The following is a 57,671-nucleotide window of genomic DNA, read 5'->3' as shown; positions in this document are numbered from 1 at the left end:
AACTAGTAATCACAGCCGCTAGTTCTTGAGCAGTCTGAATGCCGCTCAAATGGTAATTGAGTCTTGTTAAAGGATTCAACCCAATTGAACCACCAACCACACCGACTGGCATGGGCAGAGTTAATTTCCCTTCGAGGTGGTTATCACTAATTTGCCATGTACTAAGGCCGCGATACTGACCATCATGACTGGCGTAAGCGTGGACGCCGCTTTCAATTGCCCGCCAATCATTTCCACTTGCAAGCAACGCAGCGTCAATTCCGTTCATGATCCCCTTGTTATGGGTTGCCGCCCGGTATGGATCAACCTGAGCTAAATCGCTTAAATCGACGATCCGCTTAGCAACTTCTTCGCCATTCATTTGCTTCGTTGCCAGTTCCGCATAATCAACACTACAAGTTACGGTCTGCAAACTATCCGTGGCGTAATTACTGAGAATAGCGGTAACAACATGAGCCCCATTTTTACGTAGGTAACGGGCAACTGCTTCTGCCATCGTGTTAACTGTATTTGCACCCATTGCCTGACAAACGTCAATTAGCAAATCAATACTAATGAACCGTCCTATTTGACGAATGCGAACCTGCTTAGCACCGCCACCCCGTTTTTGCATTGATGGGTGAGCAGCATTAGCAATTGCGAGTAGTGTTGATTTCTGATCGTTTAACCAGTTAATTTTAGCTTCTGGATCACCAGTCAACTCAATAACTACTTGTCCTACTAGTGCTCGTGAAGCTTTTTCTGCCTTAAAGCCACCAGATTTAGCTATCCGTTGTGCACCATTATTAGCTGCCGCGATTACTGAAGGTTCTTCAATAACTAGCGGTACCGTATAATTTTTATCATTAACTAAGAGGTTAGTAACGACTCCTTCTGGCAATGGGTAATCAGTAATGTAATTTTCAACCAAGTCATTTCCTAAATTACTTGTATGTTGTTCAAGTAATTTTTGTTCCGACCGGGAAAGCTGATAACGGTCGGCAAGTATTTGTCGTCGTTGTTCAGGGGTTAGCCGATAAAAGCTGTGTGCCCATTGCATTTTACTCATGATGTTTCTTCCTTTGGTTAACGTACTCGGTGATAATTCCTTCACGAACACCACTTTCGGAAAAGATCACCCGACCATCACTATTCCGTTGCAGGAGCGAAACAAGTGGCAGCATTCCGCCGACAATAATATCTGCCCGTTCTGGCTCTAATCCCGGCATCCGCTTACGTTGGGCAAGATTTTTACTCAAAAGTTCCCGATAAGTTGCAAAAACAACTCGTGACGATAATTGATATCCATGGATTGACCCTGAAGAATGGCGCCGTCCATGATGGTGGTATGCCCGAGTCATTCGGGCGAGCGTTCGGTTAGCACCACCCAAGAGGACAATCGGTACCCGAGTAGCATAACGAAGCCACGGAATCTTCGTCAACCGTTCATTCATTGAGACCTGCGCCCGAAATAGGTCGGTTGCTCGAACGTACCCTCCTAAATGGAATTGTTCGGATAAATTAACTGCACCAACGGGAAGTGAAATCAGGTCCCGTGCCCGTCGCTGTTGAACCAAGATTAACTCACAACTTGCGCCACCAACATCTAAAATTAAACAGTGGTTGAGTTTGAGTGTTCGAATGACACCCAGGTAATCGTAATATGCTTCTTTTTTCCCCGAAAGAACTTGCAAGTGAATACCAACTTCATTTTCAACCCGGTTTAAGAATTCTTGACGATTCTTTGCCTGACGAACTGCCGCCGTTGAGATTGCCCGCACCTGAATATTAGGCACTGTCGAATAAATTTTCTTGAATCTTTTTAAGGCAGCAACCGTTCGATCCATTGCATTTTTCTGAAGCACTTTCTCTCGGCCCATTCCTTCTGAAAGACGAGTATTCTCTTTGACCCGTTTGATTTCACGAAAACGACCATCAGGTGCAATTTTGGTAATTGCCATCCGTGTCGAATTGGAACCAAGATCAACAATCGCGAGGTTTTCTTCCACCATTTTCACCTCCGATAATCTGTATTTTATTTAGAAAAAAGCGAAATTTAATATCCTCTTAATAATACCATGTTCTTCAACAGAGTGTGAACCCGTTAACTATTGGAAGGAAGATTATTCTTTATGGCTGATTATTAGTGAAATTTGACCAGATAAAAAGCGACCCATAATTGTTAGGGGTTGGAGCTAACAATTATGGGTCGTGTTTGAAGGTAAATGTGACTAACGTTCTAGGCAGCAAAGTCAAGAACTGTTCGCCAGGAACTTGCTAGAGCTAACAAACTCCTTCATAGGCGCAAGACGCCTTCGTCAGGAGAAATCGTTTCTAATGCAACATAGTCAAGATCGGTTCGCCGTGACCGCAACTTCCGCCTAGCTATCCCGTCCTTGATTGTAAACAATCATCGTCCGGGATTTTCTAGTGCTCAGTTGCTAATTCGTCACGGCTCACACTCTAATCAAAATAATTAATCCCAATTGCGTCGCGGACTTGTTTGAGAGTTTGGTTAGCGACTTCATTGGCGTGGGCAGAACCTTCTTGGAGGATTTGGTCGACGTAATCAAGATTCTTTGCGTATTCTTCACGACGCTTTCGGATTGGTTCAAGTTCGGTTTCAAGAACATCGTTTAAGTAACGCTTGATCTTAACGTCACCAAGACCACCAGCTTGGTACTGTTCCTTTAATTCAGCGACCTTTTCCTTATCCGGATCAAAAATATCAAGGTAGGTAAAGACAGTGTTTCCTTCAACATGACCCGGATCGCTCACCTTAATGTGTGTTGGGTCGGTATACATGGACATTACCTTCTTCTGAACCGTATCGGCATCATCTGAAAGGTAGATCGCGTTACCAAGTGACTTACTCATCTTTGCATTACCGTCAAGTCCTGGAATCCGCCCTTCACCCTTTGGCGGAAAGACTCCTTGTGGTTCAACCAGAATGTCTTCATTGTAAATCCGGTTAAATGACCGAACGATTTCCCGCGTCTGTTCAAGCATTGGTTCTTGATCATCCCCAACCGGAACCGTATCCGCCTTAAAGGCAGTAATGTCTGCCGCTTGACTTACCGGATAAATAAAGAAGCCAGCTGGAACACTTTCGCCAAATTTTTTCTGTTGAATTTCGGTCTTAACCGTTGGATTACGGTGAAGACGGGCAATCGTTACTAAGTTAAGGTAGTGCATCGTTAATTCACTTAAAGCAGGAATTTGTGATTGAACAAAAATTGTTGCCTTTTTAGGGTCAATGCCAACTGCCAAGTAGTCTAACGCCACTTCATGAAGACTCTTCCGGATTTTTTCTGGATCACGGGCATTATCAGTCAATGCCTGCTGATCAGCGATCATGATAAAAGTATTGTAATCACCAGTATTTTGTAAACGGACCCGGTTCTTTAACGAACCAACATAGTGACCAATATGAAGCTTCCCGGTTGGTCGGTCACCCGTTAAGATTGTGTGCTTTTTTTCTTCAGCCATTGTATTTCCTCCTTAAATTAAAAACGCCCTACTAGCTATTCAAACTAATAGGACGCATCAACTGCGCGGTACCACCTAAATTGCAGCGAACCACTGCCACTTTAATATCATTTTTAATTGTAACCAGTTCGTGCTTTGGGGATCTTTTCATCAACCATCCCTCGCTGTTACTCACACTACTTATTTACCGACTATTTTAAGCTATTCTCCCAGGAAAAATCAAGATTAGGTCACGGGATCTTGTATAATGGAACTATGATTTAACATTAGTACGGGAGTGAGAGTCGTGAAATCAAAGCGCAATAAAACGATTGACTTTAGCTTAGCGGAGGCACCAGCAGATGTGATGGCCAAAATCATCCAAGTCAAAAAGGAAAAGCCTTCTTCTCTTGAGCAGGTTACCGATAAGGTGATCAACGGCGATTCATTTCAAGTAATGGAGCAACTGCCAAGTCATTCAATCGATCTTGCGCTTGTCGATCCCCCGTATAACCTCAATAAAAAGTACGATGGCATGACGTTTAAGCAAATGAAGCCAGCTGAATACCAACGTTACACTGAGAACTGGATCAATAAACTAAAGCCGCTATTAAAGCCTAACGCTAGTGTCTACGTTTTTGCGGACTGGGAAACCAGTATCGTCCTCGCCCCAGTATTGGAACAACACTTTACGGTCAAAAATCGAATTACTTGGCAACGCGAAAAGGGCCGGGGCGCGCTAACCAACTGGAAGAACAGTTCTGAAGACATCTGGTTCTTAACGGTCAATCCCCATGACTATGTATTTAACGTTGATCAGGTTAAACAGCGACGACCAGTGGTAGCGCCATATAAGGAAGATGGTCACGCTAAAGACTGGCAGGCAACTAAAGCCGGTAATTTTCGTGATACCATGCCCAGTAACCTTTGGGATGACATTTCAATTCCTTATTGGTCAATGCCTGAGAATACCGACCACCCAACCCAAAAGCCAGAAAAATTAATGGCCAAAGTTATCCTTGCTAGTTCTAATCCTGACGACCTAATCTTTGATCCCTTTGCGGGTGCTGGTTCAAGTTTAGTTACAGCTAAAAAACTGGGACGCCATTTTATCGGCATTGAGCAAAGCCTCCTCTACTGTGCATGGGGACAATATCGGCTTAACAAGGCTAATAATAATTCCCATATTCAAGGGTATGCTGATGGTGTATTCTGGCCACGAAATAGTTTATCTCTCCAAAAAAAATACCTGAAGGAAAAAGATAATTCAAAATAAAGAAGGATCAGTAAAATGATAATTAACAATTCGACTCCCCGACTTGATCATTACCGAATTACCGCTGAGTTTGAACGTCAACGGGCATCCTTTATGATTTGGCCGGAAAGGCAAGATAACTGGCGCAATGGTGGCAAGCCAGCACAAAAAGCATTCACTGAGCTCGCTAAAATTATTAGTCAGTTTCAACCAGTAACAATGCTCGTAAATGAGGATCAATATTTAAATGCTAAAGAAAAATTAGCTGGAATTGCTCGTGTTGTTGAGATGAGTAATAACGATGCCTGGGCGAAAGATGTTCTACCAATCTACATTAACCGTGGACATGATATTCGTGCCGTTAATTTTAGTTTTAATGCCTGAGGTGGCCTAGTTGATGGGCTTTACTTCTCCTGGGATTTTGATGATCAGTTAGCTGGAAATGCTTGTTTAACCCAGTCATAGATGCCTCCTTCACCGGCATAGGCAGTTCCTAATTCTGAAGAAACTAAACCATACGGAAGAAAGAAGAATATTAGTAAGAAAATCCACCAAAAAAATTGTGATGGACCAATGGCGGCTGCAGGGGCAACTGACTCGACCGTCATAATAACAACTACGGACATCAAGACGGCATCAAACAAACGGAATTTCTTTTTTGGTTTAGTATCCATTTGTACCACCTAGCTTTCTTCTAAGCTTCTTGAACCGCGGACTATTTATCAGCTTGATATGGCTCATGAGCCAACATTTCGTCTAATTCACCCTGATACTTGTCAGCCAATGCCTTTGTGGCAACTTTCATGTTTGGATTTAGCAGGTAAGTAAAGATCGCCCGCATAGCCGTCTTACGATTTTCTGCTTGATCCCAAACAATTGAGTGTTCACCGTCAAGAACAGAATCAGTAACTTCTTCACCCCGACTAGCTGGAAGACAGTGCATAAACTTAACACTTGGATTATTAGTCTTGGCCAACATTTCGTCATTAACTTGGTACTTCGGATAGAAAATCTTCATATATTCATCCTTTTGAAGTTCTTTATCATAGAGGCCGTACCAAACATCGGTGTAAATAAAGTCGGCTCCCTCTAAAATCCGTTCGTCGTCTGTAATATCGATCGTGGCACCGCTCTCTTCAGCTATTTTCTGAGCTCGTTTAAGATCCGTTTCCGGTACCTGATTACCCTTTGGACCATATTGGGCAAAGTGCATTCCCATTTGAACCGCAAAGTACATTGTTGAAACACAAACTTGAGTGGCATCGCCAACAAAGACAATCTTGCAATCCTCTAATTTCTTACCAGCTGGCAGGTGTTCTTCAATGGTGGTTAAATCACCAAGGGCCTGCGTTGGGTGACTTTGATCACTCATAAAGTTAACAACTGGGACTTTAGAGTACTTACCTAGATCCATAATTTCTGAATGACGGTTAACCCGTGCACCAATAATGTCAAGTAGTCGACCAAGGACATGTCCCGTATCATCTAGTGATTCATGACCACCTTCACCAAGTTGAATTTGACCAGGTGCAAGGTATAATGCATGACCCCCTAGTTCAGTCATTGCTGCTTCAGCTGAATTTCGTGTCCGGGTTGAAGTTTGTTCGAAAATCATCCCCAATGACTTATTCTTCAATAGCGGTGGATAGTAACCATCCTTAATTGCGGCCTTAATCTTTAATCCCAAGTCCACCATAAATTGAAGTTCTTCTTTACTGTATGTATAAGTATCAATATAATCGCGCTTTGACATAGTTAACAGCTCCTTAATTTTTATTGATTTCCTCTTTACGGTTAATATGTTAAACGATGAACTATTATTTTGGAACCGTTATCAGTGTTGATGCAACAGCATTTGTCATCATTAAACACGTTTCATTTGGTGAAACATGTTTCGCTAGTTTATAAGTTCACAACCAACAAAAGAAAGAGTCCAGGGAAAAGCAAAATGCTTTCTCCTGGACTCTAATTATTATTAATAGTTTCAGTCTAATCACGGCTTGCTTCGCGTTGTCAGCAAAGCACAAGTGCTAGTTTCCAGTCTCGTTCTTACTTATTTGCCTTAGCGACAGCAGCTTGAGCTAAAATGTTTAAATAATTAAATGGCCGATCGAAGTTTGGTTGGAAGAGCATGTCAACAAAAGCTAAGTAATCAATGGTGTGCTTATCTTGAATGCATAATGATAAGACACCAGCTGACTGAGCAACATCATACTTACTCATCAATTGACCACCAATGATTTGCCGAGTCTTCTTATCCCAAACAAGGGTCATCAAAACTTTTTCAGTCGTTGGCATAAATTCCGGACGGTAATTATCTTCAATCGTTACTGAGTCCGCATCAATTCCTGCTTCCTTAGCGTTTTCTAACGTTAAACCTGAAGAAACCATTGTCGTCCCATAGAGGTTCAAGCCAGAGCTAGACTGGGTTCCCATGTCACGCATCTTGTTGCCAAAGATGTTAACACCAACCATGGTTCCCTGACGGATTGCATTAGTAGCCAACGGAATGTAGGCGTCCTTCCCGGTTGGGTTGTAGTGAACACTGGTAGAATCTCCAGCAGCATAAATATCGGGATCGGATGATTGCATGTACTCGTTAGTTACGATCGCTCCATTATCATGCATCTTAACTTTGCCCTTGAGAAGATCAGTGTTTGGTCGGAAGCCAACACACAGAATCGCAATATCGGCATCAAAGCTTCCCTGATCCGTTTTCACGGTTACCCCATCCTCATGTTCTTCAAAGGCAGTTACCCGTTGATTAAAAGCTAGGGTTGCTCCATGCTCCTTAAATTGCTGTTCAATTCGGTCGGTATATTCCTGATCGAAGTACTTGTGAAGCATCCGTGGTGCCCCATCAATCAGTGTCACGTCCTTGTTTTGACGAGTATAAGCTTCAACCAATTCAACACCAATATAACCACCACCGATAACAACTACGCGTTGGGCATCCTTAGCAGCACTAAATAGTTTCTTGGCATGATGGTAATTCTTGCATAAGTATACATGTTCGCCGTTAACCCCCTCAATTGGCGGAATAACTGGCCATGAACCGGTAGTATCAACTAACTTATCGTAGTGGTCGACTTTTTCTTCACCAGTTACTAAATCAGTTACCTTAACCGTCTTTGTTTCGGGATCGATACTGGTAACATTATGTTGCATGTGAACTTCAGCACCTAATTGGCTTAATTGCTCAGGACTGGAGTAGAACATTGCGTCTGGATCACCAACATCCCCACTTAGGTAAACTGCGATCCCACATGACAAGAATGAAACATTGTCGTTCCGTTCATAGATAGTCACATCAGTCTCTGGATGATCCTTTAAAATTTGGGTAGCAGTAATCGTTCCGGCATGGGTACAACCAACAATAATAACCTTCATTTTGATAGCCTCGCTTTGTTCAATAATTAACTTAAATATTTAAACAAGTACCAAAACTTGTTGCTTTGATTATATGCAGAAGTATGTATAATTAAATTGATTTAAATCAAGAAAGGATGGTTAATTTGTCTAAACACTCTGAGGTTGCCTGCCTAAGTAAGGCCTCAATTTTCAAAAATTTACCACTTCACCTTAAAAAGAAGTTAGTAACTATCACCTCCCACCAGGACTTTTTTCCAAAAGGAAGTCTAATCCGTCAACCATTAGATGGTCAGGATGGAATGATCGTGATTGATTCGGGACATGCCAAAATTTATTCACTAAGCGAAGATGGCAAAGAAACAGTTCTCGGTGTTTTGGCAAAGGGTGATTCTACTGGACAAGAAAATTTATTTAGCCAAAAAGATCACGAAAACTTCATCCAAGCTACAGAAGATTGTCTGGTGTGTTCCATGAACCGACAAGATTTCCAAAAGATGTTAAATGAAACGCCAGATCTTTCCTTGACGCTTTTAAATGATTTTGGTCAGCGCTTAATAATGGCGGAGAAGAATACCATTCGGCGAAACTCAATGAACGCTCAGGATCGGGTTCTTGATTACCTTAAGGAAGAAGGAACCCGAGCAGGAAGTGTCTCATTTACCCTCCCATTCAAAAAAAAGGACTTAGCTAATTTTCTCGGATTAACCCCAGAGACATTAAGTCGACAACTAAACTCACTCCAATCGGCTGGAAAAATTATCGTTAACGGCCAGCAAATAACGCTGAATAATTAAAAAGATGACCCCTTTGGGTGACGTTAATTGCCACTCAAAGGGGTCATCTTTAAATTTTAACTATGTTAATCCTATTTAACTTTCTTCGCGATGAACAACCGACTGCTAAAGTCTGATGGATCCTTTTCAGGCTTCGTGCGGTCCATAATCCGTGGAACAAAGTAACCAGCATTCATTAGTTCAGCTCCAGAGAAGCGCTCCTGACCGTCATTAACAGTGTAAGCAGCTTCTGGATCTAGGCCAGCAAAGTATACCCGAATGTAAGCTGGATTAGCACCATTAAGGATTTGGAACCGGGCAAGAATTGCCTCGCTCTGATCCCCACTTACTACTTGCCAGTCATAAACGTTATCACTTACAGTGTCTGGGTTATCAAGCCGATAGAATGTTCCAAATTGGAAGAGGTGCCGATACTGCTTGTAGAAAGCTACCTGCTTCTTAATTGTGGCTAGCTCATCTGCAGACATCTTGGTAATGTCTAATTCGTAACCAAAGTCACCAAAGTAAGCAACTGCTGCCCGAGTATCAAGCGATGTTAACCGACCGACTTGATCGTTTGGCACAGCTGAAACATGGGCGCCCCACATATTCTGGGTATACCCGTATGAAGTGCCATCTTGAATCTTGATCCGTTCAACAGCATCAGTATCGTCACTGCACCAAGCTTGTGGAGCGTAGTACATCATCCCAAGGTCGAACCGACCACCACCAGAAGCACATGATTCAAAGAGGACCTTTGGAAAGGCCTCAGTTAACCGAGCATACAATTGATAAACCCCAAGAATGTACCGGTGAGGGAATTCAGGCTGTTGGTCAGCAGGTAACTTTGCACCGTACATTTCAGTGATATTTCGGTTCATGTCCCACTTAATGTAGTCGAGCTTCGTTTGTTTAATAATTGCACTCATATGCTCGAATAAGTAGTTAACAACCTCTTGCCGTGTCATATCAAGGACAAACTGGTTTCGGGCAGGAGTCCCTTGACGTCCGGGAGTTGCAATCATCCAATCAGGGTGCTTTTCATAAAGCTTACTATCAATCGAAACCATTTCTGGTTCAAACCAGAGGCCAAATTTCATTCCCTTGTCGTGAACTCGATCAGCAAAGCCGCTAATTCCATTGCTGAACTTCTTTTGGTCAACAAACCAGTCACCCAGACTAGACTTATCATCATCACGGTGACCAAACCAACCATCATCAAGGACAAACATTTCGATCCCTAACTTATCTGCTTGATCAACAATCTTCATTAGCTTAGCTTCATTAAAGTCCATGAAAGTTGCTTCCCAATTGTTAATCAGAATTGGCCGATCTTGGTGGGCAAAATGCTGGTTAATCAGGTGATCTTGATAAAAGGCACCTAACTGCTGACTCATTTGGTTAAGCCCGTTATCGGTATATGTCATCACGGCTTCTGGGGTTTGGAAGCTCTCCCCATTTGCTAACTTCCAGCCAAAGTCATCTGGATTAATTCCTACTAGTACCCGAGTGGTGTCAAATTGGTCAACCTCAACCGAGTCAATGAAGTTGCCAGAATAAATAAAGTTAAACCCAAAGGCTGCTCCTTGATGGTTATCAGTATGTGGTCGGGCTAAAGCAAAGAATGGGTTTTGTTGGTGGCTTGAAGCAACCCGTAAGCTACCAATACTTTGAATTCCAGAACGGAGCGGTGTCCGGATTAAGTGACGTTCACGAGCCCAGCTTCCTGAGAATTGAAGCATGTCATAATCATGATCTGGCAAATCTAATTGGAGACTGAGCGCCCGATCAAGGGTTACCGCTTCTTGGCCACGATTAATGAAGGTTGCACTCCGAACGATGACATCTTCTTTTTCAAAGACGGTGTAATGAAGTTGCAGAACAAGATTAGCTAACACATCCTTGAAGGTTACTGTCAGAGTTTGCGAATCATCACCCTGGTCATCAAATGCTGATGGCATGTTCTTAAGTCGTTCCTTACCGTCCGCAACTTCGTAACCGGTATATTCGAATTCTGAAGTTCGCGAACCATTTGGGTAGGTAATTTGGTAAGCAGGATAACGGTAATCTCCTTTTCCAAGGCCGGCATACTCCTGTTTAATGAGTTCCAACTGAAAGTCGCCCTGGTCAACAGTTAACGTGTTTGTGCAATCGTGTTCTTCACGACTGGCAAGGTTAGGATAATTCTTTTTTACAGGAATCCGGGGACCGTAATATAGTTGTCCCGCATTCCCATTTTCCAGAATTTTGAAGATATAACTTGTCTTTGCCGTTTGCAAATGGAATAACTTGTGCTCTTCATTAACGTGGATACTCATTAGCGATAACTCCTTTAGATTTTTTGTAAGCCTTTACAATGAAATTATAACCTTATTTTATCTAAATCTCTAATTGGTTTATTAAAGATCACTCTATTTGTATTCGCTTACAGTGATTTAATTCTATTGTATTGAAATTTTGTCAATTATGCCATGGCATTTCTATCGCAAATAATGGCTTCCACAACCAAGAACAAATTGACATGTTATTGTGCTAAATCGTATTATTATAATTAATATTCACCAAATTTTGGTTGACAAATAACCATGTTCTGGCAAAAGGAGAATTTCAATGGACGATCATTATAAAAGTTTAACTGGAAAAAGTTTTGAAAGTAACATTCTGTTTATCGGTCAATATAACTGTCCTCCCAATTACTTTTTTCGGGGAAATAATGTCCGTGATAATTACGTCATCCACTATATCCAGGATGGTAAAGGAACTTTTTCATCCGCTAACCGGCCTGCGGTAACCTTAAAAAAGGGTGATCTATTTATTCTACCGAAAGGAATCCCTTGCTTCTATCAAGCAGATGGGCAAGACCCTTGGAAGTATTTTTGGATCGGTATTTCTGGAACTAAAATCAAAACGATGCTTGCTGGGTCTGAGCTGAATAAAAAGCGCTATTTACGCCAAGTTCAAGGGAGCCACTTTTATACCACTCTCCGTCATTTGCTTTCAACTTTAAAAAAGTCAAGTTCACTTGCTAATGATATTTTAGTGGAAGCTCTCACCTACCAAATGTTCTACTACCTTGTAACCGAATATCCCAATAAGGCTCCTCAGACCAGTACCAAAGCACAACAGCAGCTTCAACTTGCTAATTACTATTTAAGAGAACACTACCAGAACTCTACATGTAATATTGAAGACCTCTGTCACCACCTCAACATTTCACGAAGTTACTTATACACCCTCTTCAAAACTCAAATGAACGTTTCACCGCAAAAATTCCTCCTTCGTCTGCGAATGGAGGATGCCAAGCAACAATTAAAAAACACGAATGAATCAATTCAAACTATTGCTCATCGTGTTGGCTATAAAGATGAATTTACCTTCTCTAAGGCCTTCAAGCGGTATAGTGGTTTCAGCCCAAGTTTGTATCGATTAGGACTATAATTTCACAAAAATCTTCATAAATAAAAATGGACTGGGAATTCCAGTCCATTTTTATTTATGAAGATTTTTGTGAAATTATCAGATTAGCTAATGGTTTAGGCAACCGAGTCAAAGCGTGCATGTTCTAATGCAGCAGAGTCTAGATCTGCTCGCCAGGAACTTGCTAGAGCTAACAACCTCCCTCCCAGATGCTTTCAGCATCTAGTCGGGAGAAATTGTTAGCTTTCCGCAAGTTCTTTGCTGGCTCGCACTCTAGCCCTGCGTAAATTCAAATTCTGGGAACCAGATTTTGATTTCTTTAGTAGCAGAGGAAGGTTCATCGGAAGTGTGAACAATATTCCGGAGGTTACCATCTGGCCATTCACGACCGTAGTCACCACGAATAGTTCCCCATTCAGCTTCAACTGGGTTTGTAGCACCAGCCATATTGTGAATTGCCTTGATAACATTGGTTCCAGAAACAACAATTCCCACGATTGGCCCTTCTGTCATGTATTCAAGCAATTCAGGGAAGAATGGCTTATCAACCTTATCAGCATAGTGTTGGCGAAGTAATTCTTCAGTTGGTTGAATCATCTTTAAGGCTTCAATCTTGTAGCCCTTTCGTTCAATTCGGGTAATAATTTCCCCAATATGGCGGGTCTTAACACCATCGGGTTTTACTAAAACTAATGTGTATTCGTCTTTTACCATGGCGAAACATCTCCTCACATATCAATCTAACATACCTAGACTAACATAAGTCAATTTATAATGAAAGCGCTTTTTCAATTATTTTACTACTTTTTTACCTAATTAATTCATGTTCAATCGTTAGCTGACGACTGGCTTTTTCATTAATCGCAGTACTTACTTGTCCATTACTAATCATCGTCAAATCATGCATCGCTCGAGTAGCCATTGTATAGAGCATTCCAATTTCATCGGTACCTTTAAGGTTTGCTTGCGAAACATCGTAGACAATCACTGAATCAAATTCAAGTCCCTTAGCCAGATAAACGGGAAGAACTAAGATCCCGCTCGGCAGTTCTGTATCGTTCATATCCAGCAAATGAACATTGGAAAATTGACGACGTAACTGACGGTAGGCTTGCTGGGCTTGCTCCTGATTCTTCGTAAGGACCGCAACTGTTCCATATTGTTCATAATACTTTTCAACATTGTCTTGTAGTGCCTGTTCAACAGCATTAACTGAAGAACGAACCAGAAGCGCTGGTCGTTGTCCATGACGAGTAAATGACATTATCCGATCGCCATCCGGCAGCAATGCTTTAGCAAAGTCCGTAATCTCCTTTGTCGATCTGTAGCTTCGTCGTAACGAAATTAGATTAGGATGTTTGGCAACCAGCGTCTTACTTAGGCGTTTCAATAATTGCTCTGGTAGCTCTAGCGGCTTAAACAATGCCTGTTCGCTATCACCAAGGACGGTAAACTTTGCTCCGGGAAAAGCATGCCGAAGATAGATCATCATGGCCACTGAATAGTCCTGCATCTCATCTACAAAGACATACTTAAATGAGTGATTCTGTCCAGTCCCCATCAATAGATCCCGCAAGTACATCAGCGGGGCCGCATGCATCATTTCCAACCGGTGCATTTCTAATTCATTGCTATAATTAGCAATCATCCGTTGCCATTCTTCCCGATGAATCTCTTTAGGCAGTGATAACTGTCGAAGCCAATTTGCATACTGGATATAAACATCAATAAAATAATCATTATAAATTGCGTCAGCGACAATTCTTAACCGTCGCTTTGCCCAGCGATATGCAAGGTAAGCGTATTGCTCATCTTCATCCTGAAAATCGTCAATCGTCTTTTTCCCGTATAAATTATGAAGCTGCTGAGTATCAAGGCTATCAAGTTCCTTAGCTACCCAGTCCTTTTTTGCTTCTTCTTTTACTCGTCGCTGAAGTTCCCGGATTAATTTATTCTTTAACTGTACCATTCGATTAGCGGCCTTCATTGCATTTGGCTGTTCTTGATAGAGTTCTTGAATATGCTCAGCTGTGAAAAAGACCCGTCCTTCAAAAGTAATATTACTAAATTGAAGCTGCTCATCCATTAGATGGCTTGCATATCGATGAATATCATTCATTGCTGTTTGACTTTCTAAGAAGTTAGCAATTCGTCGATCCTGCTTCGATGCCCGTTGACGCTTTTCATACCTCTCAAAAATATTTTCTACTTGTAAGCCCTCAAACCGTCGCCGAATGAACCCTGACATCGTCACTTGACGCATGTTTCGTTCCCCAAGGCTCGGTAAAACTTGGGAAATGTAGTGGCTAAAGAGGCGATTAGGACTAAAGAGAACAATCTGATCGGCATTCAATGCGGTCCGACTATGGTAAAGAAGGTAGGCAATCCGTTGTAAAACCGCTGAAGTTTTCCCTGAGCCGGCAACCCCTTGTACTAGCAAAAGATCACTATGGGTATCGCGAATAATATCATTTTGTTCCTGCTGGATCGTTGCAACAATATTATGCATGTATTGATCATTTTGCTCACCAAGAGCAGCCTGGAGCAATTCATCCCCCACCGTTTCATTGGTATCAAACATGTTAACGATCTGCCCATCCTTAATGGTAAATTGGCGTTTCTTAATTAAGACCGTTTCTCGAATTCCATTCGGTGTTTCATACCGCACCTCACCTAACGTTCCGTTGTAGTAAACACCCGAAATTGGTGCTCGCCAATCATAAATGAGAAAAGCAGTTTTATCATCGTTCATTAGCGAGGCCGTTCCGATATATAATGTTTCCGGCTTATTCTTACCGGGATCTTGAATATCAATCCTCCCGAAATATGGTGTCCGCTTAAGATTTTGCAATGTCTTTAACTGTCGGCGAAGAATCGTTTCACTTTCGGCCGCACGTGATACCAACTGCCGCTGCTGTTCAATCATTGCGCGTGATTCTGCAATATCGTCAATTTCATACCGGTTAATTGAGGCATTTTCACTGTAATTCTTTTCAACTGCTCGAGTTTCTTTGTGAGCATCAGCGAGCGCCTTCTTAGTTTCAGCTATTTGCTTGTCGATCTGCTTCATTACTAAGTCGACCCGTTGCTGCTCCATGTGTCGTTCATGTTCTTCGTTCACACAAAAGCCTCCTCTAAATCAGTTTAACTATTGTAGCACTATTTAATCGTCCCCATGAAGCGAAACAAGTTCACTCTGGAGATTAGCGATTGTCGGGTAAGCCGGAGCCAATAGTTTTTCAACCTGACGAAATACGGGGAAGAGTTGCTTATAAACCGCAACTGCTTGTGGTTGTGGATCATATTTTGTTTTCTCATCGAGGTAATTGGTTACAACATCATAACTACTGGCAAGACCAGTACTTTGCATTACCAAAATAGTTGCCCCAAGACATCCTGATTCAAAAGAAATTGGGACATTAACCTGGCAATCTAAAATATCTGCCAGCATTTGGCGCCAAACCTTCGACCGAGCAAAGCCACCTGTAGCCGTAACTGATTGCGGTTTCCCCACTAGCTTAGTCACCGTCTCAAAGACACTCGCAATATTAAAGCTAACCCCCTCAAGAACTGCCCGAAGCATGTCAGCACGGGTATGTAGTGCAGTCAGGCCAAAGAAATCGCCCCGAGCATTTGCGTCCCAAATTGGTGCCCGTTCACCCCCTAAATAAGGATGGAATAACAGACCGTGGCTTCCGGTCGGGGTTCCCTCAATTATCCGGTTAGCTAGTGTATAACGATCGACTTGTTCATTCTCTAAAGCCCCTTGATCAATTAAGTGGTGCACCGCCCATTGAAAAACATCTCCACCATTATTTAACGGACCACCAACAATCCAGTGCTTTTTGTCCATCATGTAGCAAAATAATCGCCCTTGTGGATCAATCACTGGTCGATCTGTAATTACCCGGACAGCGGCTGATGTTCCAATCGTAATGGCAACTTGATTAGACTTAATTGCGCCAACGCCAATGTTAGAAAGGGCGCCATCAAAAGCACCATATATAAACGGCGTGCTGCGTGGGACATCCATTTTCTGGCGTTCGCTTTCCACCATCACCGTCTCTCGCGAAGTTGGCTCAGTGATAATTGGTAATTGCTTCTCACTAATTCCCGCCAATTTTAGAGCAGTTTGGTCCCATTTTCCGGTATGAATATCCAACAACCCCGTACAACTTGCGACAGAAAGATCAACCTTGAACTTCCTAAATAAGCGCCAAAAGATGTACGATTTAATATCTGCCACATGCTGCATTTGGCGAAACCGCTCCGGTTGTTCACGTCTAATCCAGATTAACTTAGCTAAGGGCGTCATCGGGTGGATTGGCGTTCCCGTCGTCTGATAAAGCTGCTTTCCTTCTGGTGTCTCTTTCAATTTCAAGGCATCTTGACGGGCCCGGGTATCAGCCCAGGTAATAATTCTGGTCAAAGGATGATAATGCTCGTCAAGCAACAGCAAGCTTTGATTAGCCGTTGAAAAAGCAACGCCAAGTAGTTGTCCCGTTTTTAAATCCGCTCGATGAGTTGCCGCCCGGACCACCGTTTCAACGGCTTGAAGGATTTCTTCTGGATCCTGCTCCGCCATTCCCTGGGGGTCACGGTAAATGGGATAATTCTTAATAAAATGGCCAATGATCGTTGCATTTTCATCATACAACACTGCTTTCGTCGTGGTTGTGCCAACGTCAACCCCAATCAGATACTTCATTATTTTCATCCCTCTCAGCATTCAAAGGAGGTCGGCAAATTTTACTTCTCACCGACCTCCTTTATTCATAAAATATTTTATTCAGTAACTTCATTTGCTTTCACTAAAGCGTGTTTCAGGATAAATGGTGCTAAAACGGTTGCCACAATAATTACCGTAATTACATCAGAATAATACATTGATGACAAAAGATGCGCCTGATAGCCGATTTGCGCAGTGATTAGCGCCATCTCACCCCGGGCAATCATTCCGCTACCAACAACATATGAACTGTTAAAGTTGAATCCCGAAAGATAAGCTCCGGCACCACACCCGACTAGCTTAGTCAGGCAGGCAAGAATCGTCATCACAATCACAAAAACAAATGACTCATCTAGTCGGTCGATTCGCATGTTTAAACCGACACTCACAAAGAATAACGGAATAAACATTGCATAGCCAATTGGAATAAAGCTTCGGTTAATCGTTTCTTTCCGGTGAGTATTAGCAACAGCGATCCCGGCAAAGAAAGAGCCAACCGCCCCACTTAAACCGACATAATCGGCAATTGCTGCCATTCCTAAACAAATAATCATTGCCATAACGGAAGGTGACGCCACCGTTAACAGCCGTTCGCTAAGGTGCATCATGTATGGAGCAAGCCATTTAACAACCAAATAGGTTCCACCAAAGAACAGGACCTGGAGGAGCAAGACTGCCCATAACGGCTGACCCCCAGTTTTCCCTTCAGCTTGGTTAACCACACTAATCATAATACTTAAAAGGATCACGCCAATAATATCATCAGCCACAGCGGCACCTAAAATCGTTGCCCCCTCACGACTATCCAACCGCTTGAATTCCCGAAGGACCGCAACTGAGATACTCACTGAAGTTGCGGAAAAGATAACCCCGATAAAAATTGATTCAAGGGTTGTGAACCCGAAAAAGTAACTCGCAGGAGCCATAATTGCAATTGGAACTACAACACCAACAATTGCTACAACCACTGCCGGTTTAAGGTATTTTTTCAGTAACGAAAGGTCACTTTCCAAGCCGGCAATGAACATTAAAATAATTACCCCAATTTCTTGAAACTCATTCATCATTGAATTGAGGTGGACCCAGTTTAGTAGTGCTGGTCCCGCAATAATTCCAACCAGAATTTGACCAATAACTTCCGGGATTTCGACCCGGCGACAAAGGTGCGCTACTAATTGAGTTGCCAGCAATAATCCCGCCAGCGTTGCAATAAATTCCATTAAAAGACCTCCGTCCCCGCTCATACTTAATTAAAACCATATTATACCATATTAGACCTTATGATACCGTTTCTTTAGGATTGTGAAAGGATCCCGAAAAGAATATAATTGGGGTGTGTAGATTGGAAGTGAGGAAATGAATTCATCGACTGACACAGGAACTGTCCTGCGTGCAAAAGACATTTTACGAAAGCCTTTTACTGCCAAGTTTTTACAATTCGTAATCCCCGGAATTTTAGTAGGGGTTATTACGGGACTGGTTGTTGGTACCTTTCGTTGGATTATTGATCAAACGCTAATCCTTTTAACAATTGTGTATCCTTATTTAGGTAGCCATCCACTGATGATTATTCCATATATTTTGGGAACATTAATTGTTGTTTGGCTCATCGCAAAGGTAATTCGTCCTGAACTGTTCGATATTGTTGGTTCTGGTGTTCCCCAGATTGAAGCAATTCTAATTGGTAAGCATCAAATGAATTGGTGGAGCGTCCTCTGGCGGAAATTTGTCAGTGGTCTCTTAACCATCTGCCCGGGGCTCTTTCTTGGTCGGGAAGGCCCTTGTATCCAAATTGGCGCCTGTATTGGACAAGGATTTGCGGAAGATGTATACCACTATCAGAATACTGAAGAGCACGATCTGTTAATTAAATGCGGGATCGCTGCTGGATTATCAGCTGCCTTTAGTGCCCCCATCGCCGGAACTGTTTTCCTGCTTGAAGAGGTCACTCGTCATTTTAATTTTAAGGTAATTGCGGGCGCACTAGCCGCTGCTATTTCCGCTGATCTAATGACAATCTTCTTTTTTGGAACAAAGCCATGTCTGGCTATGCCAATTTCAATGCGCTTACCACTCTCGTCATACCCATGGCTAATCCTAGTTGGTATTGTTATTGGCGCTGGTGGCTACCTTTTTCAATACGGAATACTTAATCTCGGTTGGTGGTACCGCAAGTTTACCATTCTTCCTAATTATTACCACAGCATACTTCCCTTACTTCTTGTGATCCCTGTTGGGCTATGGAATTGCCATATTCTTGGTGGAAGCCATAATTTTATTATATATATTACACAAATGTCATTAAAGGCTAACTGGCTACTAGTTTTGGGGATGCTCATCCTCTTTTTCGTCCTGCGGTATACGGGAACAATGATTGCCGCTGGTGCTACTGTTCCTGGTGGTATCTTTATGCCAATCTTCGTTCTTGGTAGTCTTCTTGGCGCAATCGCCGGAATTATCTTGATTCACTTCAACATTATCCCAGCAAGCTGTTATCTAAACTTGATTGCAATGGGAATGGCTGCTTATTTTGGTGCCACTGAAGGAACCCCCATTTCTGCGATCCTGCTCGTCACTGAAATGGTCGGTTCAGTTAACCAGATTCTCCCAATGACTATCCTCACCTTTATTGCTTACTTTACCAGCATGACCCTCGGTGCAAAGAACTCCATTTATGAAGCATTAAGAATGGAAATGCTAGCAAAGTAGAGTGCGAGCCAGCAGAGGACTTGCGGAAAGCTAACAATTTCTCCCGACTGGATGCTGAAAGCATCTGGGAGGGAGGTTGTTAGCTCTAGCAAGGCCCTGGCGAGCAGATCTCGACTTAGTTGCCTAGAAATTAGCTCGAGGAAGGTTAGGGCGAACACGTTTAAAAGAGTGTGAGCAGGGACGAATTAGCAACTGAGCACTAGAAAATCCCAGACGATGATTGACTTGCAATCAAGTCCGGGATAGCTAGGCGGAAGTTGCGGTCCCTGCGAACACGTTTAAATCAGAGTGCGAGCCAGTAAAGGGCTTGCGGAAAGCTAGCAATTTCTCCTGACGAAGGCGGCTTGCGTCTAGGAAGGAGGTTGCTAGCTCTAGCAAGACCCTGGCGAACACGTTTTTAAACCAGAGTGTGAGCAGGTAAAGAAGGCCTGTAAAATGATACCAAACAGACTAAGACTAATTTCACGTCTGAGCCTGTTTTTTTATTCTCCTAATGCTTGCTTGATATCGTTAATCAAGTCTTGAGGATTTTCTAAACCAACAGATAATCGCAATAAACGCGGTGTGATCCCTAATCGTTGCCGTTGAGCAAGCTCCACATCAGCATGAGTTTGATAATACGGAATTGTAATCAGGCTTTCAATTCCCCCAAGACTTTCCGCAAAGGTAATCAGTTTAACATTATCTAAAAGCCTAGCGACATCGTCTTCAGCTTTAAGGTAAAAACTAATCATTCCACCCTTCCCGGGATATAATACCTTCTCAACTCTCGGATTCCGTTTGAGATATTTAACCACTTCTTGAGCATTCTTAGTGTGTTGCCTTACCCGAACATCTAATGTCTTCAAGCTTCGTAATAGCAACCATGAGTCAAACGAGTCCAATGTATCACCAGTCGTAATGTAGTATTCAAAATATTGTTCAGCAAGTTCCTGGTCCTTACAAACTAAGATGCCTCCAAGCAAATCATTGTGTCCCGATAAATATTTTGTTGCGGAATGAACGACAACATCCGCCCCAAGCTCAAGCGGTCGTTGATAGACTGGTGTATAGAAAGTATTATCCACAATTACTAGAATTTGGGAGTTCTTTTTATGAACTGCAGTAGCAATTTTGGCAATATCTAATTCTTTCATTGTTGGATTTGAAGGTGTTTCTAGCCAAATTACTTTAGTTTGCGGAGTAATTTTAGCTAGCAGATCCACAAGTCTTTTACCATTCCACTGATCAAAGTTGATTCCGACATGCGAATGGAGGTAACGAAAATACCGAAAATCACCACCATACAAATCATCAAGGGAAATCAAATGATCGCCGGTTTTTAGGATACTTAACGCTAACTGAATTGCGGCCATTCCAGAGCTTAGAGCAAATCCTCGCTGACCGGCTTCAAGGTTCGCCATTGTTTGTTCAAGTGCTCTTCGGTTAGGAGTTGCTATTCGGGAATATGTATATCCCTTATTAGGGTCAAATTTTTTTGCTTCTTCAAGCGAATCATGGCGGTAATTTGAAGAGAAATATAACGGTAAAGCAACCGCCTTATTAGGATCAACGTGATTTCCTGCCTGAGCAGCAATGGTTTCAACTGAATATTTACCCATAATTGTTAGTCCTCTACTTTCTTGACTTTGCGATTGCTTGCTGGATATCAGCGATTTGATCATGAACGTCTTCAATTCCAACTGACAGCCGAATTAATCCAGGCTTGATTCCAGCGGCTAACTGCTCCTCTGCGCTTAATTCTGCATGGCTCATTTTGCTTGGTAATTCAACCAGGCTTTCCACGGCTCCTAAACTAACAGCCAGTTTGAATAAGTGAAGATTATTGACAAACTTAACCGGATCTACCTTTTCTGTTAATTCAAACGAGAACACACCACCCGCTCCCTTAGCTTCTTGGTGAAGCTCCTGGTATCCTGATTGCCCCTCGATACCAGGATAATAGATCTTTTCAACCGCGCTTAATCCTCGCAAATAGTTGATCAGTTCCTTAACATTGGCAATTTGTCGATCCAATCGTAAACTTAGGGTTTTAATCCCCCTTGCTAATTCATTACTATCCTCAGGTGACAAAATACTACCAAGAGCGTTTTGAATAAAGTAAACCCGCTCGGCTAATTCACGATTCTTAACAATCACTGCACCAGCCGAAACATCAGAATGTCCCGATAGATACTTTGTTGCACTATGGATCACAATGTCAGCTCCCAGAGTTAACGGCCGTAGTAAGTATGGACTTAAGAATGTGTTATCAACGATCGTTAATAAATGATGTTGTCGAGCTAACTCTGCAACTTTCCGCACCGCTGTCACTTGTAATAGCGGATTGGTCACCGGTTCAAAATAAATTGCTTTGGTATTAGGTTGAATTGCCTGCTTAACCTCTGCCAAGTTCCGTGTATCAACTGCCGTTATCTCTAATCCCCAACGATTAAAGAACTGGTAAAGCAGACGAAAAGTTCCGCCATAAATTTGCTTACCAACAATTATGTGGTCGCCCCGTTCAAATATAGCTAATGCGGCATGAATTGCGGCCATTCCTGACGAAAAAGCGAAGCCGGCAGTTCCCTCTTCAAGCGCCGCTAATTGTTCTTCCAAAGCACGCCGGGTCGGATTGCCGGAACGTGAATAATCATCCTTTACCGGTGCACCAATTTTGGGATATTCAAAAGTAGTCGCTTTATAAATAGGAGTGGTAACCGCTCCAGTATTATTATCATGTTGTACTGGTGTATGAACCAGTTTAGTATCAAATCTCGTCATTGCTCTCTTCCTTTCGTTATAACCAAAAAACGCCCCTAAGTAGTATTTAAACTACCTAGGGACGTCAACAACGTGGTACCACCCAAATTCACTGAATTAATCAGCCTCAACAGCACTCAATTAGAATGCCAGGGATGGTAACAGATCCTTCCGGAAAGCTAGCCATCACTGACCGACTTCCAATTACTCCGAGCTCATCTTCAGAATAATTACTCTCCCGCCTTTTCACCATCAGCGGTCACTTGCTGAGAGTGCCTATTCCTACTCTTCTCATCAACGTATTATTATAAAATCATTAGAAAAATTAAATTATGGTTAGTATAAAGGGCAAGTGTTAGGTTGTCAAGAGGTAAATTATTAAGCCGTCTGGCGGAGTTGAACCGCCGCGTCACCCTTACCATGGATGTGCTCTACCTATCTGAGCTAAGACGGCGATTAAAGTATAACCGAAATTGTTGATAACTTGCAAGCAGGCTAATCTTTAACACTGCGATAGTAACTCAGCCAAACAATAATACTGAAAATTGTCAGAACAATGAATGCGTGTTGAGTCCCAATTGCGGTTGATAATGTCCGATTAACTTTGAGCTGTGCTTGACTACTTGCAACGATCATCGCGGCAATTGATGTTCCCATTGCACCAGCGAATTGTTGGAGGGTATTTAAGATTGCGTTTCCTTGTGCCGCTTCTGAGGGGCCAATACTTCTAAGTGCGCTTGTCATCACGCTCCCCATACACATCCCCATTCCTGCCATATAAAAGCAGTAAACTACTGCAATTATAACGTTACTCATCCGTTTGCTAATTACTGAAAAGACGAGAAGGGAAAGGAAACAAAGCGTCATTCCAAATAAAATTGGGCGACGAGCACCAAACCGATCAAGTATTTTTCCACCAAGCGGCGCGAAGACTGCTCCAGCAACCCCTGCCGGTAAAACAACCAAGCCGGCAATTGTTGAAGTATCACCGTTAACTAACTGAATATAATTTGGTAAAAGGAAGGCAAAGCCAAGCGACATAATCTGAGTAAGAAAGAAGCCAAGAACATGACCAGTAAACCGGTGATTCTTAAATAGGCGCAGATCTAACGTTGGTGTTGCGATTGTAAGCGAGCGCCACGTTAGACCAACCATTCCAATAATTCCAAGGCAGAAAGCCCCCAGAACATTAATACTCATAAATGGGATACTTCCTCCATTACTAAAGCCGTCAACCAATCCGCTAAACATAAACACGATCATCAGAAGGCTAAAGGAATCGACCCGTTGTTTTCTAATCACAGACTTCTGCTGAATTCCCCACCGGCCTAGAACAAACGAAACAACCATCATTGGGAGGAGAATGTAAAAGATCCACCGCCAATTCAGCTTGCTAGCAACGATTCCACCAAATGTCGGCCCTACTGCTGGGGCAATTCCAGTGATTAAATTACCAATTCCCATCATAAAGCCAACCTTACTTTGGGGAACCTGTTCCATAATGATATTAAACATCAGCGGCAGGGCAATTCCAGTTCCGACACCTTGAATTGCTCGACCTAATAGCAACAGGGTAAAACTTGGTGCAAAGGCATCCACTAATAAACCGCTAAAGAAAAATAAGTTTGCTACGGTAAAAAGAGTTCGTGTTTTATACGAGCTTTTTAGAACTGCCGAAAGCGGAACAATAACCGCAACAACCAACAGGTAAATTGAGGTCATCCACTGCACCATGTTCGTCGTTAGGTTAAACTCACTCATCAGAATCGGGAAAGTAACGTTCATCGCGGTCTCAACGATCACCCCACAAAATGACATTAACCCTGTTGCAACAACGGCAGCAACAACCCGAGGCGGAATTTGGTCATTTTGAGTCATTTTCTTCATCCTCCCCAATCATGAATTTCAGAATTTTCTTAAATTGACGAAGTTCTTCAGCAGTAAAGTTGGCTCTTAATCGTTCCTCAGATGCTAAAATATACTCCCTAACTTTAGGTGCTAATTCTCCTCCTCTTACCGTCAACGTAATCACCTTTTGCCGTCGATCAGTTACTGACTGGCGTTGCTCAATCAAACCTTTTTTCACTAATCGCTGAATAATTACTGTTGTCGTTGACCGTTTAATATTAAATTCCTGTTCGATCATCTGTTGGTTACACTCCTGGCTTCCACAATTAGCCATAAAATCGATTACAGACATCTGTGTTCCGGTCAGGTCATACTGCTGAGCAAACCGGTTAAATTCTTGATTCAGGCTATTCGTTGCCATTTTTAACAATCGACCAATTAATTCCATCAAAAAACCTCCCGTAACAATTCGTTAGCTAGCTAACAAAATATTATAGGAGGTTTTTTTCGATTATTAAAGTAACAATTTAAAAACTACCAGCCTAGTTCTTCAGCATTATCTGGAAGACTTAACTTTCCAGCAGCCTCTTCCGCAAAGGCCTGATCAAGCATTGCAAAGGCTTGATCTAGTTCTTCTTCGGTAATTACTAGCGGTGGCTGGAAGCGTAGGATATTTCCCCGAAGACTGATGATAATTGCACCAAGTTCAAATACCCGGTACATAATCCGCGTGGTTGCAGCGGTGTCACCTTTACCAGTTTGCGGGTTAACAATATTAATCCCACCATCTAGGCCGTACATTCGAACATCACCGATAAAGTTATATTTCTTTTGTTCATCTTCAAAGAACCGCTTAGCCTTTTCGCCTAGTTTAGTTGAACGTTCAAGAAGATGTTCATCCTGAATTACATCTAAAGTAGCATTAGCGGCTGCAGTTGTTACTGGATTACCAGCAGTTGTATAAACATTAGCAGGTGCGCCAAGAGATTCCATAATCTCCTTTCGCCCAACAACAGCACTTAATGGCATTCCTGAAGCTAACGATTTACCAACCGACATCAGATCAGGTTCAATTCCAAAATGTTGGATTGACCACCATTTCCCGGTACGTCCCATTCCTTGATTAACTTCATCAACAGCAAAGAGAATCCCGTTTTTCTTGGCAAATTGATAGATCTTTTTCATAAATTCTGGTGGTGTCTTTACGATTCCACCATCCCCTTGAATAGGTTCGATTAAAATGGCAGCCACTTCATCAACTGGTAGGTAGGTTTCAAATGGCAACTTAAACATCTTGAAATAACGATCAACAAACTGCTCCTCTGATTCATCAGGAAGCTTATCCCATGGATCAGGAAATGGTACTTTTACGACACCAGGCAGCAATGGCCCCATCTTTCGTGCCATATTTAGGGAAACGCTAGACAACGTCATCGAACCATATGTAGATCCGTGATATGCCCCAGTAAAGGAAACAATGTACTGCCGACCAGTATAAGCACGGGCAAACTTAATAATTGCATCGTTTGCATCTGATCCAGAATTTCCCCAAACTACCTCAGTTGGTCCTGTCATCGGCGCTAATTCTGCTAAGCGAGGTGCTAAGCGGGCTGCTTGACTATTTGCAAAATAAGCCGGTGTATACTGAATAATTTTGGCTGCTTGATCTTGAATTGCCTTAACAATTTTTGGGTGACAATGCCCGGTATTTGTAGAGCTAGCACTTGCTAAAAGATCAATGTACTGGTTACCATCAACATCAGTCAAAATAGCTCCCCGCCCACTGTTAATTACGATATCGTAATACTTAACTCGTGCTGCGGTGGCAAATGCTTCATTTTCTTTTGCTAAAATTTTACGGTTATTTTCCATTGAACCCATTAGCAATCCCTCCCTACTTATGTCTTTTCGTTGTTAGTAATGATTAATATGAATCGAAATGTGCTTGCCAGTTAGAAGTGTTCTAGGCAGCATTGTCAAGAACTGCTCACCAGGGACTTGCTAGAGTTAGCGACCTCCTTCCTAGGCGCAAAACGCCTTCGTCAGGAGAAATCGCTAACCTTCCGCAAGTCCTTCTGCTGGCTCGCACTCTACTAAACGTGCTCAGCCTAAGCTCCCTCAAGATAACGACCTCTCTCCTAGACGCTAGTCGCCTTCGTCGAGAGAAATCGTTATCATCCGGGAGCTTTTCACGGCTTCACACTCTCACGGCTCGCACTCTACTTTTTCTTATTCAAATACGAATGCTTCATTCCGTAGGCAAAGTAGATAACTAGACCGAAGACAAACCAAATGCCGGCGTATAGTTTAGCCTGGTAATCCAAGCCAAGGAAAACCATCAATGAAGCGATAAAGCCAAGTGCTGGTAAAACTGGGTAAAGCGGCACCTTAAATGCTGGGTCATTAATGTCCTTACCTTCACGACGACGCAATGGGTAAATCCCGATTGAAACGAACATAAACGCAATCAATGTTCCGGCAGAAATCAATTGTGAAAGGAATGCGAATGGGAAGAAAGCACCGATCAGAATCCCAACAATTGTTAGAGTCCATAGTGCCCGGTTTGGTCGATTACTTTCATCCAACTTACCAAGCCACTTTGGCAGCATTCCATCACGACCAAATGAGTAGATTAACCGTGAGCCGGCCATACTCATCCCAATTAGCGCGGTAAACATCCCCACAACGGCAATCGTCTGAACAACTGTTGCCACACCACCGTGACCGGCAGCCCGAAGTGCTAACCCAACTGGTTCAGCACTATTAGCGTATTTACTGTATGGAAGCATTCCAACAAGAACTAAACTAACAGCTACAAATAGGACAACAGCAATTACAAGTGAGCCAAGGATCCCTCGTGGCATTGTCTTTTGCGGGTTAACAGCTTCCGCAGAGTTAGCAGCAATTGAATCAAAGCCGATGTATGATAGGAAAATCATCGAAACACCAGCATAGATTCCCTGCCAGCCACCAAATGGTCCATTTGCAGTTTCATGGTACTTAGGAACAAATGGAACATAGTTAGCAGCATGTAAAGCTGTCAAACCAACTACAATAAATAGCAAAACGGCGAAAACTTTAAGGACAACCAAGACATTTTCAACCCGGGCAGCTCGAGAAACCCCACGAGAAATCAAGGCGGCAACCAGCGCAATAACTACTACCGAAACCAGGTCAACAATTCCGCCATCAGTCCCAAACGCATTTGACAATGATGCCGGGAGTTTCAACCCTAATGGTGCAATTAATGCCCGAAAGTTAGCTGAAAGACCAGAGCCAACAAAGGCCAGCGCGATAAAATATTCAGCAAGAAGTGCCCAACCGGCAATCCAACCAAAGAATTCACCAAAAACAACGTTAATCCACGAATACGCTGAACCGGCAAATGGCATTGCTGCAGACATTTCTGCATAAGAAAATGCAACTAATCCTGCAACCACTGCAGCAAGTAAGAATGAAATTGCAACGGCTGGTCCAGTATGCATTGCTGCCACTTCACCAGGAAGAGTGAAAATAGAGGTGGAGACAATTGTACCGACCCCAAGTGCTAAGAAGTCCCGCACCTTCAACGAACGAACCAGATGGCCGTCTTTATTGGCATAGACGCGCGGGTCTTCTTTTCGGGTAATTGTTTTCCAAAAACTCATAACCATTCCTCCTTATCTATTAAATTTAGATTAGAATAATAAGAAAACATTAACTTATTCTAACAACCGATTGCACATTGGTCAATTGTTAATTAAATAAATATTTAATTTTTATTTACTGTCCCGTTTATGAAAAAATTTTAATTATTAAAACAAAAAAGACTTTTCAGAAATGGGGAATTCTGAAAAGTCTTCAATAGAGATCAATCTAGCAGGTCTCATAGGGCATGTTTAAGCATCATTAATTCAATTAGGTCGGTTGAATGTCAATCACGACTCAGGTTAATTTAGGGGGTAAGCGTTTAGATAGTGTGTACCTAAGTCATAACATCAACCTAGCAAATTATTTGCGAAATCACAGTCATGGGGAGGCGACAATGATCTCAATTTGAGGATAAAGTATCAACCAATTAAATTAAGTTCAGTTCAAACATGATAACTGAAAAAATTATCACATACATATTATCACATACATAATGAAATCTAGTAGGACTACTAAATCGTTAAATAATTTCAGTTATAAACCAAGCAATAATATTACTTATCGCTTGTTCACCTTTAGTTATACATCATTATCGCAAAGAGGTCAAATAAAAGCCCAATTCAATATTTAAATTTATTTATTATAAAAATCCCGTAATCCCGCGCCGCCGTATATATATATATATATATATATATATATATATATCTTTTAGCTCATTATCAAATGATAATTAAAAGCAAATATTTTTTGGCAGTTAATTTATTTGTTTTATAATAATGATAGAATTACAGGAGGAAAAGCAATGCTGACAAATAGCGAAATCGTAAACGCAATTCATCAAATGCGGGAAATGTTTCCGGACGCTGGAACAACGTTAAATGCTGATACAACCTTTCATTTTCTAATAGCGACAATCCTTAGCGCTCAGTCAACAGATAAATCAGTTAACATGATTACTCCAGCACTCTTTGCCCGTTTTCCAACTCCAAAATCACTAGCTAAGGCTGAGCCCGAAGACGTTGAGCCCTTTATTCAATCACTCGGGCTTTACCATAATAAAGCTAAATATCTCGTTAAAGCCGCTCGGGGAATTATGACCGACTTTAATGGTAAGGTTCCCCACACGATGAAAGAGCTAACTAGTTTAGCTGGTGTCGGTCGTAAAGTCGCTAACGTTGTCCTTGCAGAATGCTTCAATATTCCCGCCTTCCCCGTCGACACCCATGTTAGTCGAGTTGCACGGCGTTTAGGAATGGTTAAACCAGACGCGACTGTTCTCCAAATTGAAAAACGACTAAAAGAAGCGGTCCCTAAGGAAGAATGGCTTAACGCACACCACGCAATGATCTTCTTTGGTCGTTACCAATGTACTGCTAAAAATCCTAAATGTACTAAGTGTCCCCTTCTCCCCATCTGTAAATATGGTCGCGATAACGTCTTTTAGGATTACTATCTTGTTAGATCAATATCACTAATAATAGATAGACCCTCAGTATCCATCGTTTGAACACTGAGGGTCTTGATCTATCTAATACTATTTAGCTTCTGCGTGCCGTTTCTTTAATGAGAAAACGTGTAAGGCAGCAGAACATGCTAAACAAAGAATGGTTGCAATAATTAAGAGAACTAATCCCGCATTCCAGCCGTAATGATCGACTGCCACTCCGAGAAGGCTCGTTCCCAGCGTTGAACCAAGGACATAACTCATGAAGCCCCGAAGCCCCACAGTTGAGCCCACAGCAAACGGTGGAACGACTTCCATCGTTTGAACAGAGTCAAGAAATTGTGGAATGTAAACTAGACAGCCCGCCAGTGCAGCATAAACTGTTACTGCTGTCACTGATTTACTATTCCAGTAACCAAAGATACAGAAAATAATTAAAACTAGTGCAATCATTGCAGGTGGCATCCGGTAACTCTTGAAAAGTTTATCAGAAATAATCCCTGCCAGTAGCGTTGATGGGATAGCGGCCCATTCAAAGAACGCAAATGCAATCATCATTTGACCGTGAGTAAATCCCTTGGCCTGAATTAAGAAAATTGGTAACCAGGTTAGGATTCCAAACCGAATCATATAAACGAAGGTGTCCATAAATGAAACTAACCAAGCACCAGGATTATTAAAGACGTACTTAGTAAGGATTTGCCAAGAGCTTAAAGCATGATAATCAATGTTACTTTGTTCTTGCTTCGTTTCTTCCAGCGGTGGTAAGCCTTCTTCTTCGGGTCGTCCCTTAACAAAGATCAACACAATTAAGGCTACCGCAATGGCAACTAATGCTGGGAAAACATAGATTGCAAATCGCCAGTGACTTGCACCAACAATACCTAACATGAATCCGGCAAGGGGTGAAATTAGTCCTCCACCAAGGTTATGTGAAGTATTCCAAATCGACGTTATAAAACCACGTTGCTTTTTATCAAACCACGTTGAAAGAATAATAAAGGATGGCCCAACGCCCATTCCTTGGAACAAGCCTAAGAGAATTAAAATAATAGCTAGTGACCATAGACTAAAACCAAAGAAGGCGAGGCACATACTGAGCAACGCACAAATAATCAACCCGGTTGCCATGAACCGTTTTGGATTAGCTTTGTCAGACCAGGCGCTCATGACCCCTTTTCCCAACCCATAAGCAATCAGTAAACAGCTGGATAACATCCCAATCTGTCCCTTAGAAAGGTCCAATGATGCCTTTAGTTGTGGTGTTGATAACGTAAAATTATTCCGGACAATATAAAAAGCAGCATAACCAATGAAAACCCCAAATAAGGACATCCATTTATACCGTTCAAATAACCCGCGAGCCTTATCAGGTGGTACTTGTTCCTTATGTCGCGGTTTCAAGAAACTTAACATCTTAATGACAACTCCTCCAATATAAACTCTCCCCAAATAAATAAGCGCTTACATAGGTAATTATACACTAACTAAATATAGAAAAGTAAAAACGTGGTTAAGAATCAACTAATCTTAATCACGTTTTTTACTTTTATTCAGTTTTATTCTTTACTCATGAGCAATCCCGACTTTTTTAGCCATTTGTTGAACATTCTTGGCTTGCTTATGGCTATTCAGGTATTTAACCAGATCTTGTTGTGAAACTGTCTCAACAGGATTGTAAATATTCCCTGTATGCGGTGCATCGGGTGTCCCAAATTCGTAAATATTTACACTGCCATCCTGATTAATGGTATATGCAGAGTAAACAACTTCATTGTTACTGTCTTTACTGTTAAAGGCAACGTAAACTGTTCCATTTCCCTTAGCAGATAAGTAATTGACAATATCCGGTTCAGTTGTTTCCTTAATCAAAATACCGTTATTTGAATTATTAACAACATCTTTCCACTTTGAGACATTCTTTTGTGCAGCATAGTTAGCAACTGCAGCAGCAAATTCATTTGGTTGCATATTAGCCTTTAATTGTGTCCCACTACTCTTCTTTGTTACTTGCTTCTTTACGGCAGGCTTCTTCTTAGCAACTTCAGTACTACTCTTCTTTGTTGTCTTTGAAGATGAAGATTTAGCTGTTTGTTTCTTCTCGCTCTTCTTTGATTGGGAAGATGACTTAGTGACACTCTTCTTACTCTCGGCCTTCTTAGATGAATTCTTTGCTGCTTGTTTCGATTCGGACGAAGCCTTTTTTGCAGAACTAGACTTAGCAGCACTTTCACTTGAGCTACTCGAAACAGAGCCACTATTTACTGTCGACGATTCAGAAATAGTCTTGGTCGTCTGCTGGATATTTTGGCGAGCTTCAGTTTGTTCCTGCTGATTATTAAAAATATAACTTCCACCAGCAATGATTGCTAATGTAGCAACAATCACCATTTCATTCTTATGGCGAATTTTACTCTTGGCTTGCTTTTGTTGGCGTTGATCATAGAATGAACTCATCTCACCACGGCTAAAATCATACCCACAAGAAGGACAAATCCGATCTTCTGTTGGTACGTTTTTCCCACACCAAGGACATTTCTTCATTCTTTATCCCCCCAATCACAAATTACTTCACTAATCACATTATAACTCTAATTTACAAAAAAATGAATTTTTTTGTAAATTACTTTTCGTTCAATAACTCTGCTTTAGCTGCATCCAACTTTGCTGCTTCATCGGGAGATAACTCAGGATAAGCCAATGGTAATTTTTCAATTTCTTTCGTTAAAATGTCTGACACAATTAAGCGTGAGTACCACTTATCATCTGCCGGAACAACATACCACGGATTCTTTTTAGTAGCAGTTGCGTTAATTGCCTTTTCATATGCTTTTTGGTAATTATCCCAGTATTGACGTTCACGAATATCTGCCGAAGAAAATTTCCAGTGCTTCTTCGGTAGATTAATCCGCCGAAGGAACCGTTTCTTTTGCTCATCCTTTGAAATATGAAGGAAGAATTTAAAAATTACAAAGCCGTTTCGTGATAGGTATTTCTCGTAATCACGGATATCTTGATACCGTCCTTTAAAGAAATGGTCATTAACATCGCTTAAGGAGTCAACCTCTGGTAAATTAGCGTTCAGAATAATTTCCGGATGAACACGGGAAACTAGGACATCTTCGTAATATGACCGGTTAAAGACACCAATTTCTCCTCGAGACGGCAGTTGCTGATTAATTCGCCAAAGATAATCATGGCGTAATTCCGCGGAAGTTGGTTGCTTAAAGTTAGCCACCTTAAACCCAACTGGATTAACCCCAGAAAAAATATGAGCAATCATACTATCTTTTCCAGCAGCATCCATTGCTTGGAAAACAACCAAAATCCCGTACTTATGCCGTGCATACATCATCTTTTGGGCGTGGCGAAGATGACGAAGGTTTTCTTCAATTTGTTTCTTGATTTTCTCCAATTCATCAGCACTATCTTTAACCTTTGTTGGTGCTTTTTTGATGTTGAAGTCATCGCCTGTATATTTATAGTTCATTTTTTTCGGCCTCCCAATCAAGTTATCTCTATTCTAGCACTGTTCACCAGCTAATTAATCTTGGACGTTAAGCTTCCGAAGGCGAAAACCAATGATCAAGGCGATCAACAGGAAAATAATCACAAACCAATATGGGTACTGATAGTTAACGTCTAGCAATGCTCCAGTAATTAATGGACCAATGATATTTCCAATACTCGTCAATGACATGTTAATCCCATTAAGGAGTCCTTGGTTGGTCTTACTCATCTTAGTTAACAGAGTCGTAATGGCAGGACGAAGAAGATCAAAGGCCTCAAAGACAAATAACGTTGCTACAATCAACTGCCAGTGTGAATGATCATAAATCACCAGGATTGTTCCAATAATACTCAACAGAAAGCTATATTCCATTAAACGGACTTCCCCTAGCCACTGTACAAGCCGTTCAAAGAAAAAGACTTGAAGGACCAACGAAATGATCCCGTTTAAGGTTAGAACAAGTGCAATTGCTCCTAAATCAAAGTTATGGACTTCATTAACGTACAAGCTATAGATACTCTCAAAACCAGCCAAGCCGAATGCAGCGACAAAAATCATCCCAAAAAGGACTGCTAACGTTGGCGTCATAATTTGCTTTATTTGCTGCCAACTACTACCGAGAAGTTCTCCCTCAGGATCCTTTGTCTCACTTTGGAATCGTTCATCCTCATCGCGAGGAAGAAAGCGCCAAGCCACTAACGTACTAATCAGGCCAAGCACTCCAGCAACCCAAAACGGAAATTTATAACTAACATGAGCTAATAGGCCACCAAGCCCCAGTCCTAAAATCAAGCCGCCACTAAAAGCCGCAGATAACCAACCGATTACCTTAGCACGGTCACGTTCAGTTGTAATATCAGCCGCCAGTGCCATTGAAGTAGGAACAAACATTGCTGCCGAAAGACCGTCAACTGCTCGCGAGAGATCAAAGACCCACAAATGTTGCGCCAATGCAAAGACAAATTCCGCAATGGCAAAAATTAAGAGCCCCCAAACCAGCATCGGTTTTCGCCCAATCTTATCTGAAAAACGGCCAACAACCGGTGATGCAACAAATTGAACAAACGCAAATAGTGATGACATCACTCCCATGTCGAAAGCAGTAAAGTGATATTCATTCTTAATAAATGGCTCTACCGGAAATACCAAACTCATCCCTAAGCAGATTAAAAATTCGCAAAATAGGACCACCGCAATGATCCGCTTTACTTCTTTTGTCATTTTCTGTTCCTTTCCATAAAAGAAAGCGGCACCCGTTTGATGGCACCACTTCAATTGATATTTTTTCTTATATTATCAAAAAAGCTGACAAGAAGTACAATTTCTTGCCAGTTAAATTGAATTAATATGTGGAGTTATTTGACTTATTTTACCAAGGGAAACAAGTCAAGAATGTTGCAAAGCTAAAGAAGATCCCTGGAAAGTTAGCCCAGAACACTGGCCAGTCACGATCTTTCTTGAAGTATGCATAGATACTCCAAAGAGTACAGTTTACTCCCGCAACAAATGGTTGAAGCGGTGCAGCGTAATTACCATGTAAGTTGTTGTAAATCTGCGCAATGTAAGATACGTACATTAAGATAGCAATTATACTGGCAATTCGTCCGAGCCAGCTGATAAACTTTGATTCATTCATTCTCGTTCCCCTTTTCATAAAATAAATTTTCTATACCTAATCAATAAAAGCTCAAATTTGGAAAGATTTGCTTACCCACTTCAAACAGTGAAAAAGCCTTGGAAAAAATTTGAAGTAAGATGTAGAAAATACGCCTACCCGCCTAGATAACTTAAGCTTCTTCGCCGGCTACCTTTACGATTGCCTTAGAAATATTACCTAATTTACCACTTACGAAGTCTTCAACATGAGCAAAGTCCAAAACATTAGAAATTAATGGAAGTGGATCCACATCACCCGATTGAAGCAGAGCAATCGAATCTTCGAAAGTGTAAGGGTTGATGAAGGTTCCTTGAATTGTCAATTGCTTTTGGTAAACCTTGTAAGTATTTACCTTAAACTCTGAATCAGGGTTACCAACACCAAACATTAATACTTGACCACCACGACGAGCAGCTTCAACGGCTTGTTCTTGAGTCTTTGGTAAACCAACAGCTTCAACAACGATGTCGTATGAGTCTTCCTTAACCTCTTCTGGGTGAGTCATATTGTTAATGGTCTTAAAGCCGAAATGCTTCCGGTTATTTTCAAGCTTTTCGTCAACGGTTCCGGCAAGAATAACTTCACGAATTCCGCGAGCCTTTAAGATTTGAGCAATCAATTGTCCTTCAAAACCGTCACCGATGATCAATGCATTTTGATATGGGTGAGTGGTCAAAAGATCAACGGCGTGCATTGCACATGAAATTGGTTCAATTACGGCCGCAGCTTCAAGTGAAACATTGTCAGGAACATGGTAAACAACTTCCTCAGGAGCGGTGAAGTATTCTTCAAAGCCGCCATCCCGCGTAACGCCAACAGCATCCAAGTGTTCACAAAGTTCTGGACGCGATGTCCGGCAGTAGTAGCACTTGTGGCAGTAAATGTTGGGATCAACGCTTACCCGATCCCCAACCTTGAAATCTTCAACTTCACTTCCAACAGCTGCAACAACACCGGAATTTTCGTGTCCCAGTACGATTGGTGGAACAGCATCCGCTGAACCAGGAAGGCCATTATATAATGCCTTATCAGTCCCGCAAATACCAGCCCAGGCAGTGTGAACTAAGACTTCATTGGGTTTAACTTCTGGCTTCTTATAGTTGTCATCAATTTCTAACTTTTTCTTACCAGTCATTACTAAAGCTTTCATCAGATATTCCTCCTACACTAACAAAGTGCTTTAGGGTCGATCTGGACTAAAGGTTAATGCCTCTAGCGGGATTAATCCTTAACAACTTCACAAAATTCAATAGTTTCATCGTTTGGACCAACAATGTTGAAGAACTTGATTCCATGCTTCCAGAAGTCAAGGTGTTGTACTTCGTCTTCCTTAACGTCGAATCCTTCTTCTTTAGCGGCCTTAAATGCATTGTCTGCATCTTCAACGTTCAATGAGATATGGTTAATTGCACCGGTCTTGTGAACGGCACCATCACTGTCCCAGATCTCTAACATTAAGTGGCCAGCCTTCATAAATACCACTTGATGTCCCTGATCATCAGTATCGAATTGACCCTGCTTCTTGAAACCTAACTTTTCCCAGAAGGCAATTGTCTTCTTCAAATCATCAGTTGGGATCCCAACGTGTGCCAAGTCGTCATAATAACCTGCTAAACTCTTGTTAAATGCCATAAGTCTCACCTCCTTTAAATGTGCTTTAATGTTCTAATTTATTAAGAGTAGAACGTTTTAGGCAATTGAGCCTAAGCTCTGCTCGCCATGGACTAGCAATTTACTGCAGCATTGCCGAAACGTGCTTCGCCCGAGTTCCCTAGAGCTAGCAACCTCTCTCCTAGGCGCAAGTCGCCTTCGTCGAGAGAAATTGCTACTTCTACTGCAACAGAGTCAAAACGTGCTCGCCGTGACCGCAACTTCCGCCTAGCTATCCCGTCCTTGATTGTAAACAATCATCGTCCGGGATTTTCTAGTGCTCAGTTGCTAGTTCGTCACGGCTCGCACTCTAATTTGTTGCCGCCTTTAATGCTAGAGCAAAGTCACCGATGGTTGCGGAGCCATTGTGTTGGGCTAATGGCATGGTGATGTATTCATCAAGATCACCAACCTCAACGTAATCGTTAAGCAGCTTCTTAAATTCGCGACGAACCTTCTTTAGGAATTCTTCGCTAACAACACCGCCACCAAAGACAATTTGTCCTGGACGGAACATCAGCGTTGCATCGACAGCAGCTTGGGCAACATAGTAAGCCATGATGTCCCAAACGTGGTCAGTCAACGGAACATCTTTTCCTTTCTTACCTAGCCGGGCTTCAAAGGTTGGTCCGCTAACTAATCCTTCAAGGCAATCACCATGGAATGGGCAAATTCCCTTAAAGTCAAGATCATCAGGGTGCCGCTTCAACCGAATATGTCCCATTTCTGGGTGACCCAATTCACCAACAAACTTACCGTCAATTACGGCACCAGCACCAACACCGGTCCCAATAGTGTAGTAAACCAGTGAATTAATCCGCTTGTTAAATAACGTTGAAAGAACATATTCACCATATGCGGAACCATTAACGTCTGTCGTCCAAGCGATTGGCACATTGAAGTGCTTCTTGAATGGACCAACAAAATCAGTGTCTTGCCAACCTGGCTTTGGCGTATTAGTAATGTAACCATACTTTGGTGAGCTCTTGCGAATCTCGATTGGGCCAAACGATGCAATCGCAATTGCGCTTAAATCATCCTTGTATTGGTCAAACCATTCAATACACTTTTGAATTGTTTCTTCAGGAGTCGTTGTTGGGATGTGAATTGAATCTTGAACCTGGTAGTTAATATTACCAACGGCACAAACGAACTTTGTCCCTCCTGCTTCAATACTTCCTAGTAGCATCGCAATTCCTCCTTACTTATTCTCATCCATTTCAGCCCGTAGTTTCTTGCCGATCTCTTCATAGCCCGGCTTGCCTAAGAGGCCAAACATGTTAACCTTGTAGGCTTCAACACCTGGTTGGTTGAAGGGGTTAATCCCGTTGAGGTAACCGGAGATTCCCATCGCCACTTCAAAGAAGTAGATCAAGTAACCAAGCGTGTATTCATTTTCTTCTGGAATGTGAACGGTCATTACTGGAACCCCACCAGCAGTGTGGGCAGCAACAACGGCCTCGTATGCCTTGGTATTGGCAAAGTCCATCGTCTTACCTTCCAAGTAGCCTAAGCCATCCAGGTTATCTGGTTCACTTGGGATTTCCATGTCATGGTTTGGCTTGTCGAGCTTCACAACGGTTTCCATCAAGAACCGACGACCTTCTTGGATGTATTGACCCAGTGAGTGAAGGTCCGTAGTGAAGTTAGCACTAGATGGGTAAATGCCCTTGTGATCTTTCCCTTCGGATTCACCAGCTAATTGCTTCCACCATTCAGCGAACATGGTCATGTTTGGTTCGTAGTTTTCGAGTAATTCGGTTTCATAGCCCTTCCGGTAAAGGATGTTCCGATAAGCGGCGTATTGATAAGCTTCGTTGTTTTCCAGTTTAGGATCCGTGTAGTCCTTTTCGGCTTGGGCAGCCCCGGCCATTAACTGGTCAATGTCACCGCCAGAAACAGCGATTGGTAAGAGACCAACTGGGGAAAGAACGGAGTAACGACCACCAATGCCGTCTTGAATGACAAAGCTTTCGTAACCGTGGGCATCTGCTTCAATCTTTAAGGCCCCCTTGGCCTTATCGGTCGTAGCGTAGATCCGCTTGTTAGCTTCTTCCTCACCATACTTCTTGATCAAGAGGTTCTTGAAGATCCGGAAAGCAATTGATGGTTCAGTTGTCGTCCCGGACTTAGAAACGATGTTGACGGAGAAGTCCTTGTCGCCAATCAATTCGATTAAGTCATGAACATAAGTGGAGCTCAAGGAGTTCCCGGCAAAGAGTACTAATGGGTACTTTCGGTCAGCAGCCTTTTGGGCTTGGTAGAAGGTATTGTGCAAGAAGTCAACAGCCATCCGGGCACCCAGGTAGGAACCACCGATACCAATGACAACCAAGATATCAGAGTCATTTTGAATCTTCTTGGCAGCCGCCTTAATCCGCGCAAACTCTTCCTTGTCGTAATCGGTTGGCAAGTGGAGCCAGTCACGGAAGTCTGCCCCGGCACCAGTACCGTTGCGTAATTCATCATCCGCTGCATTTACCATTGCTTGCATTTCGCCGAGTTCGTTATCGTTAACAAATTTCTTTAAGCCTGTACGATCAAATGAAATATGAGCCATGATTCCAGTCCCCTTTTTATTAATTAGCTTACTTCGTTCATTTGGAAGTGCTTAACTATTCAACGACTATTATGTTAGCGCTTTCTATCTTATATGTCAATCGGTTGACAGAATTTTTTAAATTTTATTTTCAGGTTAAATTATCAGCCCAATTTAAAATAAGAAACCGTGATCCAACAACTATTAAAAGTCATTCGATCACGGTACTTTTATTCAGTTTTATTACTTAGTATATACGTGAACCGTTGCTGGTTGCTTTTTCTCAACAGGATTGTCCACCCTTTTAAGTTCATACAGGTGCTTCCCCATAAAGAGTAGGCCAGCAATTATCAGCATCATCACTCCATAAATCCGAAATGGTGCTGCTAAACCTAACCCACTTAGCGGTTGGCTTAATAAGTGGTTAAACCAAGCGTCGGCTGTTGGTGAGAAGAAAGCCCCAAAGTTAAACCCAATTAGTACAAATGATGTAACCTTGGTTTGGAGCTTCATCGGTGCCATAAATGGCAGAATATTGAAGATCAACGGTGTAAGGACTTGCATTGGAAAGCCAACCAAAAGGATCCCGGCAGCAATAACCGGAAAACTATTTCCACCGAAGCCGAACAGAAAGTTAGCAATTGCCAGAAGGATCAAGCCGATGTAAATTGTTCCCACATAGCCAAAATGCTTCTGCAGAACTCCGTAACACGCACCACCAAGAGTTGCGCCAATTAGCATTAATGAAAGATAGGTCCCGGTTCCCGTAAAGGCCTTACCATTAATTGCAACGGCTAACCCCGGGAAGCGATCTTCCATTCCAATAAAGTCCATCTTAATTAATAGAACAAACGCCAGAATTGCAATTACTAATGGGCTAATCTTTGTCACTGGTTCATTAGTAATCGGCGAAATTGTTTCTGTTGCCTGTTGGCTATCATTAGTTGTCGTGTTACTGTGAGCATCATTTGGTACTCGCCATGCAAAGAATGCCATTACGGCAAAGGCCAATCCGTAAACCAAAAATGCTGCGTGCCAACCTGCATAAATCAGTAACAAGCTTGAAATTATCAATGTGCAGGCATTCCCGATTTGTTCAAACGCTGACCGCCAGCCCTGCATACTTGTTCGCTCGTGTCCCTGATACCAAACAGAAATCAATGAAATTGCTTGAGAATTGTAAAGGCCATACCCAGCACCAAGAAAGAGCCGTGAAAGCAAAATCACCATGTAGTTGCTAACAAATGAAGGAATTAATCCTGCAATCCCAACAATCGTGATCCCGGCTATAATAATGTGCTTATCAGAGATATTAAACCAATCCTGAAGCAACGGTGAGAGAATAACGAAGAACATTACCGCAAAGGACGGCGCCGTAACTAGGTATTCAACTTGCGGCTGACTAACATTCAGCGCTGATTTAATCTGTGGCAAGGCACTTTGAATTGCGTAGGCGCTCGTAACCATAAATGATGCGGACAAGAACGCAAGTTTAGTTGCCAGTGACTGACTATGTTTCATAGCAAAAACAACCTCCAAACTTGCTAATACAAAGTAACGAATTTTATTTTATCTAATTTCTTTCAACACCTTTATGGTAACCGGTAAGCATAGGTTAGTAAAGCGCTTACATTTAGTGATCGATTTCACTCTTTCCCGCTTAAAACCAGCAGTTAACGGCATCTTTTCCCTAAAATATAGTAAGCGCTTACATTAGACCGTTTACTAATTTACTAATTTTTTTACTTATTAACTGCTTATGTGCAACCGGTTAACAGGATCTTTTAAAAAAAGCCCAATTATTAATGGAAAATAACGAAAGTAATAGCAAAATAACTACTTTTTCGCTGATTTGTTCAGTAATTAACAGGTGCTTTTATAACACTATAACTGAAAAACAAGAAGCTAAAGAAATTTTCTAGCTTCTTGCTTTTCACTTATGCTGTTGTGCTATTAATCATCTTTACCGGAAGAGTAACTGACTTAACGTTTGTCTTGCCTTCAATCAATTGAAGAAGCAGCTCAACCGCCTTAGTTGCCATTTCAGGAATTGGCTGCTGGATTGTAGTCAATTCCGGTGATAAGGTTCGGGTAATATTCGCTCCATCATAACCCACAACCTTAAGATCATCAGGAACATGGCGATTAAATTCTTTTCCCACCCGAATAATTAGACTTGCATTGGTATCATTATCGGCAAAAATCCCATCAACCTCAGGGTGTTCCCGGAACATTTTACGAAAAACCCGTTCCTTCTCCTCATCAGACACGTCAAACGAAACACTGTAGGTAATTGGCTTTCGGTGGTGCTTATTCATCAAATCCTCATAAGCCTGCTGACGTAACTCATTAGGCGATACTAAATTAATCGGGTAATTAGTATGGATAATGTGTTTACAGCCATCATTCAGTAAGCGTTGAACCGCGAGGAGTCCTCCCTGATAGTTATCAGAAGAAACAACCGGGATCTGTTTCCCAACAAATCGTTCAATTGAGACAATTGGCCTGGTCGTCTTCTGGTATTCAGAAATTCCCTGATTATGGGACCCCACAATTAAACCATCCACCTGGTGATTCAATAATAGTTTTAAATAATCCTGTTCCTTAGCGGGATTATTCTGACTATTCCCCATCAGAACTCGATAGCCTAATTGGTCAAACCGTTTTTCCAATTCTGCTTCAAGCTCAGCAAAAAACGGGTTGTCTACTGTCGGAAAAACCAAGGCAACCAGGTTGGTCTTTTGTTTAAATAGCTGTCGAGCAATTACATTGGGTCGATAGTTTAGCTTATCCATTGCATCGTGGACCTTTTTAATTGTCTTATCGCTTAAGTATCCCCGATTATTTAAGACCCGCGAAACGGTTGTTTTTGAGACACCTGCCAATTCCGCCACGTCATCTAACTTGATTGTCTTTTTTTCTACCATAATTACTCCTCTTACTTGTCATTAGCTATTATAGCATAAGAGAAACCGGGAAATAGATCTTCTCAAGGGCTATACAGGCTTCGTTACTAACGAATAAAAAAACACCAAGCCTTCAGTTTTCGAGAAGACCCGGTGTTAGTTAAAACATATCATTAATTAGTTTTGAGCATTTTCACCATTGTTTTCTTTAGCATGATCAGCTGCATTAACTTTAGCTTCCATCCGCAGAATATGACGTTCCTTGAAGACAAGGTAAACAAGAAGCAGGAAGGCAGCACCGGCAGCAACATAGATCGTAACTGATGATGCACCCCAACCAAAACGGTTAACTAATTGACCAATTAAAGCAGTGGCGGCAGTTTCACCGAAGACGTACTGGAAGAAGCCCATGAATCCGGTCGACAACCCAACCGCGTAATTTGGCACAGCTTCGTTAACCATTAAACCAACTAGTGAAAGCGGTGCATAAATCAAGCTCCCCATAATAAAGAGAACCGCAACGATAACTGCATGGCTAGTACTAGTGAAGTAAGTGATCAAACAGATAATTAAGCAAATTACGCAAATTAAGCAAACTAGTGACCGCCGTCCCTTCAAGAGGTCAGAAATTCCACCAAGGATAATAACTCCTGGAACAGCCGATAATTCAAAGATTCCGACTAACCACTTAGCCCAATCAACACTGAAGCCCTTTGTTGGCAAGTAACTTGGAATCCAACTCATGATCCCATAACGCACAATGTAGATTGACATGGAAGTTAACGTAACTGCCCAAACAACCTTATTACACAAGATATCTTGGTAAAGGATTTGCCAGAAAGTCTTATTAGACAATTCTTGGGCGGTTGAATTACCGTTCTCATCTAGTTCAACGTGACCAGAATAAACAGCCATGTTCGGCAAACCAGCTACTTCCGGACGCTCTGAATTAATTAATAACATAATAGTAGCAATAATTGCAGAAACTACAGAAGCGGTTAAGAAGACAGCTGGTAATGAACCAGAAAAGAGGAACGTTGCTATTTGAATACAAGCAACACAGGCAAAGGCTCCGGCATTGTGCGCTGAGGCCCAGACAGCGAAAACAACTCCCCGATGCTTTTTAGCAAACCATAATGAAATTTCCCGCTGACAAGCAGGTGCTCCCATTGCTTGAGTAATGGAAATAAGGAGCATTAAGAATAAGATCAGATAAAAGTTCTTAGTAAATGCTAAGAAGGCATTAAAAATACAAGAAAGATAAAGACCAAATGCCAGGAAGACCCGTGTATTCGACTTATCCGCTAAGCCTCCCATAAATAACTTAGCAACACCATAGCCGATCCCAAACGTTGAAAGAATCAACCCGATTTGGCCAATGTTAAAGCCGTATTCCTTCATTACCGGCTTCTGTTCAGTCGTAAAGATCAACCGAATAATGTAGTAAGCCAGGTAAGTAAAACAGGTTGCTAAAATAACCCCCGTCTGCTTGCGCCGATAAACACTAGGTATTTTATCTTTTGGTACAAGTTTGGTTGCATCCGGAGACGGTTTCAAAAACTTAAACAAATGAAACACTCCCTTATAAAAAGTAAAATAGGTAAACAACTAAGTGAAATTTAATCACAGTTAACATTGTAAGCGTTTTCTATGTAAATTTAAACAAAAATTTTGAGATTTTACTTTTATTTATATTTTTTTACTGGCTAAGTTCTTCTTAATCGTAATTATAAATTGTTCTTGCAATTTAAATTTCCACCCTATACACTTAGTTACATAACTAATTAACCTAAAATTGGGAGGAATTCTTAAATGACCGCAAAACGAACCAGCCAAAAGCAATCACGATGGCGAAAATTATTAGCAACCAAACGGCGACGACTGGTAACGATTATTAGTGTTCTCGTAATCCTAATTCTGATTATTATCGGTATTCAACACTCAACCGCTAAAAAGAATAAGTCACAATCTTCATTTTCTACGATGAGGGTTACCTCTCAACCAAGCTTTAACCTTACCGGGAAAATCGAGCCAGTAGAAACACAAGTGCTAGCTTTGCCTTCCGGGAAGCTTCAAAGTCTCGCCGTTAAGAATGGCGATCATGTGGTTCAGGGACAAGCAATCCTAACGATGCATAATGATGATTTACAGAATCAAGTTGCGAATTTACAAAATCAACTAGACCAGTCACAAAGCACATCTTCAGATGATCAGACCAATAGTCCCTCACTGCAGCAACAATTAAAGAATATTTCGGGGAAAGTTAACCAAACCCTTGTGGCTCCATATTCCGGATATGTGTCCATCGATCAATCTAAAGAAGATACTCCAGTAGTAACCCTCTATTCAGATAACCTCCAATTTATCGGCCAGGTTTCTGAATACGACTACGATAAATTACACCAAAGTACAGATTTAAAGGTTAAGGCACTCGCGACAAATCACGTAGCTAACACCCAGGTTAATTACCTAGCCACAATCCCAACAAAGGGTACCGGCAACAATACCCGCTATAAAGTGACCGCAAGCGTTAATGCCAATGAATTCATGGCTGGTCAAACCGCTAAAGCATCAATTAAACAGGATGGCATCTTAATTCCTAAAAAGGCTGTTCGCAACGGAAAAGTATTCGTCGTTGATGATAACGAACGAGTACGTAAAACCAGGATTAGTGGTCACGCTGTCAATAGCTCCTACGTTGTTACGAATGGAATTGATGAAGGCGATAAAATTGTGATTAATCCTAGTAGCAAATTGAAGAACAATACAAAGGTTGATTAAAATGATCACTCTGAAGAATATTAATAAGTACTATCGACAAGGCAGCCACCGTTTTCATGTTCTGCATGATATTAATATTGAAATCGACCAGGGCGAATTAGTCGCCATTATCGGTGAATCTGGGTCGGGTAAATCAACCCTCATTAACATTATTGGTTTCTTAGATGATGATTTTGAGGGAACCTATTTCTATCAGGAGCACCCAATCCATGATTACACACGGAAGCAATTTTCCAGTTTACGGAACCAGAATGTTGGCTTTGTTTTTCAAAATTTTAAATTATTGCGGGAGTCAACGGTAGCGGATAATGTCGCCTTACCATTACTATATGCAGGCAAATCCCGCAAAGAAATTAATGGCCGAGTTTCTGAAGTACTTGAGCAAGTAGGCCTAGCAGGCTATGAAGAACAATTAGCGAAAAATATGTCCGGTGGTCAACAACAACGGGTCTCGATCGCCAGGGCAATTTCAACGCATCCCAAATTCTTGATTGCTGACGAGCCAACTGGTGCTCTTGATAGCGAAACCAGTCAAGAAATTATGAACTTATTTAAATTTCTCAATCAACAGGAGGGCACAACCATCATCATGGTTACCCACGATCCTCACGTTGCCGAACAATGTGAACGGGTCATTAAAATCATTGATGGTCGAGTAATCAGTGATAGTAAGGAGGGAGAATCGCGTGCAGGTCATTGAATTATTTAAGACGGCAATTCAATCTTTAAGAGCGAATAAAAAGCGGAGTTTTCTAACAATTATTGGGATTATGATTGGGATTGCTGCTGTGATTACGATTCTGGGGATTGGGGATGGGATTACCCAGACGATGTACGATAAATTCGGTAACAACGCTAAGCAAGGACAGCAAACGACCGAAATTGGCTTTAATCCCGATAACATCACTTCCAATACCTATGGCTTTACCCAAGATGAAGTCGATAACATTAAAACGCAATTTGGTGGCGAAATTAACACTATCCAGATTGAGCGTGAAACCGATAACCTCTCAACACAAGCTCAGATTGGTGATACCACTAAAAATACTAGTGTTAGTCTCCTGAAAAAGCCGAGTCATCAGATTCGCTTAATTGCCGGCAAAAATTTCACGAAAAATAATTTAGCGGTAGGTCAAGCAAGTGCTTTAATGAGCGATAAAGTCGCTAAAAAACAATACGGTACATCCCAAAATACTCTGGGAACAACAGTGACAGTTAATGATGTCACCTACAATGTAATCGGAGTATATAAAGCGCAGGGGCAATATACAGGCGATGGCAATCAAAACCCATATGGTGCTGATCTCTTAGTACCAGATTCACTATATTATCATGGTGAAGGAGCTACTCAGGGAAACACTCTAAAGCTGACCTTTAGCCAAGGCGTCAATGCTAGCAGCATCTCACGCAAGGTTGCTAAGTATTTAAAGAAGAACGGCCCGGCAAGGAATCAAGGAACCTATGAATATATTGATATGGAAAAGGCCTTAAAACAATTCTCCTCACAAATGAAGATTATTACTACCTTCATTAGTTTTATCGCTGCTATTTCACTGTTTATCGCCGGAATCGGGGTAATGAACATGATGTACATTTCGGTTTCGGAACGAACCCAGGAAATTGGGATTCGTTTGGCAGTTGGCGCAACACCGTTTAATATTATGATGCAATTCTTAGTTGAAGCGATAATCTTAACGGTGATGGGAGGATTACTAGGTTTTCTTGGTGGTGCAGGATTAGCACATTTATTAGCACCATTACTATCAAACGCAATTGGCGGCCAGGGGATCCATATTCATGCCCATATTTCGCTGAATGCTTTCATCCTCGCGTTCGGGACATCAGCAGCGGTTGGATTAATTTTCGGTATTCTTCCAGCTCGCCAAGCTGCTAACAAGAACCTAATCGACATCCTAAGATGACAATAAAATGTAAATTGGACCTAAACATTCGCTATGTGGTTCCACCGATTAAATTGGAACACACCAACACCGAATGTGCAGGTCCATTTTTTGACTATTTAGTTTTTAGCTTATGGTGATTAGTAAAAAATAAAATCCTCTGATAGTAGTTTGATGGGATTGATTGAAGCACGGTAGTTAATAAGATTAATAACGATCCAATAATTGCCGCTCCCGTTAATTTCGTCCCGAGTAGCGTTACTGCTAAGAATGTTGCAACGAGCGGCTCAAAAGCACTAAGGATTCCCGTAACCGCTGGACTAATATAGCGCATACTCTGCAAGAACATTGTGTAAGAAAACATTGTTCCAAAAATAACAATATAGGCAACCAGGATCCACCCCAGCAGATTTAATGATGGCAACCGCTGAATGATGATTTCTGGTAACATCCCAAGTCCACTTAATAGCATTGCAAGTCCGCAAACCGCTAATGCATCAAAATTTGCAAGTAACGGCCGTGGTAATAAGGTATATAGTGCAGCGGCTACAGCACACCAAAGCCCCCAGAAAATTGCGGCTGGCGTTAGCGCTAACGTTCCAAGATGACCCCCAGTAACTAACAGGAAGGTCCCAATTAACGCAATAATGATTGAGATGCAATCAATTCGTCGTGGCCACTGTCGCTGAGCAATGGCTAACCAAATGATAATAATCACTGGTTGAAGATATTGAATTACAGTTGCTGTTGGCGCATTGCTATATTTTACTGCCAAGAAATACGTCAGTTGTGAGTTAAGCATCCCCAAAAGGGCAAAACTAATTAACGAAACTAAATGGCGACGATTGCTGACTATTCTGCGGACTTGTTGGGGCATCTTAAGTAAACTAACCATCGTTAAGACAATTCCTGCCAAAAGTAACCGCACTGCCACTAACCATGAAGTAGTAATGCTCATTTGTTCAAATAAGTATTGTGCTGCAGCTCCTGATCCACCCCATAACGAAGCGCCACCAGCTGCCAGGAGAATTCCTTTCATTTGTTTTGACATTTTCTCACCCGCCCATCTAGTTATCAATAATTAAATTTAACATTTATTCTTTTACGACGATAGCTTTTCCAGTCTTAAATAAAAAAATTAAGCTGATCACGCTAAATTAGAGGGGTCGTAATGTAAGCGCTAACAAATACTAAGAATTTGTTAATAAATTCCCCTGATTTTTAAGAAATTCGCTTAGCAAAAGCTTATCTAATTATTATCATCACGGGCTTCAAAACATGTTAATATACTTTGTGGAGGGGTTGTTGAATCCCGTTAGAAGAAAAACAATTATGTTAAAAGGAGTTGTTCAATATGATGTCTATTATGAGTAATGTTATCGCTGCTGTAAGTTTTGTAGGGCTGATTATTGCGACAAGCGCCCACATAATGAATAACCGGGCATAAAGCAATTATTTATAACGTTTCATTATTAAGAAAATGAGGTAACGAATCACGAGTTGATTCATTGCCTCATTTTTTGTTATTAAATTTAAATTACTAATACAATGCCACACGCCAAGCCACAGAAGAACCCGGCAATAACATCCCGGGGATAATGAATTCCGCCGATTACACGAACTATGGCTAAAATTACTGTAAGGATCAATAGGATTACCCCTAACACCCGCGAAATACTCATCACACTCATTGCAATTACGGTTGCCGAAAACACGTGACGACTAGGTAAAGAATCTCCGCTACCCTTTCGCGGGATCAGTGGTTTAATCGGCCATTCCTCATATGGTCGTGGGTAATTAAGGCGGTGCCGAATTAACGATAGAAGAACAAAGCCAACTCCCGGAATAAACACTAACGGAAGTAGTTTATTAATCCCACCTGCAAAAAGGGCAACCCAAAGCAATAATAGAATATATGAAACGTACATCCCCACCACAATTGCCCTATTTAACCAGCGAAGGCCGTGAATTAGCCAGGGATGCTGAACAAATGGCTTGGTGATTCGTCGATAAAAGGTTTGGTAATTTTTCATAAGTCTTTTACGGCAAAGTGTTTCCTGCAGCAAGGTATAAGTCATACCACTCTTGGTTTGTCAGTGTAATATCGCTTCCTGCTGCACTATCTTGAATATGTTGTGGATTCATCGTCCCAATCAGGACCTGCATATGGGCTGGATGTTTCAGAATCCAGGCCACTGCAATGGCATTCTTGCTAACGCCGTATTTATCGGCTAGCTTAGCTAATTCAGCATTTAATTTTGGAAATTGCTCATTGTTAATAAATGTTCCCGCAAAAGTCCCGTACTGAAATGGTGACCATGTCTGGATAGTCATTTTTTTCAATCGTAAATAATCAAGAAGGCCACCGTCATGGTTAACCGACCCATTATCCGTCATATTTGTATGCAGACCAAAGTCAATCATCCCCGTGTGCTTCAAGCCAAATTGAAGCTGATCGATCAATATCCGTTGATCCGTTGCTGATTGCAATAGCTCTATTTGTTGAGGATTGAAATTAGAGACACCAAAATGGCGAACCTTACCTGTAGTCTGAAGCTCGTCAAATGCCTCAGCAACCTCACCAGGGTCCATTAACGGGTCAGGACGGTGAATAAGTAAGGAATCTAAGTAATCAACCTTCATCCGGCTAAGAATACCGTCTACGGCCTTAAGAATATGAGCCTTAGCTGAACCGTATCGGGTAATTTGATTATCTGTGTTTGCAAACAATCCCACTTTAGACTGAATAAAGAAGTTTTCCCGGGTTAACCCACTCTGTGCCAGCGCCTCGCCGAAATGGATTTCTGACGAACCTCTTCCTAACTCTGGGTCATTACCGTAGATATCTGCAGAATCAATAAAGTTAATCCCAACTTCATGAGCAGCTTGTAAAGCATCCACTACTTTAGAAACTGCCAAATTTCCCATCCGCATCGTTCCTAATGCAATATTCGACACCTGCCAGTTTGTGTTCCCGATTTTTATCGTTTTCACCTTAATCACCTTTTACTTGTAATTTCTTTTATTTTAATCCAACTAGTTTCTATTGACTAGCACTAATATTTCAACAATGAAAACGTTTTATAATTAATTTAACAATTACATGAGGATCGTCTAATAATCATTTGCTTATTAAAACAATTATGATAAACTAAAAAACAGGTAGCGATAACTACCTATCTTACTTACTTTGAGGGACCGAGAATTAGCTCGGTCTCTTTGTCGTTTAAAAGAGATCAGTGCAAAATCACTAGTCAAATAATACTTTAGTCATTGCGGTAGGTAGCGGATGCTCTAAAACAAGATTCATCCCCACCGCCGCTTTTTTCTTTTCTCCAAGCAGTTCTTCTCTCACCGAAGCCGGATCAATCATAGCAGTTCCCAAGTAGTAAAATTGCTTCCCCACAGCATCGCTCCGCTTGACAAAAAGATGCAGTTTCTCACTTTGTCGGCCTGTATCAACTCCCGCAAGCAAGCGCTGTACCTCGGCAGAAGACAGATGACGCGGTGAGCGGGTATACCAACGTAATGATTGACCATCCTGAAGCTGATTATCATATATTGCATTCCGTTGTTTTGGGGACTTCTTGTGATACGTGATGAAGATCGGACATTCGTTTTCAGCAACTCGATAGCCGTACATCGGAGCACTAACGTCTAACGGCCAGTTTAATAACCGACAAACGTCCTTTCGATCATATTGCTGGTAAAGAGTAAATTGCTGGCGTTGATCATATTCTTTACTTAAAGCTAACCCAGTTTTAACCACATCAACAAAGAGTCGCCGAAAATCTGAATTTTGGTTTAACGAATCCTTAATTTGGGAGTTCAACCGGTAAATTTCCTGGTTAACCTTAACGATTGACTGGTCACCATACTGTTGTTTCTTCGTTCGCTTTCCAGCTTTAACATCAAAGAACCGTAAACTAAGAATATCTGTTAGGGAACGTAAAACCGCTTCATTAACATAGCAGTTATTTTTCTCCAAAGCATTAATTAATTGTTTCTTAGTAACCTCCTGATCCTTTAGCAGCGAAAGGAGGATTAATTCATGCGCCCGCTTCCCACTTAAAAGTTCCTTCGTAATGAATGTCAAAACTTGGTTCTCATACTGATTTAGATTTACCTTTTCACCCATCTTAACCAAAAAACTTCCGTAATTATCAAGAAGCTTATTTCGAGCAAAAACAACGGGCGATACTGAATTAGATTGAAAAAAGTCAATTAATAGCGGTCCTCGTCCCAAGCGTTGTTCCAACTCACGGTATGCTCGACGAAGTTCTGCGATTGAATCGAGCTTTGTCTTTTCCAACGAGGTTAGAATTCGCTCACTAGCAACTTGTGAAAAATTAATCGTAGAAATACCAATATTCTGCGGAAGCTGGACTTCACGCCGCGCTTGATCCTGATCCCGGCTCGAATCATCGTTTAACGCCAACGGGATCATGTAATTATGCTTATAATTACCGATAAAATCAACTACAGTCACGTAGTCTTTTCCTGGGTATTTCCGCAATCCGCGACCTAGCTGTTGAAGGAAAATAATCCGTGATTCAGTATTTCGCAGCATCACAATTTGATTTAATGACGGAATATCAACTCCCTCGTTAAATAAGTCGACCGTAATCAAGTACTCGAGTTCGCCATTTTCCAATCGCTTTACAGCTTCTCGACGTTGATAATCACTATCTTGGTTTGTTAATGCAATTGCCGGATGGCCTAAAGCAGTGAACTGTTTTGCGATTTCATGAGCTTCCGCTTGCCGACTACAAAAGACTAGTCCTCGCGGTTGCCGGCCACAGTAGCCATAGTATTCTAACTGCTTTAAAACATACTTTACCCGTTCACTAGCTACTAGCCGCTTTAGATTAGTTGTCTCATCAATCACTTCACCATTAGCTTCGTAATCTTGGACTCCCACATAATGAAATGGGACCAGCATGTCGTTACTCAGGGCATCACGGAGACGAATCTCATAAGCAATGTGGTAATCAAAGATCCCATAAACATCCTGATTATCCATCCGATCAGGGGTTGCCGTCATCCCTAACCAGAACTTTGGCTTGAAATGATTCATTAAGCGTTGATAACTAGGTGCCGCCGCCCGGTGCGCTTCATCCACTAGAATAAAGTCAAACATTTGGGGAGAGAGTTTCTCAAGGATCTTCTTCTGACTTAATGTTTGAACCGTCGCGAAAAGGTAGCGTGGTGAAAAGTCATGATGCTGACTGCTAATTAAGCCAAAGTTCTTCTGCGGACCACCAATGACCCGGGAAAAACTCTGCATTGCTTTTCTCGCAACTTGTTCTCGATGAACAACGTAGAGAAATTTTTGTGGCTGGTTCTCCTTAACAGCGAATGCCCCTAAGTAGGTTTTACCTGTTCCTGTTGCCGAAATTACGAGCCCCCGGTGTGCACCACGATTAATTAAGCCTTGAATTTCACCCAGGGCCGTTCGTTGCATTTGATTTGGGATAATTTTTTGGCTATTTTGTTTTAGACCGTTATTTGCTTTTGGTGGTTGCCAGTTCTTAGCGTAATCTGCAATCCATTCTTTGGTTAACGGGTGACTTTCACTTTGAAGGTGACTTACCCCAGTGGTAATTTGTGAAAACAAGGTCGAATTTTTGCTTGAGGTTACCTTCAACATTGTTTCATGGTTTTGGAGCAATGCTGCTCGGGTAAAATTTGCACTTCCAATTAACGCTGTTGAATAGTCATCATGGGTGAAAAAGTATCCCTTAGTGTGAAAGCCAGTAACTGTGGTAACCATGACCTTTAAGTTAGGAATCTTAAGTAGTTCCGCAAACATCTGCGGAGAATTAAAACCAAGGTAATCACTAGTAATAAGTGTTCCGTGGATCCCGTGACGAGCCAGATCAGCCAAGACAACTTTGAGTGGTGTTAACATATCGCTGGTAATAAAAGCTACCGCCCAAGTAAATGATTTACAATTCATTAGTTCATAACGAAGCATTTCCCAAATTGTGCCATCCTGATTTCCGATCAATCTTGGTGTAAGTTGTTGGTGACCTTGATAATTTTGATCATATAACCCATTTAAAATTGCATTTTTAATCGTTATCTTCTCTGTCATCTTATTCCTCAATCTTCGTTTATTTCCCTAGTAACTTACCATAGAACCACAGAAGGGATTATGACATAAGTACTTTTACCAAGTTCAAATACGAACAGCACGGTACGCAAATGGGTTCCAGTGTCCGGTATAACCGAACTCTGGAACCCTATTTGCGCTCGTGGGGGCGTGAAAACGAAGTCATAAATGACTTCTGTCACGCTCCCTTTTTATTCTGCGTTACTTTAACCTGAATTTTAACTATTCATTATCTTCTAGCTTCTTAGCAACCTTGTTCTTCCGCTTCTTATTTAATGAAGCACCGGTAGCAAGGGCAGCACCAGCAGCAACAACCGTCATGGCTGTAAGGCTATCCTTGTTAACTTTTGGTTGCTTCTTTGCTCCAGACTTAGTGTTGCTTGAAGGCAACTTGATTTGACCACTCTTAATAGCAGCCTCAAGCTTAGCGTTGATCTTTCCACCGCCAAGTTGACGAGTATACCCTTCAAGCGGAGCAGATGGAATACTTGCAGCTTCTTGTTGAAGATCGTAGTAATTATCGTACGGATCATCAAAGCCAGCCATCATATTGTCGTTAGCAGCGTGAGCATTCCGAGCTGCAATTTGTGCAGCAATTTCACTCTTCACAGATGCTTCTTCAGAGGCCCGGTTCAAGCTACCTGGGTTTTGAACCTTGCTAGTAAGAACCTGTTGGTCATTTTCTTCGTAGTTAGCTTCAGTCGTAACGTTTGCTTCTTGAGTTTCAGTTTCATTCTGTGAAGCATCGTTGGCAACTGCAGAAGTTGAAGCATCGTCATCGCTTGTTGCGGTTGTTTCAGTTTGGGTAGTAGCTGAACTAACGTCATTAGTAGCGCTTGAACTTGTAGCAGTTTCATCTTTAGAAGTTGTTTCGTCAGCAACAGGGGTTGAAGGAATGTATGGATGGCTCAAACCATCAAGAGTAATCTGAACACGCTTCAATTCGACCTGAAGACTGTTTAGCTTTTCTTGAGCCTTAGTTAAGTCACCATTAGCAACATCAAGCGTCGTTTGATCCTTATCCAAGGTTCCCTTAAGTTGCGTTAACTTTCCAGTTTCAACTTGAACCTTCAACTGAGCAGCAGCTAAAGCAGTCTTAGCTTTCTTAACGGCTGCATCATTTTGAACCGCGTCAGCCTTCTTAGCATTTGAAAGAGCTGCTTCATAGATTGTCTGAAGTTGGCTAACCGTTGCTGTTAATTCTTGAAGCTTTGCCTGACTTGCCTTGTAAACTTGCGTATCATCACTTAACTTTTGTTGGGCACTAGCAACTGCCTTCTTAGCATCACTAATTGCCTTTTCGTAGTTGCTTTGTGGTGAAACAGCAGCAAGGGATGTTCCAAAGACCTTAGCTAACCGAATTTGACTATTCAATTGAGCATACTCATTCTTCTTATTTTGCAGTTCACTTTGAGCTTGTTGCAAGTCGTTTTGTTTTGCTTGAACGTTTTGTTGTAACTGGTTCAGCTTAGCATTGGCTTCGTTAACTGCAGCGTCCCGACTAGCTTGAACTTTCTTTGAAGCACTTAACTTCTGCTGAGCAGCAGCTAAGTTTGTTTGAGCTTGGGCTAATTGACGAGCCTTATCTTGAACACTACCGTTCATAGCATTCAAGTCAGCTTGAACCTTAGCTAACTTAGCTTGCAAGTCATTAATCTTATCGTTTGCTAAGTTAACCGCTGCTTGGGCATTTTCCATAACAGCCTTCTGGTTAAGAGTCTCGTTAGCAGCTTCTTGTTGAGCAGCAGTAGCGTTATTAACTGCGGTTTGGGCAGTAGCAACATTAGCTTGTGCTGTTGTTACCCCGTTTTTGGCGGCCGTTGCAGCAGTTTGAGCTGTGGTAACTGCACCTTCCTTTTGAAGGTAATCATTGTGAGCGTTGTTGATTTGTGCAGCACTAACGTTTTCAGGAGTTGCTGCCCCTTGAGCAAGCTTATTCTTCACTTCTGCATTAGCATGACCATCATCAAAGAAGTTGTAGTGAACCCAACCATCCTTGTCAATAGTAACGGTCATGTACTGGTTACCGTTATCATCATAGGAAATACCGTTCATTCCCTTTGGATCATTAAGGAATGCTTCAGTGTGACCACCGAATCCATAGTAAAGGGGAGCGTCAGCTGCATTTTCAACATCTTGGTAGATCATCGCTAAAATTCCAGCGTAGATACTTTGCTTAACGTCAGCCATTGACATCTTTTGCTTAAGGCCAGCAATATGAAGAGAAGCTGGATCAAGTAGTAACCCGGTTGAAAGGTTTTCACCCACAAAGCCAGTGTTTAGTCCTGCCTTGTTAGCGGCAGCAACCATGCCATTTTCGTTGTGTGGTGAACCAGTGGCGTTACTACTCTTGTTCCAACCGCTATTGTTATAAGCACCGTCAATTACTTGGTTACCAAGTTCAGTTGCGTAAGGTGAAACCTTAACCTTGCCGTAACTATGAGCGGCACCAGCAGCAGTCGATTGGAAACTATTACGGAAACTATTAACAATCTGGGCAGCAAACTTTGTAATCTCGGTTTGCTGAGCAGCTGTCATGTTTCTTGGGTCAACCTTCTCAGTCTTATCCTGAGTAGTTGCTTGGTAGCTAGTCTTTAATAATGGAGTCCATGTTTTACCGCCATCAGTACTTGTCCAACCTGTTGACATCAGTCCCTTAGCAGGATCTCCGCCATTCAGAGCAATCCCTTCTGCACAATCAGACTTAACTTGGGGACTATTATAACGATTACCGTTAATGTAGCTTTCATATTGTTGAACAATATCGCTTGGTGTCTTAACAGTTGGTACACCGTTATCATTCTTGTAATTATTGTAAGTCTCTAAGGCTTTCAGTGCATCAGCCTTAGCAGTAGCCACCTTTTGTTGAGCAGCGTCAGCGTTAGCCTGAGCAGTAGTAACTGCTTGTTGTGCCTTTGCTAAAGCAGCTTTAGTTTGGTTAACCTTTTCTTCAGCTGCTTTTTGGGCAGCAGTAGCATGATCATAATTTTGTTGAGCAGATTCAAGCATCTGTTGGGCATTTTGAGCTGCCTGCTTGTCATTTGCCAATTGCTTTTGTAATTGAGAAATTGTTGATTGCAATTGAGCAGTTGCGGTGACATTATCATTGCTACCGTTATTCTTCAATGCATCCAAACGTTGTTGAGCATCAGCAACCGCAGAAGCATCCTTAGCTACTTGAGCCGCAGCTTGTGAAGCTGTTTGTTGGGCAATTGAAACAGCATTTTGTTGAGCTTGAACTGCTGATTGAGCTGTATTAACAGCCTGTGAAGCAGCGTTAACGGCATCCTGTTGATCATTAACTGCCTTCTGAGCATTTTCTAATGCAAAGTTAAAAGCAGAAGTTGCTGCAGCCTGTGAAGCAACGATGTAATCACTTAACCGCGCTTCTGCACTTGCTTGCAATTCTTTAGCAGAGCTAACAGCACTTTGATCACTATTTACCTGCGCACTATTGCTATTTACCACTTGTTGCTGATCAGAAACAGCACTATTAGCTGCTTGGACAGCACTAGCAGCGGATTGAACATTGCCCTGGTTTTGAGCCGCACTTGTAACAGCAGACTCAACTGCAGCACTAGCAGAAGTTGCTTCATCTGCAGTACTATTTACAACTGCTTGTTGAGCATTAACTGCAGATTGATCAGCTTTAACCGTATTTTGAGCACTATTAACCGTTTGAACACCAGAATTAACAACTTGTTGTTGAGTGTTGACCTGTTGTTGGGCAGTATCAACCCGTTGTTGAGCAGCTTGTTGTGGCGTCTGCGGATTAACATTTACATCGTTATTCTTAACTGTCTGTTGCACAGTATCAGCTTGTGCGTTTAAAGTAGAAGCCCCAAGAAGGGTGGCACCAGTAACGGCCACAGTTCCGACTAGAACTTTATCACTTATCCTCTTCCGATTTTTCACAATACCAACTTCCTCCGTAAATAATCGTTTGATGCTATTATCATTGTAGTCGCGATAAATTTATTTATCAATTATTTTTTATTCTTCAAATTAATCAGTTGAAAAATAAGAGCAAGCAGTTAGACAATTTTACTGTTTATGAAGCTATTTTATTGCTATAGCAGTAACTCTGTCTGTCTTTCATCCGATAAATATAACTATAATTTTTAGGGCAATAAAAACCTAAAATTTTCTTTAACTCCCGAATAACTGTAATGAAATAATTTTCATCTATTAAACTAATACATCGCGTTTTTATCATAAATACCATATTTTATAATTCATAATTATGGCAATTATAGCAACGTAAATAGATGATTTTAATGCCTTTTGTTCAATAAATCGAAACAATTACTTATCATTCGCTAGTAGTGTCATTAAAAATCACCAATTTATTTTCAAATAAGAATAACCGTTTTCTAACAGTAATATCTGTCAGAGAACGGTTATCTTATAATTGATATTCCATTACCTTAGCTTGTTGATCTCCAATATCATCATAATGAATGATTAGCTCTTTGATGATCCGAAAACCAATTTTTGAATAAAGCTTCTCAGAAGGAAGATTATCAGCTAAGACATCAAGGTGAATTACCTTTTTTCCTTCTCGCCTTGCCTCGTCAAATAGGCCATCTAAAAGCTGGCGAGAAACCCCCGTTCGCCGATAATCCGGATGAACTGCAATTAAATGCCAGATACCAATTTCCCGTTCACTTACCTTAGTAGGCCAGTCCACATCAGGATATTCCTCTCCAGTCGTCATTACCCCAGCTGCAACAACTCGATCTTCCTTAATTCCAACCACCACTGTTGCTTGCTGAATAAAGTTACGTAAGCCATCAACGCTTGGGTATTCTCCCCAGGTCCAATTAGCACCGTACTTATCTAATTGTTGATGATCACATACCGTTTTATATAATGTTGCCACTCCCTTAAGATCACTTAATTGAGCTACCCTAACCTGATCAAGTTTCATCTCAGCCTTCCTCCTTTTCCCATAATTATACCTTTTTTCAATCTGGCATTCAGTTAAGAAGATTAGAATTCCATCGTCTATCAGCTGTATTTTTAATACCCAATTTCTATGATCGTTAAACTAATATCCATGCCAAACTCGGTTCGTATAACAAAATAAAAAGACCAATTCAGCTTTAATTTGCTGAATTGGTCTTTCCATGTTGCGTGGCAACGTCCTATCCTCGCAGGGAGCGATCCCCCAACTACTTTTGGCGTGTTGAAGCTTAACTTCTGTGTTCGGCATGGGAACAGGTGTATCCTTCAAGCCATCATC

The 57,671-nt window shown here is 41.7% G+C and carries 43 protein-coding genes, 1 tRNA gene, 1 rRNA gene and 1 pseudogene (1 of these 46 running past the window's edge); 9 read left to right on the top strand and 37 right to left on the bottom strand.

What is annotated here, in order from left to right:
• The 3 genes from MR181_RS06055 to trpS form a co-directional block, all read right to left on the bottom strand.
• Window positions 1-1,048, bottom strand: the 5' portion of a protein-coding gene (locus MR181_RS06055) for a hydroxymethylglutaryl-CoA reductase, degradative (protein ID WP_242336098.1). Its footprint begins 221 nt before the window's first position; only the first 1,048 of its 1,269 coding nucleotides appear in the window; its start codon is at window positions 1,046-1,048; its stop codon lies beyond the left edge, outside the window.
• Complete coding sequence (locus tag MR181_RS06050; RefSeq protein WP_242336096.1) at window positions 1,041-1,991, bottom strand: Ppx/GppA family phosphatase; 951 nt, start codon at window positions 1,989-1,991, stop codon at window positions 1,041-1,043. Before MR181_RS06050 ends, MR181_RS06055 begins: the two co-directional genes overlap by 8 nt.
• 451 nt (window positions 1,992-2,442) lie before the next feature.
• Window positions 2,443-3,468: a tryptophan--tRNA ligase gene (gene trpS / locus MR181_RS06045; protein ID WP_242336093.1), complete on the bottom strand. Its 1,026-nt coding sequence runs from the start codon at window positions 3,466-3,468 to the stop codon at window positions 2,443-2,445.
• Between the two features lie 346 nt (window positions 3,469-3,814).
• Here trpS and MR181_RS06040 point away from each other — a divergent pair, with 346 nt between their 5' ends.
• Together MR181_RS06040 and MR181_RS06035 are read left to right on the top strand one after the other, a co-directional pair.
• The gene (locus tag MR181_RS06040; protein ID WP_206683813.1) at window positions 3,815-4,723 is read left to right on the top strand and encodes a DNA-methyltransferase; all 909 of its coding nucleotides are present in this window, start codon (window positions 3,815-3,817) and stop codon (window positions 4,721-4,723) included.
• Between the two features lie 15 nt (window positions 4,724-4,738).
• The gene (locus MR181_RS06035; RefSeq protein WP_242336090.1) at window positions 4,739-5,086 is read left to right on the top strand and encodes an agmatine deiminase family protein; all 348 of its coding nucleotides are present in this window, start codon (window positions 4,739-4,741) and stop codon (window positions 5,084-5,086) included.
• A gap of 56 nt (window positions 5,087-5,142) precedes the next feature.
• On the opposite strand, the pseudogene MR181_RS06030 reads toward MR181_RS06035, so the two are convergent.
• The 3 genes and pseudogenes from MR181_RS06030 to MR181_RS06020 form a co-directional block, all read right to left on the bottom strand.
• Window positions 5,143-5,376 (bottom strand): annotated as a pseudogene (locus MR181_RS06030) (amino acid permease); the annotation flags it as partial.
• Between the two features lie 41 nt (window positions 5,377-5,417).
• Window positions 5,418-6,455: a putrescine carbamoyltransferase gene (gene ptcA / locus MR181_RS06025; protein WP_242336087.1), complete on the bottom strand. Its 1,038-nt coding sequence runs from the start codon at window positions 6,453-6,455 to the stop codon at window positions 5,418-5,420.
• A 296-nt stretch (window positions 6,456-6,751) separates the two neighbouring features.
• Window positions 6,752-8,092: an FAD-dependent oxidoreductase gene (locus tag MR181_RS06020; RefSeq protein WP_242336084.1), complete on the bottom strand. Its 1,341-nt coding sequence runs from the start codon at window positions 8,090-8,092 to the stop codon at window positions 6,752-6,754.
• Between the two features lie 125 nt (window positions 8,093-8,217).
• On the opposite strand from MR181_RS06020, the gene MR181_RS06015 reads away from it, so the two are divergent.
• Window positions 8,218-8,868 carry a Crp/Fnr family transcriptional regulator gene (locus MR181_RS06015; RefSeq protein WP_242336081.1) on the top strand — a complete coding sequence of 217 codons (651 nt, stop codon included), beginning with the start codon at window positions 8,218-8,220 and terminating at the stop codon, window positions 8,866-8,868.
• Window positions 8,869-8,939: 71 nt separating this feature from the next.
• On the opposite strand, the gene MR181_RS06010 is transcribed toward MR181_RS06015, so the two are convergent.
• The gene (locus tag MR181_RS06010; RefSeq protein ID WP_242336078.1) at window positions 8,940-11,165 is read right to left on the bottom strand and encodes an alpha-galactosidase; all 2,226 of its coding nucleotides are present in this window, start codon (window positions 11,163-11,165) and stop codon (window positions 8,940-8,942) included.
• Between the two features lie 292 nt (window positions 11,166-11,457).
• On the opposite strand from MR181_RS06010, the gene MR181_RS06005 reads away from it, so the two are divergent.
• Window positions 11,458-12,285 carry an AraC family transcriptional regulator gene (locus MR181_RS06005; protein ID WP_242336075.1) on the top strand — a complete coding sequence of 276 codons (828 nt, stop codon included), beginning with the start codon at window positions 11,458-11,460 and terminating at the stop codon, window positions 12,283-12,285.
• Window positions 12,286-12,537: 252 nt separating this feature from the next.
• On the opposite strand, the gene ndk is transcribed toward MR181_RS06005, so the two are convergent.
• From ndk to MR181_RS05985, 4 genes are all read right to left on the bottom strand, one after another.
• Window positions 12,538-12,978: a nucleoside-diphosphate kinase gene (ndk, locus tag MR181_RS06000; protein WP_102168259.1), complete on the bottom strand. Its 441-nt coding sequence runs from the start codon at window positions 12,976-12,978 to the stop codon at window positions 12,538-12,540.
• A 94-nt stretch (window positions 12,979-13,072) separates the two neighbouring features.
• Window positions 13,073-15,385 (bottom strand): RNA polymerase recycling motor HelD, encoded by a 2,313-nt coding sequence (helD, locus tag MR181_RS05995; RefSeq protein ID WP_369807474.1) that lies wholly within the window; start codon window positions 15,383-15,385, stop codon window positions 13,073-13,075.
• Window positions 15,386-15,427: 42 nt separating this feature from the next.
• A complete protein-coding gene (locus MR181_RS05990; protein ID WP_242336072.1) occupies window positions 15,428-16,972 on the bottom strand; it encodes a gluconokinase in 1,545 nt (514 codons plus the stop codon).
• Window positions 16,973-17,049: 77 nt separating this feature from the next.
• The gene (locus tag MR181_RS05985) at window positions 17,050-18,213 is read right to left on the bottom strand and encodes a cation:proton antiporter (protein ID WP_242336069.1); all 1,164 of its coding nucleotides are present in this window, start codon (window positions 18,211-18,213) and stop codon (window positions 17,050-17,052) included.
• A 136-nt stretch (window positions 18,214-18,349) separates the two neighbouring features.
• Here MR181_RS05985 and MR181_RS05980 point away from each other — a divergent pair, with 136 nt between their 5' ends.
• Window positions 18,350-19,702 carry a ClC family H(+)/Cl(-) exchange transporter gene (locus MR181_RS05980; protein WP_242336068.1) on the top strand — a complete coding sequence of 451 codons (1,353 nt, stop codon included), beginning with the start codon at window positions 18,350-18,352 and terminating at the stop codon, window positions 19,700-19,702.
• Window positions 19,703-20,184: 482 nt separating this feature from the next.
• Here the strand turns inward: MR181_RS05980 and MR181_RS05975 are convergent, their stop codons facing one another.
• From MR181_RS05975 to MR181_RS05945, 7 genes are all read right to left on the bottom strand, one after another.
• Complete coding sequence (locus tag MR181_RS05975; RefSeq protein ID WP_242336065.1) at window positions 20,185-21,303, bottom strand: trans-sulfuration enzyme family protein; 1,119 nt, start codon at window positions 21,301-21,303, stop codon at window positions 20,185-20,187.
• A 13-nt stretch (window positions 21,304-21,316) separates the two neighbouring features.
• Window positions 21,317-22,465 (bottom strand): trans-sulfuration enzyme family protein, encoded by a 1,149-nt coding sequence (locus MR181_RS05970; protein WP_242336062.1) that lies wholly within the window; start codon window positions 22,463-22,465, stop codon window positions 21,317-21,319.
• A 360-nt stretch (window positions 22,466-22,825) separates the two neighbouring features.
• Window positions 22,826-22,898 (bottom strand) — tRNA-Thr (locus MR181_RS05965).
• 41 nt (window positions 22,899-22,939) lie between these two features.
• On the bottom strand, window positions 22,940-24,331 hold the full coding sequence (locus tag MR181_RS05960; protein WP_369807475.1) for an MFS transporter: 1,392 nt from the start codon (window positions 24,329-24,331) through the stop codon (window positions 22,940-22,942).
• Window positions 24,309-24,740 carry a MarR family winged helix-turn-helix transcriptional regulator gene (locus MR181_RS05955; protein ID WP_242336056.1) on the bottom strand — a complete coding sequence of 144 codons (432 nt, stop codon included), beginning with the start codon at window positions 24,738-24,740 and terminating at the stop codon, window positions 24,309-24,311. The genes MR181_RS05960 and MR181_RS05955 overlap by 23 nt, the downstream gene beginning before the upstream one ends.
• A gap of 86 nt (window positions 24,741-24,826) precedes the next feature.
• Complete coding sequence (locus MR181_RS05950; protein WP_242336053.1) at window positions 24,827-26,173, bottom strand: aspartate aminotransferase family protein; 1,347 nt, start codon at window positions 26,171-26,173, stop codon at window positions 24,827-24,829.
• 338 nt (window positions 26,174-26,511) lie between these two features.
• The gene (locus MR181_RS05945; RefSeq protein WP_242336050.1) at window positions 26,512-27,939 is read right to left on the bottom strand and encodes an APC family permease; all 1,428 of its coding nucleotides are present in this window, start codon (window positions 27,937-27,939) and stop codon (window positions 26,512-26,514) included.
• A gap of 785 nt (window positions 27,940-28,724) precedes the next feature.
• Here MR181_RS05945 and nth point away from each other — a divergent pair.
• Entirely contained in the window at window positions 28,725-29,366 is a 642-nt protein-coding gene (gene nth, locus MR181_RS05940; protein ID WP_242336047.1) for an endonuclease III, read from the top strand.
• Between the two features lie 90 nt (window positions 29,367-29,456).
• On the opposite strand, the gene MR181_RS05935 is transcribed toward nth, so the two are convergent.
• The 12 genes from MR181_RS05935 to MR181_RS05880 all read right to left on the bottom strand — a co-directional run bounded on the left by MR181_RS05935 (window position 29,457) and on the right by MR181_RS05880 (window position 43,198).
• The gene (locus MR181_RS05935; protein ID WP_191911816.1) at window positions 29,457-30,782 is read right to left on the bottom strand and encodes an MFS transporter; all 1,326 of its coding nucleotides are present in this window, start codon (window positions 30,780-30,782) and stop codon (window positions 29,457-29,459) included.
• A 150-nt stretch (window positions 30,783-30,932) separates the two neighbouring features.
• Entirely contained in the window at window positions 30,933-31,910 is a 978-nt protein-coding gene (locus MR181_RS05930; protein WP_242336044.1) for a zinc ribbon domain-containing protein, read from the bottom strand.
• Window positions 31,911-31,989: 79 nt separating this feature from the next.
• Window positions 31,990-32,856, bottom strand: a complete 867-nt coding sequence (locus tag MR181_RS05925) for a PPK2 family polyphosphate kinase (protein WP_242336041.1) — start codon at window positions 32,854-32,856, stop codon at window positions 31,990-31,992.
• Between the two features lie 54 nt (window positions 32,857-32,910).
• Complete coding sequence (locus tag MR181_RS05920; RefSeq protein WP_242336038.1) at window positions 32,911-34,098, bottom strand: MFS transporter; 1,188 nt, start codon at window positions 34,096-34,098, stop codon at window positions 32,911-32,913.
• Window positions 34,099-34,246: 148 nt separating this feature from the next.
• The gene (locus MR181_RS05915; RefSeq protein ID WP_102168244.1) at window positions 34,247-34,513 is read right to left on the bottom strand and encodes a SemiSWEET family transporter; all 267 of its coding nucleotides are present in this window, start codon (window positions 34,511-34,513) and stop codon (window positions 34,247-34,249) included.
• A 151-nt stretch (window positions 34,514-34,664) separates the two neighbouring features.
• Entirely contained in the window at window positions 34,665-35,684 is a 1,020-nt protein-coding gene (locus MR181_RS05910; RefSeq protein ID WP_242336035.1) for a zinc-dependent alcohol dehydrogenase family protein, read from the bottom strand.
• A gap of 71 nt (window positions 35,685-35,755) precedes the next feature.
• Window positions 35,756-36,166, bottom strand: coding sequence for a VOC family protein (locus MR181_RS05905; RefSeq protein ID WP_191911820.1), 411 nt, complete (start codon window positions 36,164-36,166; stop codon window positions 35,756-35,758).
• A gap of 328 nt (window positions 36,167-36,494) precedes the next feature.
• Complete coding sequence (gene scrK / locus MR181_RS05900; RefSeq protein ID WP_102168241.1) at window positions 36,495-37,373, bottom strand: fructokinase ScrK; 879 nt, start codon at window positions 37,371-37,373, stop codon at window positions 36,495-36,497.
• Window positions 37,374-37,385: 12 nt separating this feature from the next.
• The gene (locus MR181_RS05895; protein ID WP_242336033.1) at window positions 37,386-38,744 is read right to left on the bottom strand and encodes a glucose-6-phosphate isomerase; all 1,359 of its coding nucleotides are present in this window, start codon (window positions 38,742-38,744) and stop codon (window positions 37,386-37,388) included.
• Window positions 38,745-38,966: 222 nt separating this feature from the next.
• Complete coding sequence (locus MR181_RS05890; RefSeq protein ID WP_242336030.1) at window positions 38,967-40,244, bottom strand: MFS transporter; 1,278 nt, start codon at window positions 40,242-40,244, stop codon at window positions 38,967-38,969.
• 416 nt (window positions 40,245-40,660) lie between these two features.
• Window positions 40,661-41,650 (bottom strand): LacI family DNA-binding transcriptional regulator, encoded by a 990-nt coding sequence (locus MR181_RS05885; protein WP_102169523.1) that lies wholly within the window; start codon window positions 41,648-41,650, stop codon window positions 40,661-40,663.
• Between the two features lie 156 nt (window positions 41,651-41,806).
• Complete coding sequence (locus tag MR181_RS05880; protein ID WP_191911994.1) at window positions 41,807-43,198, bottom strand: MFS transporter; 1,392 nt, start codon at window positions 43,196-43,198, stop codon at window positions 41,807-41,809.
• 243 nt (window positions 43,199-43,441) lie between these two features.
• Between MR181_RS05880 and MR181_RS05875 the strand changes: the two genes are divergently transcribed.
• Genes MR181_RS05875 through MR181_RS05865 form a run of 3 tightly spaced genes read left to right on the top strand, consistent with a single transcriptional unit; the run spans window position 43,442 to window position 46,332 of the window.
• Window positions 43,442-44,410 carry an efflux RND transporter periplasmic adaptor subunit gene (locus MR181_RS05875; protein WP_242336027.1) on the top strand — a complete coding sequence of 323 codons (969 nt, stop codon included), beginning with the start codon at window positions 43,442-43,444 and terminating at the stop codon, window positions 44,408-44,410.
• Between the two features lies 1 nt (window position 44,411).
• Complete coding sequence (locus tag MR181_RS05870; protein WP_242336024.1) at window positions 44,412-45,110, top strand: ABC transporter ATP-binding protein; 699 nt, start codon at window positions 44,412-44,414, stop codon at window positions 45,108-45,110.
• The gene (locus MR181_RS05865; RefSeq protein ID WP_242336021.1) at window positions 45,097-46,332 is read left to right on the top strand and encodes an ABC transporter permease; all 1,236 of its coding nucleotides are present in this window, start codon (window positions 45,097-45,099) and stop codon (window positions 46,330-46,332) included. Before MR181_RS05870 ends, MR181_RS05865 begins: the two co-directional genes overlap by 14 nt.
• 94 nt (window positions 46,333-46,426) lie before the next feature.
• Here the strand turns inward: MR181_RS05865 and MR181_RS05860 are convergent, their stop codons facing one another.
• The 7 genes from MR181_RS05860 to rrf form a co-directional block, all read right to left on the bottom strand.
• Window positions 46,427-47,362, bottom strand: a complete 936-nt coding sequence (locus tag MR181_RS05860) for a DMT family transporter (RefSeq protein ID WP_242336018.1) — start codon at window positions 47,360-47,362, stop codon at window positions 46,427-46,429.
• A 481-nt stretch (window positions 47,363-47,843) separates the two neighbouring features.
• Complete coding sequence (locus MR181_RS05855) at window positions 47,844-48,344, bottom strand: phosphatase PAP2 family protein (RefSeq protein ID WP_191911989.1); 501 nt, start codon at window positions 48,342-48,344, stop codon at window positions 47,844-47,846.
• Window positions 48,345-48,351: 7 nt separating this feature from the next.
• Window positions 48,352-49,305, bottom strand: a complete 954-nt coding sequence (locus MR181_RS05850; RefSeq protein WP_242336015.1) for an aldo/keto reductase — start codon at window positions 49,303-49,305, stop codon at window positions 48,352-48,354.
• Between the two features lie 256 nt (window positions 49,306-49,561).
• Window positions 49,562-52,408: a DEAD/DEAH box helicase gene (locus tag MR181_RS05845; RefSeq protein ID WP_242336012.1), complete on the bottom strand. Its 2,847-nt coding sequence runs from the start codon at window positions 52,406-52,408 to the stop codon at window positions 49,562-49,564.
• A gap of 240 nt (window positions 52,409-52,648) precedes the next feature.
• Window positions 52,649-56,341: an SEC10/PgrA surface exclusion domain-containing protein gene (locus MR181_RS05840; RefSeq protein WP_242336009.1), complete on the bottom strand. Its 3,693-nt coding sequence runs from the start codon at window positions 56,339-56,341 to the stop codon at window positions 52,649-52,651.
• A gap of 490 nt (window positions 56,342-56,831) precedes the next feature.
• Window positions 56,832-57,356 (bottom strand): GNAT family N-acetyltransferase, encoded by a 525-nt coding sequence (locus MR181_RS05835; RefSeq protein ID WP_242336006.1) that lies wholly within the window; start codon window positions 57,354-57,356, stop codon window positions 56,832-56,834.
• A gap of 204 nt (window positions 57,357-57,560) precedes the next feature.
• Window positions 57,561-57,671 (bottom strand): 5S ribosomal RNA (gene rrf / locus MR181_RS05830); the annotation flags it as partial.

The sequence above is a fragment of the Limosilactobacillus urinaemulieris genome (assembly GCF_932750685.1).
Classification (GTDB): Bacteria; Bacillota; Bacilli; order Lactobacillales; family Lactobacillaceae; genus Limosilactobacillus; species Limosilactobacillus urinaemulieris.
This window is presented reverse-complemented; position numbering and strand designations above follow the sequence as displayed.

What these genes read in the sequence shown, in the direction of transcription:
- MR181_RS05845 (WP_242336012.1), bottom strand. Translation starts at nt 52,408, where the DNA reads ATGACAGAGAAGATAACGATTAAAAATGCAATTTTAAATGGGTTATAT.
- nth (WP_242336047.1), top strand. Translation starts at nt 28,725, where the DNA reads ATGCTGACAAATAGCGAAATCGTAAACGCAATTCATCAAATGCGGGAA.
- MR181_RS05855 (WP_191911989.1), bottom strand. Translation starts at nt 48,344, where the DNA reads ATGAAAAATTACCAAACCTTTTATCGACGAATCACCAAGCCATTTGTT.
- MR181_RS05950 (WP_242336053.1), bottom strand. Translation starts at nt 26,173, where the DNA reads ATGGGTTCAATGGAAAATAACCGTAAAATTTTAGCAAAAGAAAATGAA.
- MR181_RS05890 (WP_242336030.1), bottom strand. Translation starts at nt 40,244, where the DNA reads ATGAAACATAGTCAGTCACTGGCAACTAAACTTGCGTTCTTGTCCGCA.
- MR181_RS05885 (WP_102169523.1), bottom strand. Translation starts at nt 41,650, where the DNA reads ATGGTAGAAAAAAAGACAATCAAGTTAGATGACGTGGCGGAATTGGCA.
- MR181_RS06005 (WP_242336075.1), top strand. Translation starts at nt 11,458, where the DNA reads ATGGACGATCATTATAAAAGTTTAACTGGAAAAAGTTTTGAAAGTAAC.
- MR181_RS05930 (WP_242336044.1), bottom strand. Translation starts at nt 31,910, where the DNA reads ATGAAGAAATGTCCTTGGTGTGGGAAAAACGTACCAACAGAAGATCGG.
- ptcA (WP_242336087.1), bottom strand. Translation starts at nt 6,455, where the DNA reads ATGTCAAAGCGCGATTATATTGATACTTATACATACAGTAAAGAAGAA.
- MR181_RS06040 (WP_206683813.1), top strand. Translation starts at nt 3,815, where the DNA reads ATGGCCAAAATCATCCAAGTCAAAAAGGAAAAGCCTTCTTCTCTTGAG.
- MR181_RS05925 (WP_242336041.1), bottom strand. Translation starts at nt 32,856, where the DNA reads ATGAACTATAAATATACAGGCGATGACTTCAACATCAAAAAAGCACCA.
- scrK (WP_102168241.1), bottom strand. Translation starts at nt 37,373, where the DNA reads ATGCTACTAGGAAGTATTGAAGCAGGAGGGACAAAGTTCGTTTGTGCC.
- MR181_RS05990 (WP_242336072.1), bottom strand. Translation starts at nt 16,972, where the DNA reads ATGAAGTATCTGATTGGGGTTGACGTTGGCACAACCACGACGAAAGCA.
- MR181_RS05975 (WP_242336065.1), bottom strand. Translation starts at nt 21,303, where the DNA reads ATGGGTAAATATTCAGTTGAAACCATTGCTGCTCAGGCAGGAAATCAC.
- ndk (WP_102168259.1), bottom strand. Translation starts at nt 12,978, where the DNA reads ATGGTAAAAGACGAATACACATTAGTTTTAGTAAAACCCGATGGTGTT.
- MR181_RS05960 (WP_369807475.1), bottom strand. Translation starts at nt 24,331, where the DNA reads ATGAAGAAAATGACTCAAAATGACCAAATTCCGCCTCGGGTTGTTGCT.
- MR181_RS05970 (WP_242336062.1), bottom strand. Translation starts at nt 22,465, where the DNA reads ATGACGAGATTTGATACTAAACTGGTTCATACACCAGTACAACATGAT.
- MR181_RS06035 (WP_242336090.1), top strand. Translation starts at nt 4,739, where the DNA reads ATGATAATTAACAATTCGACTCCCCGACTTGATCATTACCGAATTACC.
- MR181_RS05875 (WP_242336027.1), top strand. Translation starts at nt 43,442, where the DNA reads ATGACCGCAAAACGAACCAGCCAAAAGCAATCACGATGGCGAAAATTA.
- MR181_RS06020 (WP_242336084.1), bottom strand. Translation starts at nt 8,092, where the DNA reads ATGAAGGTTATTATTGTTGGTTGTACCCATGCCGGAACGATTACTGCT.
- MR181_RS05945 (WP_242336050.1), bottom strand. Translation starts at nt 27,939, where the DNA reads ATGAGTTTTTGGAAAACAATTACCCGAAAAGAAGACCCGCGCGTCTAT.
- MR181_RS05870 (WP_242336024.1), top strand. Translation starts at nt 44,412, where the DNA reads ATGATCACTCTGAAGAATATTAATAAGTACTATCGACAAGGCAGCCAC.
- MR181_RS05895 (WP_242336033.1), bottom strand. Translation starts at nt 38,744, where the DNA reads ATGGCTCATATTTCATTTGATCGTACAGGCTTAAAGAAATTTGTTAAC.
- MR181_RS06010 (WP_242336078.1), bottom strand. Translation starts at nt 11,165, where the DNA reads ATGAGTATCCACGTTAATGAAGAGCACAAGTTATTCCATTTGCAAACG.
- MR181_RS05910 (WP_242336035.1), bottom strand. Translation starts at nt 35,684, where the DNA reads ATGAAAGCTTTAGTAATGACTGGTAAGAAAAAGTTAGAAATTGATGAC.
- MR181_RS06050 (WP_242336096.1), bottom strand. Translation starts at nt 1,991, where the DNA reads ATGGTGGAAGAAAACCTCGCGATTGTTGATCTTGGTTCCAATTCGACA.
- MR181_RS05915 (WP_102168244.1), bottom strand. Translation starts at nt 34,513, where the DNA reads ATGAATGAATCAAAGTTTATCAGCTGGCTCGGACGAATTGCCAGTATA.
- MR181_RS05860 (WP_242336018.1), bottom strand. Translation starts at nt 47,362, where the DNA reads ATGTCAAAACAAATGAAAGGAATTCTCCTGGCAGCTGGTGGCGCTTCG.
- MR181_RS05935 (WP_191911816.1), bottom strand. Translation starts at nt 30,782, where the DNA reads ATGTTAAGTTTCTTGAAACCGCGACATAAGGAACAAGTACCACCTGAT.
- MR181_RS05980 (WP_242336068.1), top strand. Translation starts at nt 18,350, where the DNA reads ATGAATTCATCGACTGACACAGGAACTGTCCTGCGTGCAAAAGACATT.
- MR181_RS05985 (WP_242336069.1), bottom strand. Translation starts at nt 18,213, where the DNA reads ATGGAATTTATTGCAACGCTGGCGGGATTATTGCTGGCAACTCAATTA.
- MR181_RS05835 (WP_242336006.1), bottom strand. Translation starts at nt 57,356, where the DNA reads ATGAAACTTGATCAGGTTAGGGTAGCTCAATTAAGTGATCTTAAGGGA.
- trpS (WP_242336093.1), bottom strand. Translation starts at nt 3,468, where the DNA reads ATGGCTGAAGAAAAAAAGCACACAATCTTAACGGGTGACCGACCAACC.
- MR181_RS05955 (WP_242336056.1), bottom strand. Translation starts at nt 24,740, where the DNA reads ATGGAATTAATTGGTCGATTGTTAAAAATGGCAACGAATAGCCTGAAT.
- MR181_RS05920 (WP_242336038.1), bottom strand. Translation starts at nt 34,098, where the DNA reads ATGACAAAAGAAGTAAAGCGGATCATTGCGGTGGTCCTATTTTGCGAA.
- MR181_RS05905 (WP_191911820.1), bottom strand. Translation starts at nt 36,166, where the DNA reads ATGGCATTTAACAAGAGTTTAGCAGGTTATTATGACGACTTGGCACAC.